The following is a 51,816-nucleotide window of genomic DNA, read 5'->3' on the forward strand; positions in this document are numbered from 1 at the left end:
ATCGAGGCCCTCTTCTAGGGCTTGACGTAAGAGGTGATCAAGATGGCCTTCTTGTAAAAGATCTTCGGGATGACGATCGTCAGAGCAAAAAGAGATCCTTTCAACAGTCTTTGATGTAAGAAGGGGGGCAAGATGAGCCAGGTTTTTCGCCGCTGATCCTTCGCGAATCAACAGGTGCATCCCCCGTTGTAGCTTCTCCCAACCTTCATTGACATCAACGCATTCATGATCAGAACTGATGCCGGCTGCAATATATTCTTGCAAGGAAGAGCCGACTAAGCCAGGGGCATGGCCATCGACAGGCTTTTTCCTCTTCCTTGCTTCTTCTATCTTAGCCAACATGGCTTCTTCGCCTGCTATAACAGCAGGATAATTCATGACTTCAGCAAGGCCTATGGCTTGTGGCAAATGATCAAGGAGCCAGCCAATCTCTTTCGCATCCAATTGAGCACCTGCTGTTTCTAACGGAGTAGCGGGGACAGAGGAAGGTATCATAAAAAAAATATCTAAAGGTAGGGACTTTGTCATCTCGGCCAGTCCTACAATCCCAGGTAAACCTAGGACATTGGCGATTTCATGAGGATCGGCGATCAGCGCCGTTGTACCGCGAGGCACCATCTCTTCAGCCAGTGCCTGGGGCGTAACCATGGTACTCTCTAGATGTATATGTCCATCAATTAAGCCCGGTGCTACGTAGTGGCCTTCTATATCAATGACTTCTACTTCTTTGACTTCTATTTCTTCTTGTCTTGAATAGAGCCTTTTGATTTTCCCATCGGAGATGTGTATGTCCCTTTCTTCGACTGTTAGCGTAAAGACATTGATGATATTTCCACTACGAAGTAAGATATCCCTTTTATTTTCTCCCTCTACCACAAGACTCCTCCTTCTAGGAAAGACCAATTCGTTGAAGGAACTCTTTTTCTGTGAGCACAGGCACTTGCAAAGCTTGTGCCTTTTCTAACTTTGATCCTGCTTCTGCGCCGGCGACGACAAAGCTGGTTTTTTTGCTTACCGATGACGAGACTTTGGCGCCACGCTCTTCTAAGAGAGTCTGCGCTTCTTTGCGACTAAGCGTTTCTAATGTTCCTGTTAAGACAAAGGTAAGGCCTTGTAAACTTTGTTCTGCCCTTTTCTCTTCTTGATTCATTTCTAAGCGCAAGCCTAGCTCTTTCAATTCTTCAATCAACTGTTGATTCGCCTGATTGGAAAAGTAAGAGCGAATCGACTGGGCCATCTTGGGTCCGATTTCTTCTATACTTTGTAGTTCTTCTTCTGTAGCCTTCATCAGGCCATCGATAGAACCGAAATGCTGGGCCAATGTTTTGGCTGCTTTCTGTCCTACATGGCGAATGCCTAATGCAAAAAGAAGGGCTGGCAAACCTCTTGATTTGCTTTCTTCTATCGCTTTTACCGTTTTTGTCGCTGACTTTTCTCCGAATCGCTCTAAATTACGAAGCTCAGAAGTTTTAAGACGATAGAGATCAGTAGGTTGCTTGACGAGGCCGGCTTTCCAGAATTGCTCAAGCAAAGCTGGGCCTACCCCTTCCATGTTCATGGCATCGCGAGAAGCAAAGTGAATGAGGCCTTCAATCGCTTGGGCCGGACAAGCTGATGAGGTGCAACGCAAAGCGACTTCTCCGTCTAGGCGACTTACGGGCTCTCCACATTCGGGGCATCGCTCTGGCATGGCAAAGGGCTTTTCATCGCCCTTTCTTTTTTCTTTCAGTACAGAAAGCACTTCTGGAATAATGTCGCCTGCTTTTTGTAAGAGCACATAGTCGCCAATGCGAATGTCTTTCTCTCGGATTAAGTCTTCATTGTGCAAGCTCGCGCGGCTGACCGTAGTACCGGCAACGCGGACAGGTTCTAGCTCTGCCGTTGGTGTTAAGACGCCCGTTCTTCCTACGCCGATGACGATGTTGCGAATTCGAGTTACGACTTGCTCTGCCGGGAACTTAAAGGCAATGGCATAGCGGGGGCTTTTGGCTGTTACGCCGAGCTTCTCATATTCTTCTACTTCATTTACTTTTACAACCATGCCATCGATTTCGTAGGGAAGTTGATGGCGCTTCTCAATCCAGCTTTCACAGTACGCAATGGCTTCTTCAATGGTCTTGCAATGCTTCTGCTCTTGGTTAACGGGAAGTCCTGCTTTTTCTAAAAGTTTGAGAGCCTCTTTATGTTCTTTCACCGTTGGGCCTTCTACATGTAAGATAGTATAAAGATAGACGCGCAGAGGCCTTTGGGCCGTTACTTTCGGATCGAGCTGTCGTAAGGAACCGGCAGCAGCGTTACGAGGATTGGCAAAAAGAGGTTCTTCTTTTTCTTCTCGTTCTCTGTTGAGCTGGGCAAAGTCCTCTTTGGAGATAAAGGCTTCGCCTCGCACTTCCAAAGCAGGCCATTGCTCACGCAAACGCAGTGGTAGCGTACGAAGGGTCTTAAGATTTTCTGTAATATCTTCTCCCGTCTCGCCATCACCACGCGTTGCGCCTCCGACGAAAAGGCCTTTTTGATAGTGGAGCACCACCGTTAAGCCGTCAATTTTGGGCTCTACTACATAGGTGATAGGCTGGCTCGCTCTTTCTCGGACCCGCCGGTCAAAGTCCCGTAAGTCCTGGGCTGTAAAGGCGTTGGCCAGTGACAATAAGGGGTGTCGATGTTTTACGGTGCCAAAAGCTTCTAAAGCTTTTCCGCCCACTCGTTGCGTCGGCGAGTGAGGTTCTATTAGATCGGGATAGTGCTTTTCTAATTCTTGTAGCTCTCGAAGCAATTGGTCATAGGCAGCATCGTCAATGGTTGGGTTGTCGAGAACATAGTAGCGGTAATTATGTTCTTCAATTTCCTGAACCAATGCTTCTATTTTTTGTCTTGCTTCTTCTTGGGTAAGGCTTGCTATTTTTGGAAGCGATTCTATCATGAAAAAATCACCACTTTTTTTGATGATTCTACCTTATATTTTCTTTAAAGGTGCAAACTTTAACAGAAACTTTTTAATGCCTTGATCGGCAAAGGCAACAGATACTTCTTCGTTATCACCACTGCCAGAGGCTGCCACAACAAGGCCTTCGCCAAATTTTCCATGCATGACTTTGTCTCCCAGAGAAAAGCTGCCTTCTTGGGAAGAAGTAGAAGAAGCACCTTTTGACGCTCCCAAGGTACTCGAAGCCGTAAAAGAGTTGTTGCTACCACTTGCATACCCATTTTGGCCCGGGCGAAAGAGGGTCGATCCCATGGAACCATTGAGACCTTGGCGCTTGCCTGGCAAGCTTTCTTCTTGTAACAGTTCTTCAGGAATTTCTTCTAAAAAGCGAGATTTCTTATTATGGACAGTATTGCCAAAAATTGTTCGCTCCCATGCACTTGTCAGGTAGAGCTTTTCTTCGGCTCGTGTGATAGCCACGTAGCAAAGGCGCCGCTCTTCTTCCATTTGCTTTTCTTCGAGCAAAGCCCGGTTGTGTGGAAAGACACCTTCTTCCATACCCGTTACGAAAACCACAGGAAACTCTAGACCCTTGGAAGAGTGCATGGTCATCATAACGATGGCATCTTCTTCTTCCTTGTACTGGTCCGTGTCAGAAAGAAGAGATACAGAAGCAAGAAATTCTTCTAAGCTTTTTTCTTCTGCATAGCGATCAAACTCTTGGGTAACAGAAAGAAATTCCTTGATGTTCTCAACGCGGCTTTTGGCTTCTTCTGTGCGCTCGCTTTCGAGCTCTCGGACATAGCCTGTCTGATCCAGCAATTCTTCTACGATTTGCGTCACCAAAAGCTTGGGACTTTGGGCTCGCAAGGACTCAATCATCTCGTAAAAGGCTTGTATCGATTTCGCAGCACGGGTCATGCCTGGAATTTCTTTAACTTTTTCTAAGGTTCTATGTAATGTCCAACCTTGGCTCTGGCCGTAGTCAAGCAAACGAGCCACCGATGCATCACCAATGCCTCTTTTGGGAACGTTAATAATACGTTTCATGCTTACTTCATCAGCAGGGTTGGTGATAAAGCGCAGATAAGCGATAATATCTTTAATTTCTTTGCGATCGTAAAAGCGCAGCCCCCCAAGAATGCGATAGGGCATGGCTGCATAGAGCATTTGTTCTTCTAGAACCCGTGATTGGGCATTGGTGCGGTATAAAATGGCAAAGTCGCTATACTTTCTTTGCTCCTTCTGAACCAGTTCTTCAATCGTTCGTACGACAAAACGGCTTTCGTCGTGCTCATTGCGGCCTTCAAAGTAACAGATCAGGTCTCCGCCTTTTTTATCTGTCCAGAGCTGCTTCTTTTTCCGTTCCCGATTACAACAAACGACAGCGTTGGCTGCATCTAATATGGTGCTTGTGGAGCGATAGTTTTGTTCTAGCTTTAAGACTGTCGCTTCTGGATAATCGCGCTCAAAGTCTAAAATATTCTGGATATCGGCACCACGCCACCCGTAGACACTCTGATCATCATCGCCGACAACACAAAGATTGCGATATTTCTCGGCGAGCATTTTCACCCAAACATATTGCGCATGGTTCGTATCCTGATATTCATCAATATGAATATAACGAAACCGATCTTGGTAGTAATTGAGAACAGCCTCTTCTTGCCGGAAAAGCCGCACCGTTTGGAAGAGTAGATCATCAAAATCAAGTGCCATGTTGTTCTTCAATTTCCGGTCATAGAGATGATAAACTTTCGCCACGGTCTGGGCAAAATAGTCGTAAGCTTTTCGCTCAAAAGTCTGTGGATCCATCAATTGGTTTTTCGCTGTGCCAATGGCACCGCGTACAGCCTGTGGATTACATCGTTTATCGTCAATTTGAAGTTCTTTCAAACATTCTTTTATCAACTTAAGTTGATCGTCACTGTCATAAATGACAAAATTGCGGTCATATCCGATCTTTTCACCGTGACTACGCAAGATCCGTACGGAAGCTGAATGAAAGGTAGAGACCCAAAGGTTAGAAGCCTCTGTGCCAATTAGCTGCTGCAATCGTTCTTTCATCTCTCCGGCGGCTTTATTGGTAAAAGTAATGGCTAGAATCTGAAAGGGGCTTACACCCTCATGAATCCGCTGCGCAATTCGATAGGTTAAGACCCGCGTCTTTCCAGAACCAGCTCCCGCTAAGATCAAAAGAGGGCCCTCACGATGCAGGACCGCCTCCCGTTGTACAGGATTTAGTGTGTTTAGATCAATATTGGACAACGATCCTGTCCTCCTTTTCTTACTAGGTCAACATCTTATCTATTGTACCATAAAATATGATGAAGGGATGAGCTTCCATGAGATACAATCCTGTTTACTCGGCTTTTGAAAAGATCCAGGCCATGAATAGCATGAAAAGCTATCAGCGCCTATTAAGCGATGAGATGGGCAAAGCCGATCCCAACTTTGAAGTGGTAAAGTATTACCGTCAACGACTCAGCCGCTGTCGCCAAATTCTTCACGGGCGCTAAAGCGGCAAAAAGCAAAAGACCGATAAAAAGAGCAGATCCGGAAAAATATCCGGACCTGCTCTTGCTCTTTCAAGATTCGAAAACTATCGATAATCGATACCTACTTAAGCTCTTCTTCCTCTTCTGCAAAATCTTTAACAGTTCCATTAAAAGTTTGCAGATCCGCTTTTTGCAAAGGCAATTCTTCGAAATTATTCCGCGCCCGTCGGAAAAATTCCAGATCCAAATCTTTCGTAGCTCTTTCATTTACTTCAGCCATAGAAGCTTCGGTAATTCTTGTGTCTGCATCATGAGGACGGTTGGTTTCTCTTTGCTCAAGATTGTGATGGCCTTCTTTTTGATAATCATCGACAGGGTCTGTAAAGCGATCTCTTTCATCCATATCAGGAACACCAACACCAAGGCCAAAGTTTCCTTCATCAACAACGCCAGTCGTGATTGGATCGACTTGCTCGGGACCTACATCTCTTTGATCTTCCCGTCGAGGCAATGGATAGATTCTATCTTCTTTTTTGTCCGATGTGGTCATAACATCACCTCCAGTCGTAGTATTCAAGGAAGCGTAAGCCCTTATACCTCCCTACAAATCACGGCGCTGAAAAAAGTAGATAGCCAAACCCAAAATAGCAAAGACATAGAAAAGCGTATAGCCAACCATCATGTCACTAGGCGGCAAAGAAATACCAAAAGGCCCTACGGCAAGGGCTTGCATGGGATTGTTGCCATCAGGCGTAGTCACAACAGCCATAAGCTTGCGAAAAATAGCATCATTGGGCATAAAAAGACTAATGACAATCCCAATATTGACCAAGTCAGTTCGTGCCACCATACTGCCAATTTGTTCTAAAAAGCCACCGATAGAGCCCAGACTATAGAACAAGACAGCAACAATGCCAGCTGTAATCGTACGCAATAGAGTACTAAAAAGCAAAGCAATGGACAGCAACACAACAGGCTGCCAGGCAAAAAGCAAGGCACCTAAGAATACATTTTCTGGCCCCGCAAGGGTAAGGGCTATTGGGTTGTAGGCTCGATTGATAGCCAATACAGCAAGATATAGCAGCAAAGCGTAAGCAACGAGCATGGTGGCAAAGCCTAGGAATTTACCGAGCACAATCTCCCAGCGCCGAATGGGCTTAGACACAATGGAGTGGAGTAGACCATTTTCTACTTCTGAAGCGATGGAACCCACGCTCGCGAGCAAAGCCAACAAGGCGAGGATAAAGGAAGCAAAGTATAGACCGGAACCTAAAAGCTGCTGTCCTATGATTTGTTGAATCATCACTTGCTGGGGACCGGCTTGCAAACGCAACATTTCTCGTGAGGCGAATTCTAAAGCCAGGCCGTAAAGCAAGAGAAAAAGAAGCGATAGCAACAAGGTAAGTAAAAATATTTTTTTTCTTGATCCTTCAACGAAGGTCAGACGAGCCATGGCCAACACGAATCAAATTCCACCCTTTCACAACTGAATCGCCCCTATGCTTCATGAACATATTCCAAAAAGAGCTTTTCCAAAGAATCCATGATCGGCGTAACTTCATATAATGGAACTTTTACTGCCACGAGATCACGGGTCAAAGCTGGAATTTCTTCCACTGAAAGGGCAAAAATGAGTTCATGACAACCGGCTGTGGCTACGGAAGCCGGTCGCCGTTGTTGCGCCAGCATCTCATAAGGAAGGCTGTGCAATTGGGCCCACTGTTCTTGCTCTAATTCCCCTGTTACGACTTTGACTCGATAGCCTTTGCCGGCCAGCTCTCGCCAATCTCCTTGAAAAACGAGGCGGCCTTTTTTGATAATGGCGATGCCATCACAAACCGTTTCTAGTTCGCTCAACAAATGACTATTTAGGAAAATCGTTTTTCCTTCGTCTCTTAAGGTCACCAACAAATCGCGCACTTCTTTACGGCCAATGGGATCTAAGGCCGACGTAGGCTCATCAAGAAATAGCAGCTCAGGATTGGGCAAGAGAGCGCAAGCCAAGCCAATACGCTGTTGCATACCTTTGCTGTATTTGCCTACTTTTTCTTTTTCTCGATTGGTCAGACCCACTTGTCGTAAAACTCGTGGAATGGCTCCTTCAATGGCTTTTTGATTGAGACCAAAAAGTGCGCCATGGTGATAAAGCAGTTCTTCCCCCGTCAGCCAGTCATGATAGCGAAAATTTTCTGGCAAAAAGCCAATTCGCTCTCTTGTTTTTTCTTCTTCAATCGGTCGACCAAAGAGCTTGGCCTGCCCTGATTCAGGGTGAAGTAAGCCCACAAGCATTTTAACGAGAGTACTTTTGCCAGCACCGTTCGGTCCGAGAAAGCCAAAGATAGATCGGGTAGGGACTGTCAGGGTAATATCCTGACAGCCCCCTTTGCCTCCATAGGTCTTGGTAAGTTTTTTTGTTTCAATCGCTAGTACCATGAAAGTCTCCTGCCCTAACGCAGCGATTGAGCGACTTGGATCATGGTTTCTTTATCTAAGTTGCCATGCATTTGGATGATTAAACCGTTTTCCATCCACATAAGATGGCCCAAACCCTGCGGTGATAGGCCGTAGATAGCTTCTTCTCCTTTAACCTCTACGCGATCCATATGACCTTCGATATAGGGTACAATGGCTGTGTTCTTCCAATCATCAATGGCTGCGAGCTGGCTCCGCAATTCTTGTGGTAAGACCGGTAAATCTAGAAGAGCATCGCGCACTTCTCTTTCATCAACACCGCCTGGAACCATAATCTCGGGGCTGTTAAACTGGCTGATATTCACTTGTTGTTGCCCATCGGCATGGATATACTGCATGCGAACGCCTTCGGGGATGGCGATACGAAAGGTTTTATCTTGTAAATTTTCAGGAAGCATTCGAGTGGCGCCGAGTTGTTGCAATAAGGCATTTACTTGACCTACATCAAGGGTAAAAGCCACTTCTCCACCTTGGTGGACCGTGACCGGTTCATTCAGGCGAAACTGTTCTGGCAAAAAAGTAGGGGCTTGAATGGCGAAAGGCACTTGTTGTCTTGCTTCTGCTAAGGTGACTTGTCTTTGTTCTGGATTCTTGCGAACATCGACTTTGCCAAACTGCTGCAAGTCGATTTCGCCGATCTGGGTCTGAATTTGTTGGGCCATATGCTGCATTTGCTGCGGGTTCACTTCTACAATTTCCATGCGCTGTACTCGAAACTGGGCAAGAAAGTCTGCCGCTGCTTGTCGCAATGGCGTAACTGTAAACAAGGTGATGAGCAAAAGGGCTGCCACAGCGCCAGCTATCCATTTTGTGGAGTCATTTCTTCCGCCTCTTACTCTTGGTTCTTCGTCTGTTCTCGCTTCTGCTCTTTCTCTTTCTTCTGTTCTGGCTTCTATTTTTTCTTCTGCTCTACCTTCACCTTTGCTTTTGTTGAAGTCAGACGCTGTCTCTCTTTCTTTATCAGGGGTAGAGTTGCCCTTTCTTTCATCAGTCATAAAAAGAAAACCTCCTATGCGCGTACCTTGACAATGTCTTTGCCCTCATTGTCACCGCTAGGAGGTTTTTTTATTCCAAAATCATGCAATTCTTTTTAATAGAAGCGTCAAAGCCATACCCAAGAGGCTAACAGATGTGACGACGAAGAAAATGCCGATAAATCCTTCTTGAGGCTGACCCATGGTGGTGGCTGTAGCCAGCAGTCCACCCATGATGACGGGGCCTAAGGTATTTCCTAAAGATCGAATAACCGTCATAACAGCGAGACCACTTGATACTTCCGAGCTATCGACTTGGCTGATCACAAGTAAGTTAAGGGGCGATCCCATCACAAGTCCCAATCCTGCGCCTAAAAAGATGAGGCCGCCGGTGGCGATGGCCATGGGCAAAGCTGAGGCTGGTGAGAAAGATAGGATGGAAAGAGCAAGAATGGCGAGGACAAGAGCGCCAAGAGTGCTGCTGGTAAAGCCAAAGAAAAGCGCTTTCGGAGCACCGAAGCGGTCTGCAATGGCGCCACCCAAAGGGGAGGTAATTACCGTGGCCATAGCCAGGGGTAAAACCATATAAGAAGCTCTCCCTGCTGGAAAGTCTAAGATATATTCCACATAGGCCGGTAGAAAGAGAATCGAGATCATAATCACGCCCGATAAAAGTGCCAGCATAAAAACGATGGAAAGTCTGCGATTCTGAAAAAACTGTAGATTGATTACAGGATCAACCGCTTTTTTCTCTACATGAATCAACAAAGGAATCAGAGCCAGTCCTGTTAGCAAAAAGAGATAGACATTCGGTTTGACAATACCTCCCCAGCCAAGGTGGCCTTGAATATGACTTAAGCCAAGCATAAAACAGAAAATAATAGCGCCTGTGAGAATAGAGCCTTTTACATCGATCACTTTTGCTTTTCTGTCAACTTGATCTTCTTGTAACGTGAAAGCCAGCAAAATTATAAGCAGGGCAGCGGGTACGTTGATGAAAAAGAGCCAGGGCCAGGAAAAGTATTCAATAAAAAAACCACCTAGAAGAGGCGCAACAATCGAAGCAATACCCCAGGTAGCACCGTAAAGCCCTAAGGCTTTGCCTCGCTGTTCTTTGGAAAAGGCTAGGCCAATCTCAGCAACAGCGATCGGCAAAATGCCACCACCTCCAATGGCCTGAATAGCTCGTCCAATCAATAGCTGATATAAATTGTCTGCAAGACCGCTAATCAAAGAACCAAAGGCAAAAAGAGCGATGCCAACCATATAGATATTTCGACGACCATAGTTATCGGCAATCTTTGCTGTAATCGGCATAGAAACAGCATAAACGAGTGTATAGACTGTTACTGCCCAGACGCCCCATTTCGGAGAAATATCAAAATCCCGAATAATCGTAGTCAGCGCAGGACCTAATATGCCTTGATCGAGTGCTCCTAAAAATACACCAGATAAAAAGGTGATTAGAATTCGAATTTGTCGCCCTGTCAATGTCGGTTCCTTCTTTCCTCGACTTCATGGGTTGTCTATGATGAAAGCACTTCTATTTAGAGTACCATAAAAAAAGCTTATAAACCACTGTTACAAAATTCCCGTGACACTTCTCGATGGCGGCAACATACAATAAAGAGGGAATCGTACACTCCTTTAGGTTCTTGCAGAAGGAGGTTTTGGAATGGCAGGCTTTGATGATTCATCTTATGAACGGCTTTACCATTATGCCAACCCCGCTCTTGGTTACCATAGCCATAAATCCAATAATCCACAGAGACATCATGAAACTCCTCTTCACCATCATGGCACCAATTCTCCCCTTGCCGATAAAATCGCCAAGGCAGTCGTCGGTGAATATCAGGCTATACACTTTTATACGCGCCTTGTCGAGTTGGCTCCGACGATGGAAGCACGGCAAATTATTCGAGACATCTTGATTGAAGAAAGAAGAGATCATTACCGCTCTTTTGTTGAAATCTATAGAAATCTTACAGGCCGTCAAGCAAAAGTTGTTACAGGGGCTTTGCCAGCGACCTATGCAGAAGGCTTGAAAATGGCCATTCGCGAAGAATTGCAATCCGTCGCCGACTACCAGGCCATTTCTGAGATGGCTACAGACCCTTATATTGTCAAAGTTTTTGCATCGGCTGCTATGGATGAACAGCGGCACGCTTCCTGGTTATTGTATTTGTGGATGAGTCTTATTACCAAAGGATAAAGAAAAAAGCCTGGGCAGTGCGCTTGCGAAAAAGCGCCTTGCCTAGGCTTTTTTTGACTTGTTAGGTCCACTTTTTTCCTTGCCAGCTGTTGCGTTCCAGCAACAAATCGTCAATGCCCTGAAGCACCAGCCACTTGCGATTGATCCAGTTCGGGCCTAGTAAAAGGTGTCGAGGCGCATCACCGGTTAAACGTTGTATGACAACGGAAGGCTTCAGTATTTCTAAGGTGTCGACAACCCTCCGCGTATAAGTGGCCTGATCGAGAAATTCAAAGGTGCCAGCTTCGTACTCTTGTACAAGAGCTGTTCCTTTCATCAAGTGCAAGGAATGAAATTTTAATCCTTGTATATCCATGGCTGCTACAGCTTCTCCCGTAGCCATCATGTCTTCTTCTGTTTCACCAGGCAAGCCATAGATAATATGGGCACAAGTGCGAATATTTCTCGCTCGCAGTCGCTCTAAGGCTTCATAAAAGGTGTCAACGTCGTGACCGCGCTGGATTCGTTCTAGTGTCTTATTGTGAATGCTCTGTAGTCCCATTTCTACCCAGAGATAGGTTCGCTCATGAAGTTCTGAAAGCAGTTCCAGTGTCTCTTCAGGCAAACAGTCTGGTCTCGTCGAAATAGAAAGACCGATTACATCATCTTGGGCCAGAGCTTCTTCATAAAGCCCTTTGAGATAGGTAGGATCGGCATAGGTATTGCTATAGGCTTGAAAATAGGCAATGTATTTACCTTGAGGCCATTTTTTTTGAATTCTTTCCCGAATTGTTTTGAACTGTCGAGCAATTTCATGCTCTGGATCGCCTGCACAGGCACCTGACCCCTGGGGGCAACAGAAGATGCATCCACCGGTGCCAATGGTACCGTCTCGATTAGGGCAAGTTAAGCCAGCGTTGAGTGATACTTTCATCACTTTCTCACCAAAACGCTGACGAAGATGATAGTTTAGGGCGTGATAGCGTTTATCTCCCCATACGAAGGGGACCTTGTTGTCTTCCAAGAAGGGACTTCCTTTCTTGCTCTTTGGCTCTCATACTTTTTCATTATTCTAGCATTCACCAGAGCAGATCACAATGCGCAGTCAAGGCGATGAAAAAAGAAAAGCAGTGGCAGGGCTTTTACGCCCTAGCCACTGCTTTCTTGAACAATGGTATTTGAACTAGCTTGAGCTGGCTACTTGCTCTCCTTGAGGTGCAAAAAAGCGAAGCATATCCGGAAATTCTTCCTCTAGATTTTTGTAAAAACATAATACCATTTCTTCTTCTGATTCTTTCATGTGTCCATGATAGATATCTATAACATACTGGGGAATAGAATCATTATTGGTCAACATCAGCTTAATGGCATCAATTGCCAGTTGAATGTCTTCTTCTTTGTTCCAACCCATCAGCTTCCCTCCATTTCATAGCATGCTTACCAAGATATTACTATATTTTTTATTCCTTGTATAGGAAAAAATCTCGTCATAATTTATTAAGATCTAGAATTTGTCGTTTCTTTTCTTGCTTTTCTTTAAGCTTTGCCTGTTCTTTTGTAGCCAACTATGCTTTCTCGACAATCTCTCTCAAAGAACGTAGCAGATCCTTGCCCTGTGTTGCTGCTAGTGTAACAATTGATGCCAGGCTCGATCATGCTTATCTTCTTCTATAATTTCTTCTTCTTCGATAATATCCCAACCCATGCGAATTTCTACACCCTGGTGCTCACCACGGCGATATTTTATAGAGAGCAAAAATTCTTCTGGTATTTCTACTTTGGTATCGCCAATGTATAAAGCGCCCGCTTCTAGTTCTTTGACTAGAGAACGAAGCTTACGGATAGCACCTTCTCGGTCTACGACAACTGCTCTACTCACCGTCCTGTCTCCTTCCTTCCTTTGTTGTCTTTAGTATGGAATTTTCTCAGGCAAGCTATGTCTTGGAAAAGTTACTTTCAGCGCCTCTTCTGTCTCTTATCTTGCAAAAATAAATAGACTCAGCCAATTGACTGAGTCCTTGAAAAATGATGCTCTATATTTTTTGTATCTGCTGCCATAGGATGGCTTTGGTACACCAACGCTACCTTCTTTTATCTAGCTCTTGGGCCAGATCAGAAAGCTCGATGTTATGCTCTCGTAGCAATACGAGAAGGTGATAGAGGAAATCACAACTTTCATAGATGATTTCTTCATTCGCATGGTTCTTGGAAGCTATTATGACTTCTGCGGCTTCTTCACCGATTTTTTTTAAGATCTTGTCTTGGCCTTTGGTGAACAAGTAGGTGGTATAAGATCCTTCAGGCATTTCTTTTTGGCGATCTGCAATGACTTGGCTCAGTCCTGTAAGTACCAAACCAATATCACGCTTTTCTTTGTTCTTTTCTCTATCGATAGAGTCGATACTTTTCTCTGCTTCTAGATCTTGATTCTTTCTGTCCCCTTCTTGTGCCTCGAGGTCCGGGCTTCGGAAGCAAGAGCGCAAGCCTTCATGGCAAGCAACACCGACTTGCTCTACTTGAAAAAGCAATGCATCGCCGTCACAATCAATTTCCAGATCTTTTACGTACTGCACATGACCGGATGTTTCACCTTTGTGCCATAGAGTCTGTCGGCTGCGGCTGTAGAAGTAGGTTTGCCCTGTTTCAATCGTCTTGGCTAAAGATTCTCGATTCATATAGGCAACCATTAGGACTCTACCATCACGATAGTCTTGAATGATTGCCGTAACGAGTCCTTGGGGGTCATACTTTACCTTATCTATCAGATCGTTGCTTATGTTTAACGATGCCATCGCCGTACAGGCACTCCTCTCTCCTCTAAGAAGGCCTTCGTTTCTCGGATGGTATATTCTTTGTAATGATAAATTGAAGCGGCCAGGGCTGCATCGGCCTTTCCTGCGGTAAGTCCCTCATAGATATGTTCCAGGTTGCCAACGCCACCGGAAGCAATGACGGGAATGGACAAGGCTTCACTGATAGCAGACGTTAAGGGAATATCATAGCCATCTTTGGTACCATCACAGTCCATGCTCGTTAGGAGGATTTCTCCGGCTCCTAGTCCTTCTACTTTTTTGGCCCATTCGATGACATCCATGCCTGTTGGTGTCCGTCCACCATGAATGTACACTTCCCAGGCTTCTAAAGATTCTCCTTGTTCGTTGCGACGTCGTCTGGCGTCAATGGCAACGACAATGCATTGAGAGCCAAACTTTTTGGCACCTTCTGCAATTAAGTCCGGCGTTTGTACTGCCGAGGTGTTAAGAGAAACTTTATCAGCCCCTGCTTTCAGCATTTCTCGAATATCCTCAACGGTACGCAAGCCTCCACCCACGGTAAAAGGAATAAAAACTTCTTCTGCAGTACGACGAACCACATCGAGCATGATGGCACGATTGTCGGAAGAAGCGGTGATGTCAAGAAAAACCAGTTCATCAGCGCCTTCTCGATCATAGGTTGCTGCCAGTTCTACAGGATCACCGGCATCACGAAGGTTAACAAAGTTGGTTCCTTTAACGACACGGCCCCCGTGAACATCGAGACAGGGAATGATCCGCTTCGTTAGCATACATCTTCCCTCCCGGCTGTTGCCGAGCGGGCCAATGCAATCGCTTCTGGAAGATCAATGGAACCTGTATAGATCGATTTTCCTAGAATCACACCTTCTATGCCTTCGGTGTATAAGTCAGCAGCTGCTTTCACATCGTCAATGGTAGCAAAGCCGCCAGAAGCAATGAACTTTAAGCCTGTTTTTCTAGCTAGATCGGCTGTTGCTTTCAAGTTCGGACCTGCCATGGTGCCGTCTTTGGAAATGTCCGTATAGATCACTCGTTTGGCTCCAAGCTTTTTCATTTCTACAGCCAACTCTAAAGCTGTTATTTCAGATGTGCCTGCCCAACCGTCTGTAGCTACCCAGCCATCGCGAGCGTCCAAGCCAAGGACAATGCGAGAACCGTACTTTTCACAAGCTGTGGCAAAAAGATCAGGATTTTTTATCGCCACGGTGCCGAGGATTACACGAGAAACGCCTAGACTCAAGTATTTATCAACAGTGGCCATGTCACGAATGCCGCCACCAATTTGAACAGCCACTGTTACAGCGTCTAATATGTCTTTGATCGCATCAAGGTTTTGCGGGACTCCTTCAAAAGCCCCATCGAGATCGACAAGGTGAATCATCTGCGCACCTTGTGCCTGCCAAGCCAAGGCTTGTGCTACAGGATCGTCATTGTATACAGTTGCTTCACTCATTCGCCCCTGGTAGAGACGGACACAACGGCCTTCTTTTAAATCAATCGCTGGAAAAATTAACATTTCTCTACCTGCTTTCCAAAGTTCTCTAAAATTTTAAGACCTAGATCGCTTGATTTTTCAGGGTGGAATTGTGCTCCTACTAGGCGATCGCGACCTGCAATCGCGCAAAAATCAAAGCCATAACCAGCCGTTGCAATAATTAAAGAATCATCAGCCGGCTCAACGTAGTAGGAATGAACAAAGTAAAATTCAGACTGCGAAGGCACCCCTTCTAGCAAAGCATTTTTTTGTCGAATTGTCAATTGGTTCCATCCCATGTGAGGCACTTTGAAACCTGCTGGCAAGCGCCGAACTTTCCCGGGGAAAATGCCCAAACCTCGATGGCAGCCTCCTTCTTCGCTTTCTTCAAACATCAGTTGATAACCAAGGCAAATGCCGAGAAAAGGCTTTCCTTGCTCGATCACCTGATAGATAGCGTCGATAAGATTGCTTTTGCGCAGATTGTCCATGGCGTCGGCGAAAGCGCCTACGCCTGGGAGAATAACGCCTTTGGCTTTGAGCACTTCTTCAGGGTCACTGGTAATATAGGCTTCATATCCTACTTTCTCCAGGCCTTTTTGGACACTTCGCAAGTTCCCCATACCGTAGTCTATAATCGCGATCATTGTAGCTTCCGCCTCCCTGGTTCGTTCCGAAAGTAGAATAGACTGCCCCATCCTGTGTAAGGGCAAGTAGCAAGAAGTGCTTCGGTTATAACACTTCTTTAGTAGAAGGAATTTGCCCCGCTGTCCGAGGATCTATAGCAACAGCCTGCTTGAGGGCTCGTCCCAACCCTTTGAAGATGGCTTCAATAATATGATGTCCGTTTCCGCCTTCTAGGAGGTGGATGTGTAAGTTCATAAAGCTGTGATTGACAAAACCTCGGAAGAACTCTTCAACCAACTCTGTTTCTAAAGCGCCCACTCGTTCTACAGGGAGAGTTACTTTATAGACAAGAAATGGGCGACCGCTAAGGTCAAGACAGACTCGAAGGAGCGTTTCGTCCATGGGAACGTAGGCGTGGCCATAGCGGGTAATGCCTTTTTTATCTCCCAATGCTTGTTGCAAGACTGTGCCTAGGCAGATACCTAGATCTTCTACAGTGTGATGGTTGTCTACCTCTAGATCACCTTGGCAAGTTAGGGTAAGGTCGAGTTGACCGTGCCTAGCCAGCAAAGTGAACATGTGATCGAGAAAACCGATGCCTGTCTTGCCTTCGTAGCGACCTGTGCCGTCAAGGTTTAATTCCATTGTTATGTCGGTTTCAGCTGTCTTTCTAGCGATGGTAGCTTTTCTGTTATCTCTCTCTACAAGGTTCACAGGGTCCACCTCTTTTGTTCCGGATCGTAGAGGGACTCTAAAGCAGCGATAAGTTGATCGTTTTCTTTTTCTTGGCCCACAGTAATGCGTAAGGTGCCATTCAGGCCCGGTCCGCCGCCGAGCTTGCGAACGAGAAGGGCACGGTCTAGAAGAGCTTGATGGATTTTTGTAGTTATTGCCATTTGTTCTTCTTCTGTCTCACCATAGGGACGGAGGAAGATGTAGTTGGCGTCTGTAGGATAGACTTGCCAAGAAAAGGGTTTGAGCCGTGGCAGAAGCTTTTCTCGTTCCGCAAGGATGGTATCGATTTGTTCTTGAAAAGCTTCTCTTTCTTCTAAGGCGATGCAGGCTGCTCGCTGAGAGAAGGCGTTCACGTTAAAAGGCTGGCGCACTTTGTGCATTTCTTGAATGATTTCTTGCGACGCCATAGTATATCCGACCCGCAAGCCTGCCAATCCAAAGGCTTTGGAAAAGGTGCGTAAAATTATAAGGTTCGGGAATTCCTGTAGCCGTGCTGCCATACTTTTGCCGGCAAATTCGTAGTAAGCTTCGTCGACAATGACGATTTTGTCCGTTCCTTCTAAGACAGCGATAATGTCTTCTTCTGAAAAGCAGTTGCCTGTGGGGTTGTTCGGGTTGCAGATCACGATAACTCTCGATTCTTCCTTGGCAGCCGCGGCTAGCAGCCCCGGTACGTCCAATCGATAGGTTCCTTTCTCTTCGAGAAGAGGTACATCGATAACTTTTCCACCAACATAACGGGTGGCCATGCCGTACATGACAAAAGTGGGATGGGAAATAACAGTGGCCAAGCCAGGCCCACCAAAGGTGAGTAGAATCAATTGGATCGCTTCATCGGAACCATTAGAGATAAGAATTTCTTCGGTGGAGCGACCTGTGTAGAGGCTGAGCGCATGACGTAGTTCTTTGGCTTCTGAATCGGGGTAGCGAGTAAAGGGATAGGTGGCGATTTCTGATTGTACGCGTTGAACATAGGATTGGGGCCAAGGGAAGGGATTTTCGTTGGCGTCAATTTTTACACCCTCTGGATATACCTTGGCTTGATACGGTACCATATCTCGAATATCTTGTCGAGCCCATGTAAGAGGGCTTTTCCTCTCCACTGGAACAATCCCTTCTTTCTTTTTGTGGCTTTTGTTGCGATTGATGGAAGCGGGTTTTTATTTCTTTTTCAAGCGTACTTGAATGGCATTGGCGTGAGCGTCTAGCCCTTCAACGGTGGCTAAGGCTATGATATCGTCGGCTGTTTTGGCAAAGCGCTCTTGAGAGTAGGCAATGACACTTGTTTTTTTCATAAAGGTGTCTACGTTTAAGGGAGAATAGAAACGAGCCGTGCCGCCTGTTGGTAAGACGTGGTTCGGTCCTGCGTAGTAGTCACCGACTGGTTCGGGTGAGTAAGGACCTACGAAGATGGCGCCGGCGTGGGTAAGTTTGCCGAGCAAAGCAAAAGGTTCTTGTGTTAATACTTCTAAGTGTTCTGGTGCATAGAGGTTGGAGACTTTACAAGCTTCCTCTAAATCTTTTACGATGATCACGGCGCCGTTGTCCCGTAAAGCCTGTACCATCACGTCTTGGCGTGACAAGGTGGCGAGTTGCTCTTCGATTTCTCTTTCAACGGCTTGAGCTAACTCTTGAGATGGTGTCACTAAAATGGCCGCAGCTCGAACGTCATGCTCGACTTGCGACAAAAAGTCTGCTGCTACATAAGCCGGTGAGGCTGTTTCATCTGCTATGACAAGAATTTCCGAAGGGCCTGCTAACATGTCAATGTCAACAGTGCCATAGACTTGCTTCTTAGCAATGGTTACATAAATGTTGCCAGGACCCGTAATCTTATCGACAGCTTTTACGCCTACGCCATAGGCGAGGGCCGCCACGGCTTGGGCGCCTCCCATACGATAGATTTCTGTAACGCCTGATTCAGCCGCTGCGACAAGGGTGTAGGGGTTGATAGAACCATCTTTTCCAGGTGGTGTCGCCATGACTATGCTTTTTACACCGGCAACTTGAGCCGGTATGGCGTTCATTAGCACCGAGGATGGGTAGGAAGCAAGGCCACCGGAACATATATGCCGACACGATCGAGGGGACGAATCAGTTGTCCCAAAATCGTCCCGTCCCTTTCTGGTTCCATCCAGGAAGGGCGCATTTGTTTTTCGTGATATTTTTTTATGTTGACCAATGCGCGGCGCAAAGCTTCTAAAACGGTAGGGTCCACTTTCTGGTAGGCTTCTTCAATTTCTTGCTCTGAAATGGCAAAGTTGGCTTCCGTAACGGTGGCGCCATCAAAGCGTTGTGTATAAGCAAAAAGCGCTTCCGTGCCTTCCCTACGAACTGTTTCGAGAATTTGAGCGACCTGAGAAGCAACGGGGCCTTCATCAAGATTTTTTTCTGCAGCAGCTGATCGGCTTCTGCAGAAGGATAGGCGATTCGGCGTATCATTTACGAACGGACCTCCTTATCTTTGACGATACTGCGCACACAGTCGACGAGAGGTTGTATTTTTTGGTGTTTCAATCGATAGGCTACGCGGTTGGCTACAAGGCGAGCAGTGGCACCAAAAATATCTTCAATTGCGACGAGTTGATTCTCTCGTAAAGTCCGTCCTGTCGATACAATATCTACGATCATGTCGGCCAGGCCTACAGCCGGCGCTAGTTCGATGTTGCCGTGAAGCTTGATCACTTCTACTTGCATACCCCGCTGGCGAAAAAAGTTTTCTGCTACGTAGGGGAACTTGGTGGCAACACGACGATGATTAAACTGGCTGAGGTCGCGGCCCTGCGCTGTTACTTCTGGTAAAGCGACGACAAAGCGACAATAGCCAAAGCGCAAGTCAACCAGTTCCATCAAGTCTTTGTCTTGTTCCACAATCGTATCTTTGCCTACAATGCCTAGATCAGCGGCACCATATTCTACAAAGGTAGGAATATCAGTGGGGCGACAAATGATATATTTCAGGCCTTCTACTTCATTGGTGAAGACCATTTTGCGACTATCTTCTTTTAATCCTTCTGTGCAAAGTCCTGCTTCTTGTAATAGATCGACAGAATCTTCGTAAAGCTTGCCTTTGGGTAAAGCAATGGTCAAAAAGTTTCTCATGAACTAGGCCTCCTCTTTGCTATCGTCGGGCTCTGTTTGAGGCGATGCTGCAAAGTAGACCACATTGCGGATACCTCTTTCGCGAGCGTAGGCTTTTAAGGCTTCTTCTTGTAGGCCTAAAACATCAATTTCCACGATAGAACCGCGTGCTCTCAGTCGTGCTGCTTTGCCTAAGATTTCAGGCAAGTTGTCGCCACCGAGTAATACATCTGGCATTGGGTAAGGTGATGGTTGATTAGAACGAGATAGGGCAAGCAAAACTCGCTCAAGACCAATGGCAAAACCAGTGGCGGGACTGTCAAAGCCCATTTGCGCTAGCAGTCGATCGTAGCGTCCGCCTCCGCAGATGGGGAAGCCTAGGCCTTCTGTATACCCTTCAAAAACGACGCCCGTATAATAGTCAAAGCCACGCAGGACACCTAGATCTAAGGCAATATAATCTTGCACACCATAAAGCGAAAGGGCTTCATAGACTTGGCGAAGATTCTCTAGGCCTTGGCGAGCTTTTTCATTGACGGCTAGAATAGAGGCTTCTTCTAAAACTTCCTTGCTTCCGTGGAAGGTAGGCAATCGAAGCAAGAGCTCAGCTTGATCTAGGTTAAGAGGATGATCGTCTAAAAATTCTTCTAAGCTGACAAAATCTTTTTTGGCGACCAGTCGGCTAATCTTCACTTTTTCTTCTGGTGACAGTGGTAACTCTTCCATAATGCCGTTGAATACGTCAATTTGACCGATTGATATCTGAAAATCTTCTAATCCGGATTCGCGCAGGGCTTCTACAGCCAGTGCTATCACTTCTGCATCGGCAAGGGGTCCCGGTGCTCCAATCAGCTCAACGCCTGATTGATAGATTTCTCGCTGTCGGCCTGCCTGTGGTTCGTCATAGCGAAAAACGTTAGCACCATAGAAAAGACGCTGTGGTAAGGGTTCTTTATAAAGACGAGAGGCAACAAGGCGTGCAATGGGTGTAGTCATTTCAGGACGCAAAACCATAATATGGCCTTTGCGATCGAAAAGTTGAAAAAGTCGACCGGCCATTTCTTCCCCTGTATCGATGGCAAGCACATCGAGATATTCCACCGTTGGCGTGATCACTTCCTCATAGCTCCATGACGTATAGAGCTGAGCCCATTTGTTCTCTAAAGCTCTCTTCATTTGTGCTTCCCCAGGCAAAAAATCTCGCATCCCTGCTGGAATTTGTAATAAGCTGCGATCTTTCGTCATAACGACGCCATTCCCTCCTCTTGATAATCCTAAAAGCAAAGATAAGACCATTGTATGGTTTCTATACCATTTCTACACGATACTTTTTCATTACATTACTTCATCTAGTTAAAGTGATATTTCTAAGCCTATCATGAAATTTTAAACGGTGTCAACGAGTTTTTTCTTTTCTCGAAGTCGTTGCAAAAGCAACTTGTAGCCATCGGCACCGTAGTGCAAAGAGCGCTTTACTCGTGATATGGTCGCTGGGCTTGCACCTGTTTCTTCTGCGATGTGGGTGTAGGTACAGTCTTTTTCAAGCATTTTGGCCACTTGTAAGCGTTGTCCTAGTGCTTTTAGTTCAGCGACAGTACACAAGTCTTCGAAAAAACGATAGCACTCTTCTATATTCTGAAGCTCCAATATGGCTTCAAAAAGCCGATCCAGTGATTCTTCTTGTAGTTTAGAAGCCACCAAGAAGCTCTCCTCCTATCGTAGCGTAGCGATTCAAGGCTTATCGTTAGTATAATGATTTTTTCAAGGTTCCTGCAACTAGAGAATTCTTTCTAGCAAGTCGAATGGCAGTTGAGCCTTTTGGCCTCTCTTTGATATACTATGGATAGCACTTGTGTCGATTTTTATGCTACTCTATGGGTAAGGTAAGAAAGGTAGGAATTTGTTTTGATTACTTTTGGATATTTTCTGAGCCCTACGCAATGGCTTTTGGTGCTCGCTCTGGTTCTGCTTTTCTTTGGTGCCAAGCGATTGCCTGAGATTGGACGAGCTCTCGGCAAAAGCTTAAAGGAGTTTAAGGAAGAAGTGACACCAGAAAAGACACCCGGCGACAAAGCCAAGGAAGTTGATGCTCGGATTGTTGAGGAAGAAAAGAAAAAAGAGCAATAATTTTTTCTGTTTTGCAAATGGCAAGGCAAAAGGCCTCTTCACACTATTATGGTGGTGAAGAGGCCTTTTCTGATCATTTTATACTTTTGGTAATTTTTCTAAGCTTTTAGCCAGTGCTTCATCGGAGTGTGGAATGTCGTTGAGTCTGCCTTCGAAGTAGGAATCATAGGCGCCTAGATCGAAGAGGCCGTGGCCGGAGAGGCAGAAGAGGATTGTTTTTTCTTCGCCTGCTTCTTTGGCTTTTTTCGCTTCGGCAATGGCAGAGGCGATGGCGTGGGCAGATTCTGGTGCCGGTACGATGCCTTCTGTGCGTGCAAATGTCAGCGCTGCTTCGAAGATGGCTTTTTGACCGTAAGCCTGCGCTTCAATAAAGCCATCGTGGAAAAGTTGGCTGACAAGAGGAGATTCGCCGTGGTAACGGAGGCCGCCGGCGTGGATGCCTGGTGGCATAAAGCTGCTACCGAGGGTATACATTTTCGTGATCGGTGTAAGCTTCGCCGTGTCTCCATAATCATAGGCAAAAGTGCCTTTGGTTAAGGTAGGGCAAGCGTCAGGTTCTACAGCGATAAAGCGAGTCTTCTTGCCTTGGAACATTTCAGGCATAAAGGGGAAGGCGATGCCGGCAAAGTTACTGCCACCGCCACAGGCTCCAATGACAATATCAGGGTAGGTATCAACTTGGGCCAGTTGGGCTTTTGCCTCTAAGCCGATAATCGTTTGGTGAAGGATAACGTGGTTTAAGACACTTCCTAAGGCATAATTGGTGTCTGGTCGAGATGCTGCGTCTTCCACCGCTTCTGAGATGGCAATGCCCAGGCTGCCTGTTGATTGGGGATTTTCTTCTAGCACATGACGACCGGCTGCTGTGCGCGTAGAAGGAGACGGAATCACTTCCGCTTCGTAAACTTGCATAAAAGATTTGCGATAGGGCTTTTGTTCGCAAGAGACTTTGACCATGTAGACGGTACATTCCAAGTCAAAAAACTTGCAAGCGAGTGATAAGGCACTGCCCCATTGGCCCGCTCCTGTCTCTGTAGCAAGTCGGGTGATGCCTGCTTTTTGGTTATAGTACGCTTGGGGCAAAGATGTATTAAGCTTATGGCTACCAGCGGGACTGGTGCCTTCGTATTTGTAGTAAATTTTTGCAGGCGTGTCAAGTAACTTCTCTAGCTGTGTCGCTCGATATACAGGCGTAGGGCGCCACATTTTATATAGTTCACGAACTTCTTCTGGAATTTCAATCCAGCGCTCCGTCGTTACTTCTTGCTTAATTAGCTCCATGGGAAAAATAGGTGATAAATCACCAGGTTCTATTGGCTGGAAGGTCTGTGGATTCAACGGTGGATCTAATGGTGTTGGCAAGTCTGCTTGAATGTTGTACCAGGCTTGGGGTATTGATTTCTCTTCAAGTATGATTTTTTTGGAATGAGGTAAACTCATGCTCAACTCTCCTCTCCTGTCTGCGCCTTGTGCTTGATTTTTGCACCAATAGAACGTCTTTGTATAGATGTACCACTCCATTGTAAGCTGAAATGATTCTATCAGACAAGCCCAGGCTATGGAAAAAGCTTATTCTTTTTTTCGATTCCATCGCAATCCTTGACGAAAGAGAGAAAAGGTTTTGTCCAACAAGTTTTCCATATTATCGCTTTGTTCTGTTTTTTCTGTATCTCTTTTTTCTATGTCTACTTTTTCTTCTTCTGTCAATTCTAGAAGCGTTGGCCTTGCAGCTTTTGCTTTGTCTTTCTTTTTGAGTTTTTGATTCTGCCCTGTCTCTTTTTGCAGCTTCATAAGATCTTGTCGTAATTTTTCCCGCATCGATTCTGACTTTTGGAGCTGTTCTTTTGTCATTTGCAATTCTTCTTCTAGCGTTGCCATGGCTACGGGAGAGTAAATGGCAAGCAATTCTTGGAGACGCTTGATTTCTCGCTGCATTCGTTCAATTTCTTCTTTGACGAGTAGATCGTGAATTTCCTCATAGAGACGGACTTTGCCTAAGACCAATTCTCCCTCTTCATCTTGATTGGCTTTGTCTGGGTTTTCTACACCATCTATGTCTTCTCGAAAGCCCAATCGACCTCGAAGCTCTCGATTTTCTTGCTCTAAGATAAATAGAAATTCGGCCAGTTGCTCTCGACGTTCTTCCGATCTTCCCAATTCTTGTGATAGGGCCGTTTTCTCTTCTTTAAGTTCTTCGAATCGTAGCGGTGATGCTTCTTGCAACCTTTGTTGGAGGCTTTTGACTTCTTTTTTGAGTCGATCACTTTCTTCTTCGAGCAAGGTGCGGCGGAATTCTTCTTGGCGACGCACTTTCTCTATTTCTTTCTCTTGCTCTAAAGGCTCTTTCGGCACTAGGCCGCCTGCTTCGAGAAGGGCTACTTTTTTTAGCAATTCTTCTTTTTCTTGTTCTAGTAAAAAAAGCTGCTCGTCGATAATGCGACGTCGTTCTTCTCTTTTTTGTAGTTCTTGTTCCTGCGCTTCTAGCTTTTCTTCTAGTTCTGCTACTTTTCTAGGTCCTATGGTGGCGACCGTTTCCTGAAGTTCTTCATTTTCCCGACGCAATCGACTAATTTCTTGAGCCAGTCGTCGACGATCTTTTTCTGCTTGTGCCGTAACGACTTCCCGAAGGCGAACTTTGTCTTTGGGACCTTTCCAGATCTGCCAGCAACGACGGATCAATCCTTGCGCTGCTTTGATTGGGTTGTCCATCCATTTATCGACCCAGCCAGCGCCAAAAGGTCTGACTCGCTCCTGTGGCTGTATTAAATATGTATACAGAGTCGTCTTTTTAAGGGCTTCTAAGAGTAGAGGCTGATCAAAAAGACATATATTGTCTTCTTCTTGCTGTAAGAGCAGAAGAAAATCGCCTCCCTTATAAGTGGCTTCTTCGATGGCTTTGGCCACTTGAGGCGCCTCATTCATATCGACGAACTGTTCTATGACAATAAAGCGACGCCCTTTGAGAAAAAGGTGACGCAGCCGAGGTAAAAAGTTATTGTTGCTACTGGCGACGATGTGCACTTTTACGGAGCCGCGACTGCTGTCGATGGGCCATTCCCTGTGCTTATGCCAGCCCACAAGACCTCGTCGAGCCAGTTCTCTTGCTCTTTCTGTTCTTGATGGTTCTATAACTGAAAAGTCTATTTCACGAACTTGTAACCATTCCAATCGTTTACCTTGTTTTGTAGAAGGCCAGAGAACGGGATAGCCTTTGGCTGTAACGACCTTGCCAGGGGCGCATTGTTTTGCCCACTGTTGGGGAATCATCCAGAGCATGGTTCGCCCTTCTTCGTCACGAACAAACCATAAAAAAGATTGTCCCACAGGATTTCGCTCCGGCAAAAGCTCCGCCTTGAGAACAAACTCACTTTGTTTTAAAGCTTCTGTTGATTCTTTTTCTAAAATGCGATTCATACCGTCTAAAAAGTTTTTTACTGTCTTCGGTTCATCCATTTTTTTCTCCACCTTTTTGACCTTGACTAGGACTGATTCGATGATGAAGTAATTATTTCCTTTCAGTGGTGATTCGTTATTTTTTGCCATGCCCTATGCGAGACTTTTAAGTAGCTAAAAAGGAAAAAAGGTAAAGAGAAAAAATCCTTAACTATACAAGCCCTGCCCTTGCATTCTTTCTACCATGATTTTTACTTCTTCTAACAAAATCTCCATGTTGTCTTCTACAACAGGGCTCAGCCCAAAACCTAAATCGATTCGTTCCGGTTCCATGCCAATGAGCCAGCCTTTGATGGCTTTTCCTTCTTTTTGATAGCGTGCAATCAGTTGTAGCAATGTTAATCCGTGCATGGAATAAGACCATTCGGTGTCTACAATTTCTTGTAGCGGCACTATATATACTGTCCCAGGTTCACCGGGACCTAATAGAGCATCAATAATAATGACTTGCCAGGATGTTAAGCATTCTTGCAGACCGTACCAGGCATCTGTTTCTGCTTTGACAAGTGTGAAATCTTGTACCAATTCTTCATTATCTTGCAAAGCTTCTTCAAGGCGCTCTACGGCATAGACGCCCAGTCCGTCATCTTGACAAAGAACGTTGCCTAAGCCGATGACTTTAATTGCTTTTGGGTTCAGAAGGCATTCCTCCTCAGTCAAGAATGGTAATCTTTTGGATTCCTTTGATCGTATGCACATGGGTTGCACAAGAAATACAAGGGTCAAAAGAGCGAACGATGCGGCCGATTTCTACAGGTTGATCGATCTTTTCAATCTTTGTTCCGACTAAAGCTTCTTCGAGTGGTCCTCTTTGCCCTTTTTCATCCCGCGGTGAGAGATTCCATGCCGATGGTGTGATAACCTGATAGTGGAAAAGCTTTTGGTTATCGATGATCAGCCAATGACCGAGAGCACCTCTTGTTGTATCGGTGAGGCCTATGCCTTTTGTTTTTTCTGGAATGGTATAGATGTCTTGTGGTGCTTCCTGAAGAGCTATCTCTTCCAGCAGTTGTTCCATCACCATGATCACTTGTAAGACTTCTAAAGCTCTCGCAATGGTCCGATCCATCATAGATATCTGATAGGGATAGTGACCGCTGATGATTAAACGAGCCAACGGTCCTACTTCGCAAGGATATCCTTCATAACGAGGTGCTTTGGACCAACTGTATGCTTTTTCTTTTTCTGTGTCAGGGATGGTTGTTCCTTCTATAGGCCTTTCTGGCTTACCATCTTGATACCAGCCATAGCGGAGCGATTCGGTTATTTTGTTCTTGTTAATTCTTTTTTCCTTTCCTTTATAAGGTAAAAATGCTGCTTCTACATATCTGTAGGATTTTTGAATTTCTTCTTTTCTACGAGCTTCTATTTCTTTGCTGCTTCTCTCAAATAGACCAAAACTGAGAAGATTGCCATAGCCTCTGCCTATATGGAAGTAGTCGTCATAGTAGCGGGCTAAGGTATACACATCGGGGATCATTTTCTCGATGGTAAAACGCTTGATCTGATCCAAAAGAGAGCGAAATTTTATTACTTTGTCAATGGTTGGATGAACAGTCAGTCCGCCAACAAAGATGCCATGATCATGAGGCGCTTTACCACCAAAGATAGCGAGCATTTCGTGTGCTTTTCGGCTGATCGAAAAGGATTCTAGGTAATGGTCTACTAGAAGATCATTTTCTTTTTTTGGCAATCGCAGATCTTGATGATTTTGTTCTCCTTTTTGAAAGAGACATTGTGCTTCCGGTAGCTTTATAAAGTCTGGCATTGTATAGAGGTATAAGTGCCGGAGATGATTTTGTAAAAACTCGCAGCCATGGACCAGGTCACGCAGAGCTCTTCCTTGTTCGGTAATGGTAACTTTAAGCGCCTCTTCTAGAGCTAGCGAAGAAGCGACCGAGTGGGCTGTAGAGCAAATACCACAGATGCGCTGGGTAAAGTATATAGCATCAAGGGGATTTCTTCCTTGCAACATGATTTCAAAACCACGAAATAACAAACTGCTGCTTTTGGCTTCTACAATGGTATGACCTTCTATGTATACTTCTATCTCTAAAAAGCCGCTCAATCGAGTCACGGGGTTAATGATTTTTCGAAGTGCCATCTTTATTTCCTCCTTTTATTGTTTTCTTTGGAGGCCTCCGTAGAAGTGGCACTTCTTTCATATTGTACAAAAGGCGATGTGCCGTCTGGAAAAGTTCGGTGTGCACAACCGATGCAAGGTGTGTTAGCACCAATAGGCCAGTTAAGATAGCTATTCCATTCTCTTGTGGGGCAATCTGTTCTCGTAATGGGGCCTCGACAGCCCAGGGCGATCATGCAGGTCTGTTCTCCCAATTGTCTGGCGAAAATTCTTTTCTCAAAAAAGCTTCGGCGTGTACAGTTGTCATGAATGGTAAGGCCATAGAACAAGATAGGTCGGTTTTCACTGTCTAATGTTGGCGAAGTGCCGTAAAGAATAAGATAGGCCAATGTACCGAGAAACCAATCAGGGTGACTGGGGCAACCGGGTAAAGATATGACATCGCTTCGTATATTTTGCAGCGCTTTAATGACGCTAATAGAACCACTCGGGTTGGGGTGGGCGGCTGATATGCCTCCGTAGGTTGCACAAGTACCGACAGCAATTACGCTTTTGGCCCGTTGACCGAGGTATTGAATCGCTTCCATGGCGGAGATAAGGCGACCCTGGTAGCGACCGATGCTATTGTATTGCTCATCTTTTGTCGTGACGGCACCTTCTACGGCTAGAATAAATTCATCGTCTGCTGTTGTGAAAAGTTGCTTCATGGCTTGATCGCCTTCTGCTGTCATGAGGCTGTTGTTGTAACAAAGATCGATTTGCTTTTGTAAGAGCTCTTCTAAACCTGGATCGATGCCATTTAAGAGAGAGATGATGTTACCAGCGCAGCCGGTCAACTCCAGCCAGATGAGTTTTTTCTTTTTCTCGCCTTCTCTTGCTTTGGATTTCCACTGTTCTAACAGATTGTTAGCAGCTTCTTTTCCCTTTTCTCTTCTTTTTTCTTCCCTGGGGCTTGCAATTGTAACTTTCATCGTCAAGCCTCCTTGCTTTTTATGCAAAAGCTCGTTCTTATTTTTGCTTAGACTAACAGACCGACTCGTGGCAATCGTTCTAAAATATCTTGTCTCCCACGATGACAGCGCTGGAAGGGCTCTGTTAGATTTTGACCTGCTAATAGTTGAAAATGCGTTGCCGCTTCCCAGGTTGGTTCCTTTGTTACATCATAGACAATGCCGTCAATGGCAATATAAGCAGGTCGTCCTTCTCGACCGTCATACTGCTTTAGTGCTTCTGCCGTAAAAGTCTGCTCTTTTACTGGGAGAGGGTTCTTTTGTCTTACATATTTTTTTCTTATTCTTTTCCATATCTTTTTTAGCAACTTCTATCACCTCTATAGACTATACTTTGATTTTTTCTGCTTTAGCTCTTTCAGAGGTAATATTTTTGTGGTATTTATTTCTAGTTAATAAAAGAAAAAACCAGGACCGATCGATGATTCCATCTGTCCTGGTAAGATAAGCACTCTTTAATGAAGGTTTTTTGGTTTTTTCAAGTACCACAAAAGGTTCGATAAGGTTCCTTAGACGGTTCTGGTCCTGTTGCGTACTCGCTGTGCTCTGGGCTGTGGCCATAGGGGTTTGATAGTACTGCAAGGAGCTTCTCCATTACGCTGTAGTCTCCTCGCTCTACTGCTGCTTCAAGAGCTTCTTCGACTCGATGGTTGCGAGGAATGACGGCGGGATTGCTCTTTTGCATAAGTTCAAGTGAAGAAGCTTTGGATTCTTCTTGTCTCTCCAACCGAGCCTGCCAAGACTTATGCCATGACTCAAATTCTGTCGTTTTAAAAAGGGCGCTCTCTGCAGGCTTGTCGAAAGACAAAGCTCGGAAGGTATTGGTGTAGTCGGCACTATATTTTTCCATCATACTGAGGAGGCCTTTGATAAGCTCCTTATCTTCGGGCTCTTCCTGAAATAGGCCTAATTTTGCTCTCATGCCAGCGTTCCAGTTGCAGTGGTATAGATCAGCAAATTCTGAAATTGCCTCTTGTGCTACCTTGACAGCCTGCTCCTCTTCCTCATCTAGCAGGGGCAACAGGGTTTCAGCAAATCTCGCCAGGTTCCAAGCTGCCATATGAGGTTGATTGCCATAAGCATAACGACCCTGGCGGTCAATAGAGCTAAATACCGTGGCTGGATCATAGTGATTCATAAAGGCACAAGGGCCATAATCGATTGTTTCTGCACATATGGTCATGTTGTCTGTGTTCATAACACCGTGTATAAAGCCAACGAGCTGCCATTTGGCAATCTGCAGTGCTTGACGCTTACTTACTTCTTGCAGCAAATAAAGGTACGGGTTCTCTTCTTGAGCGCCTTCAGGAAAATGTCTTTGTATGGTGTAATCAGCAAGCCTTCTAAGATCGTCGGGCGTGCCCCAGTTGGCAGCGTATTGAAAAGTACCGACTCGCAAATGACTCGAAGCGACGCGGGTAAGAATTGCACCTGGAAGCTTTTTTTCACGGAGTACGGACTCACCCGTTGTTACGACTGCCAAGCTGCGAGTCGTCGCAATCCCAAGTCCATACATGGCTTCGCTGACAATGTATTCCCGTAGCATGGGTCCTAAAGCCGCTCGACCATCGCCTCCGCGAGAATAGGGTGTTATACCAGAGCCTTTCAGTTGAATATCAAAGCGCTCTCCTTCAGGCGTGATCTGTTCGCCCAGCAATAGGGCCCGACCATCACCGAGCATGGTAAAGTGTCCGAATTGATGGCCAGCGTAAGCTTGCGCCAAAGGCATAGCGCCTTCAGGAGTCTTATTGCCAGCAAGCAAGGCTACACCGTCTTGACTTTGTAAGTCCTGCACGTTCAAGCCTAGGGATCTTGCCAATGATTCGTTACAAATGATTAGTGCTGGCGATTCTACAGGCGTTGGCTCGATGCTGGAAAAAAATGTTTTCGGTAGGCGAGCGTAGCTGTTGTCTAGGTTCCAACCTCTTTCTGTTGTTTTTTTCTCTGTCATTCTATTTCCTTTGCTTCGTCTTTTTTGTTTGATTTGCAAATAGTTTTCGCTAAGCTACGAAAAATATTGCAGTAGCTTGCTGGTTTTAATTTCAAGGATTTGCTTCCGATTTTCGTAGCAAAAATATCCTTATATCTGAAAAAAGTCGTGCACCTTTTTGAGTTCTTCGCTAATTGGAATTCCTTGGGGACAGTGGGGCTGGCATTTGCCACAGGCTTTACAGTTAAGAGCCTGCTGTTCTGGTTTTACCCAAGCATGATATAGCTGTTTGTGTTTTTCTATTGTTTCAGGATTGCCAAATTTGTAATAATCGTTGTAGCGGGTAAAGTTAGCAGGAATGTTGACACCAAAAGGACAGGGCATGCAGTATCCGCAATTGGTACAGTCTACTTTAGTACGAGCTTTATAGACTTCTTTTACTGTATCGACAATGGCGATTTCTTTTTCTGTTAGAGAATTTGCCCTTCCTTCTTTGGCTACCTCGATGTTTTCAATCACTTGCTCCATCGTCGTCATACCACTTAAGACAACGGCTATTTCTGGTTGATTCCATAGCCAGCGCAAGGCCCATTCAGCGGGCGTTCGCTGCTGATCGGCCTGTTGAAAAGCTTGTAAGGTCTCTTCAGGTAAAGGATTGACGAGCTTGCCTCCTCGTAAAGGCTCCATAATAGCAATTCCCAATCCTTTGCTTGCTGCGTAGTCGAGGCCTTCTTTGCCGGCTTGATAGGTTTCATCTACATAGTTATATTGAATCTGGCAGAAAGACCAGTCATAAGCGTCAACGATTTTCTTAAATAAGGCTACACGATCATGGAATGAGAATCCAGCATAACCAATTCGTCCATCAGCAATGGCTTGATCAAGAAATTGAGTCACTCCCAACTGTTCTACCCGAGGCCAAGAAATTGCATTTAGAGAATGGACAAGATAAAAATCAATTTTGTCGGTCTCGAGTCGCTCTAATTGCTCATTCAAATACCGATCCATGTCTTCTCTCGTTTTGATGAGCCAACTCGGTAATTTGGTCGCTATCTTAACCTTTTCTCGATAACCCTCTTTCAAGGCTTTCGCTAGGAAAGGTTCGCTCTTCCCCGCCTTGGCCATGCCTGTGCCATGGTACGGATAGGCAGTGTCAATATAATTAACGCCTTGATCAATGGCATAGCGAATCATTTTGATTGCTTTTTCTTCATCGATATCGGCAGGATCAGACCCGATAATCGGCAGTCTCATACAGCCAAATCCAAGTATGGAAACCTGTTCCTTCGTTTTGCCAAAGTTGCGGTATAGCATTGGAAACCCTCCCTGATATTTCTTTCTATTTTCCATTGTTCCGATAAAAAAGTAGCAGCGGCAATACTGTAATAAGTCCACAAATCAGATACATCGTGGCAAGGCCAACCATTTCCGAAAGCATGCCTAAGATAATGGAACCAAAACCGATACCAAGATCAAAGGCACTGAATAAGGTTCCATTGGTAGCACCACGACGATGCGGTTCAACGCGATTAATGGCAATTGCAAGGATAGATGGTTGAACAATACCAAAACCAAGTCCCATAAACAAAGCAGAAAGAACAAAAAGGGTCATTCCTTGGGCCATAAAAAGCAAAAGAAATGAGAGTAATAGGGCTACAAAGCCAACTGTCATAATTCGCTGAGGCCCTTCTCTGTCAAAAATCTTGCCAGCAATGGGACGAACCACCATCAAAGCAACTGCATAGATTAGAAAATAGGTGCCTGCGTTAACAATGCCGATTTCTTTGCCAAAAAGGGTGATAAAGGAGACAATGCCTCCGTAGACAAAGGCGGTAAAGAACATAATACCTGATAAAGAAAGTACTCGACGCTCGAAAAAACTGTCAATAGAAATTGTTCTTTGAGACTTCCTAGCTTCCTTGGCACTGGCGGTCTTCTCTGTCTTGGTTGCTTCTTCTGTTTTTTCCGCCTGATCCTCTGTGCTTGTCAAAGGTTTTTCTAGATTCGTTGATTTTTCTAGACTTGGCTTCGCATGAACGTCCTGATAGGAAAGAGCCGTCATGGCAAAAAAAGCAAAAAGAGCCAGTGCAAAAGCAGAAGAGAAAAGAAAGCCAAAACCGGCTTGGTCTAAGATATACAAGCCTAAAAGAGGCCCCACGGCCATAGCAAGTGTATTCGATAGCCCGTAATAGCCAAGGCCTTCGCCTCTGCGTTTTGGTGGAATCACGTCAGCCGCTACTGTTCCTGTACCTGTGGTCGTAAAGCCCCAGGTCAATCCGTGCAAAGCCCGCAAGATAAAAAGCGCCACAATGGCTGTGACAAAGTGATAGGCAATGGTAGCGAAAGAGAAAGCGAGCAAAGCAAGGAGTAAAACTTTTTTTCTGCCGATCTGATCGAGTAAATAACCAGCAAAAGGCCTCACTAAAACGGCTGTCAAAGATAGGATCCCGATAATATAGCCTACATGACTTTCATTGCCCTGAAGGTTTTCTGTAACGAAAATGGGCAACGTAGGCAGTAAAAAATAAAAACTTGTAAACATGAACAAGTTTGCTACACAGATCAAGATAAAATCTTTGGTCCAGAGTTTTTCTGGATGATTATGATCCATATGGGTATACCTTCTCCCTATTAAGTACAGATATGCTTTTTTTAGAGCCCTTGTTTATGTTAGTGTGAAAACGTTGGCAAAGTTTGGTGGTGGGGGCAGTCGTTTATCATTCCTCCGAACGGACTCATCCCACGCCATGAGCGGCAGCAAGCCTGCGTGATAGGCTGAGGTCTGAAGTCCTCTCTCCGGAATGATAAACGCCTGCCCCAGGTACATCTTGCTGGTTGTGACTGAGTTTTGGCCTATTGCTTTTTGCTATTTTTTCTCATTATAACACAAATGCTTCAATTAAAATGTCAGAACTAGTAAGAGGTACTTGACAGGCTTTTTATTAACCTACTGATGGCGCAACGCTTCAATGGGATTCAGTTGCGCTGCTTTGCTAGCAGGATAGACGCCAAAAAGAATTCCTACAAAGAAAGAAAAGAAAAAAGCGTAAAGAATGGGACGCAAAGTCACCATCGTCGCTAGAGGTGTAAAATAATCGACGATCTGCGCTACGGCCAGTCCAAAAACAATGCCCATGATGCCACCCAATAGACTGAGTGTTACCGATTCAATAATAAATTGCTGTAAAATAGCGCCTTTTGTAGCGCCAATGGCTTTGCGCACACCAATTTCTCGTGTCCGCTCTGTTACCGAAACAAGCATAATATTCATAATTCCAATGCCGCCGACAAAAAGGCTAATGGCTGCAATGCCTGCTAGCAATCCTGTCATCAGTCTTCCAATCTCTTCAGCGGCGTTTAAGATTTGAGATTGCGAACTAATCTGAAAGAAAATAGGTTCTGTGGGCGGCACATTTTTTTGGACACGCAATACTTGTTCTACTTCACGGTGGGCTTGTTCCATCACTTCGGATGAGCTAGCTGAAACAAATACAGCGTTCATTTCTTGAATATGAAAAAGCCTATCCATGGCTGTAGTAATCGGAATAATCACACGATCGTCTTGGTTGGCATAACCCTGGTTGCCTTCTTCTTCTAAGATACCAATGACGGTAAAAGGTGTTTGATTAATTTCAATAACTTGGCCGATGCCCTCATTTTCATAAGATGCAAAAAGTTTTTCTGCCACTGTGGCACCAAGGACTACCACGTTTTGTTGGCGCCTTACATCCAAGCGGTTAAAAAAACGGCCTTCTTCAATGGCACTGTTACGAACGTCTATATATTCTGATGTCGTACCTTCAATAACCGTTGTCCAGTTTTCACTGCGCCAGAGAATCTGTCCCTGGCGACGCACTTGTGGTGCTACAGCATTGACGATATCGATTTCTTCTAAAGCGGCTGCATCATCTAACGTAAGGTGGTTGCGGCCTTCTGCTAGTTCTCGTTGTTCGGACGGGACCATACCCGGTGTAACGATAAGCAGGTTGCTTCCAAGGCTTTCTATGCTTGCAGTGATGCGAGAAGACGTTCCTTGACCTAACGAGACCAGTGTTATAACAGCCGCAACACCGATCATAATACCTAAAGTCGTTAAAAAAGAGCGCAGCTTGTTTCCTTTCAAGCTGCGCAAAGATAGTTGTAATGAATCAAAAAAACTCAAGGCCTTCACCTCTTATCTTCTACAATCTCTCCGTCTCGGAAAAGGATCAGCCTCTGGGCGTACTCTGCAATCTCCGCTTCATGAGTTACTACTAAAATGGTTTTTCCTTGTTCGTGAAGGCTTTGGAATATTTCCATGATCTCTACGGTAGTGCGACTATCTAAAGCACCCGTCGGTTCATCGGCTAGTAGCAATAGGGGATCATTAACGAGCGCGCGGGCAATGGAGACCCGCTGTTGTTGCCCCCCTGACAGCTCTGTGGGGCGATTTTGCATACGATGAGCCAATCCAACTTTCTCCAAAGCTTCTGCTGCTTTTTCCCGTCTCTCTTGTCGCGATAAACCGCTATAAAGCATTGGAAGCTCTACATTCTCTAGGGCTGATAGTTTAGGTAGCAAGTTAAAGCTTTGAAAAACAAAGCCGATTTTTTTATTACGAATGGCTGCTAGCTCATCATCTGAAGCTTTTGCAATGGGTTGATTGTTAAGATAGTAATGGCCTTCTGTCGGTTGATCAAGGCAACCGATTACATTCATCATTGTTGACTTGCCCGAACCAGAAGGGCCCATAATCGCTACAAATTCGCCTTCTTCAATGGACAAATTAAGTCCATTAAGGGCAAAAATTCTTTCTTCACCGGTTTGATAGATTTTATTTAGATTCTCTAGGAGAATCAGTGGTTTTGTTGCACTTGTATTTGTTGTAGCAGTTGTTATCATTTTTTATCTCCTCAGAAGTCCCAGATAGAAGGTTTATTTTTTTTGTCATCTTTTTTCGGCATTGTAACTATGACTTCTTGTCCTTCTATGAGACCAGAGGTGATTTCCATTTTGTCTGTGCTAAACAAACCGACTGTAACAGGCTGAAAGATCGGTTGGCGTGATCCTTGATCGGCTGTGACGATATAAACGCCATCTTGCCCTCCCTCTTCTACAAGGGCTCTCGAAGGCAAGTAGAGTACATTGTCTCGCGTTGCAATCGTAATCATGGCATTAACAGTCATGCCTGGCTTTAGCAAAGCTTCTCCATCTACAGAAAGAATGACTTCGTACATGGTAACGCCATTACGTAAAGTAGGCTCTGGTGAAATGCTTAAGACTTTGCCGTAGAATTCTGCATCGGGATAGGCTGTACTTGTATAGAGGACATCCATAGCACCTTGAATTCTGCCAATATCACCTTGACTGACATGAGCTAGGACTTGCAATGTTTCACTGTTGGCATCGTTCAAAACAATAAATGGCCGTCCTCCCACAGGAAATTCACCGACTTTGCCGTTCACTTGTACAATCATGCCGTCAATAGGCGCTCGTAAGGTCAATTTATCGAGGTGAATCCTTTGTTGCTCGTAATGAGCTCTTGCTTGAGCGACAGCACCTTCTGCAGCTTGAACGACTGCGCCGTCGGGAGGTGCTTTGAGTTGTTCTAGTTGCGCCATAGTCGCTTCATAACTGGCCTGGGCTTGTTGCAAACGATTTTCAGCTTGATCAAGCTGTGCCTTGGCTTGGCCTCGATCCTCGTAATTCTTAAGGGCTATTTCTTTGTTTTTCTCTGCTGATCGAAGTGTTGCTTCTACTTGATCGACGACGGCCTTGGCTTGATCAACGGCCGCCTGCCCCTGTGCCAGTTGATTTCGATCAGGACCTCTTCGTAGATCATCAAGCTGTTTCTCTGCATTGGCCAAGGTCACTTGCGCTTGATAGCGTGTTCGCTGAGCTTCTGCGATAATCTCTTCAGAAGCTTCTGCTGCAATGGCTTGATTGAGCTGTTCTTGTGCATGTTGATACTGACTCTGCGCTGCTTGTACCGTTACTTCCTGGGCGTAAATCGCCGAAGAAGAAGGGCCTTGTTGCATGGCTGCTAGTTTTGCTTTGGCACTATTTAAGCCGGCTTGAGCAGAGCGAAGTTGGATTTTGGCTTGCTCTATCTGATTTTCTGCATTCATAACCTGCTGGTAGGCTTGTGAACGATCTTGAAACAATATTTGCTGATTATCATAATCTTTTTGAGCACCTGCTACAGCCACTCTTGCTTTTTCTACATTGGCTTTTTGGACAGCAATGGCTTGTACGCTAGCACCTTCTCTGGCTTGCGCAAGACGTGCTTCCGCTGCTAGCAGATTTCCCCTTGCATGAGCCACTTGAGTTTGGGCTACACTGTTGTCTAAGGTGGCCAGTACTTGTCCAGCTTGCACCATTTGACCTACTTGCACTTGCACAGATGTAATCTGGTTCGCTCCACTTAGAAAACTTAAGTTTAACTGTGTTGGCACTTGCACCGTTCCAGAAACAGCTACAGTTTCTGTTACATTACCTCGTTCTACAGGTAAGACTTGTGCCTCTTTCTCATTTGTCGATAGGGGAGCCCAACTGGCATAGACGGTATAAGAGCTTCCTATCATCATTGCAATTATTGCAAGTAGAAGGAGTACTTTTTTATTCTTTTTATTAAAGAAGACAGCAAATCGATTGGCAAACATGCTAAAACCCCTTTTCGAAACACTTTTCCACTGTTTTCACCTTATTTATAAGGAAATTGTAACGGATCTTACGAGCGATGACCATTGATGATTGGTGGCAATCTATGTAATGATTTCCTTCTTGGCTCTTAACGCTCTTGCCATGATTTACTTTCTTTTTCACAAGCTTGGAAAAAGCATTGACAAAGTTGCAAAATAGGTTTAATATAGTAATTGAAATTGGTTATCATTCACTAAGTAATAATCATCAGGAGGAAGTAGCAATGTTTAAGGATTATTTCGTAGACGAACACGCACAGGAGAAAATTGAAAACACTAGAAAGCTCATCATGGAATCAGGTCTATTTGATCGTGACGCTGAATTACCCCCTGCTAAATCACTAGATATGTAAGATATCCCTTTATTTGATAATGCCTTCTAATACCCTTGGAGTAGGACTTTATTAAAAAATAATAGGATCGCAATTAAGCCCACGGCACTTTTATAGGCCGTGGGCTTCGGGGTTTAATCTGTGGGGTTTAATTCTGTAGGCTTCTATCTTTAGGCAATTTACAATATAAAACTCGATTCTGATTCCCTATTACTGGAACTGGATTGCATTTTCATTTCTAGTCACTGGTTGATCGTAGGCATTGTGTCCTGTTTCGAGCATCTCATTTTCTACATAAAAAGACACCGCATCATAGTCGGGCAACTCGGTAAAGGTGTTGACAATAGCATTGATGGCGAGAAACTCAGAGGCGCTGCCACCTAGATTCGCAAAGCCTTCATTGAAGTTTAGCGAAAGAATCTTACCTTCTATTGTATAGTCAATCAGTTCGGCGTCTGTCGGTAAGACGGCTCCGTATTCACCTGGTTTTTTCAGTTCTTCGAACAACGCTCGAATCAAATCTTCTTGCTCTTCAATTTCTCTTTCAACGCGATTTAAGTATTCTGCTTCCTGATCAGCAAAGTACAAGACAACTTGAATGGCTTCTTCTGACAATTGTTCTTGTACTGGCTCTTGGCTCTGATTGCTTCCATTATCGGTACTATTTCCTGTACAACCCACGAAAAAGATCATCGATAAAACCAAAAAGAGAGCTCCTAGAAACAGTTTTTTTCTTGTCACGCAAACATCTCCTTTGTATGTAAAATTTTACCCTGTTAAACTTCAGCAATGTCGTCTAACAGGGTTGTAAGCGATTGATAGATACTTTATTCGTTTCCAGATTCTGTGGCAGAGACGATTTTGTCAAAGGCACTTTTCTCTTCTTCAAAACGTCCTGTCAGTTCACCAAGCAATGCACTTGCTTGTTCTAGCAAGCGTAATACTTCATCTACTTTTTCATTTTCTTGGGGCTGAAACTGCGTTGTTACGGATTCTTGAATGGCCAAAATCGCTTGATCAGCCAGTTCTAAGGATGCTTCTTGTGTTTCTTTCACTTTTTTTCTCCTTTTCTGTTCACCAAAGTACAATCATAGGATAGTACAAAAGCGAAAGACTTTCAAGCTACCCTTTGCTAGGGTACAGAGGTACTTTTTATATCTCTTGTTACTATCTTCCTTTTTGTTGCACCGAAAGTCGTTGCACATCGTGATGAACATGACTAATGCCTGTGAATATAGATAATAACTATGATTTATTTAATGACGATATTCTCCTGACTCGCACCGGGCCTCCACTCGATCTCGATTTCGAATTTTTCTTTTTCACCCTTGGTCTCATACTTTAACTCTAATTGAGTTCGGCCGGCTGGGCGTATCAAAAATTCTTGTCCGCCTTGTTCAACTTGGAAAGACCCTTCCTGTGAAAGCTTGTCTGCAATCAAACGCAAAAAATCAGCAATCTCTTGTACAGATAATTGTGACTCACTCTTATAATGGACCACTTCTCTAGCCATAAAAATCACTCCTTACTTGCTCTGTCGCCAAAAGTATTGACTGGTCACAGCTTGTAATAAGGTGTTTTACTTAACTTCTTACCCAAGGTTGTCAAGTTATAACAATCTGTCTTGAAGTTAAGGAGTTACTTTGAGTTCATTATAACTTTTGCTTAATTGATTGACAAGAAAAATAAAACAAAAAAGCTTTATGCTATTACAATCATAGCATAAAGCTTTTGCTTTTAATTTGGTGCGAAAGGAGGGACTTGAACCCTCATGGAGTTACCCACACGCCCCTCAAACGTGCGCGTCTGCCGATTCCGCCACTTTCGCATTCTCTATGGAGCCACTGGCCGGGATTGAACCGGCGGCCTTATCCTTACCAAGGATACGCTCTACCGACTGAGCTACAGCGGCATAAATGGCGCGCCCGGAGAGATTCGAACTCCCGACCTGCTGATTCGTAGTCAGTTACTCTATCCAGCTGAGCTACGGGCGCATTGTGTATGGAGCGGAAGACGAGATTCGAACTCGCGACCCTCGCCTTGGCAAGGCGATGCTCTACCACTGAGCCACTTCCGCGTATTTTCTCGTTTGTTGTCGTCGTTCGTTTCCCCTGACGACCTCTATATTTATATCATACCCGAAAATAAAATGCAACCCTTTTTCTTAAAAATTTTTCGGAATTACCTCATTCGATAGCTCTATAGGAACATGACCCCGTCTCTTTTTTTGCTTGATTGTGATGAGTATGGGCCTTATAGAACCGGCTTCGTCTAAAGAGGGCAAATACTGTACTGTAAAAGATTCAATCCCTGAGGCAAGTGGCTTAATATCGTTGCCATGCCGCCTTTGCAGATTTCCGTTGCTATCGAGATAATAACTCACTCTTACCCAGCCTGAACTTGGCTGAAATACATCGCAGTAAATAACGCGATGGTTCGGAATACTAATGTCTTGTCCTTTGTGGATATCCTGACTAATCCAGTGCAAAGCCCAGCGAGCATTAGAAAGTCCATCATAGTGATAGGCTTGCTTCTGCGACCGTTCCAGAGATAGTAGAAGCAACTTCGTAGCTGTTAGGCCGAGAAAGACAAAGAGTAGGGCAACAAAAAGAATCTCGATTAAAGTAAATCCTGCATTTTTGTTGTTTTTTCTATGTTTTTTTTGATTCATTGTAACGTTCCCATGGTACTACCTCGCGATTTGTAATTTTAGTTTTTTTGTTTCTACCCTTTATTAAATGGGACAAAGTCTATTCGTCTATTCTCTATATTTAATCGGGTGAACCTGGCGGTGTTTTCGAGATTCGGACTCGCCCGTTTCGAGAAAGAATGACGTGCCGAAAGTGACCTCGCTCATTTCGTAGTGTAATCGTGCCTCCTAACACAGGGTTGCTTGATCTTCCGTCGATACCAAAGGTACTTAGATCGCGTCTTACTAGAAAAGTTGTGGAGTTGATAACTACGCCCGAAGGTAAATATTGTATGTAGATAATTTGGCTGCCCCTGCCTCTTACATCATATCGATTGCTGCCTTGATGAAAGTAAATGGAGTGATGCTGCCTATTTTTTACAGTTTGTTCTCGAGCCCAGAGCATATCTTTTTGAACTTGCCGCGCGGCCATTTGAAGGCGATACTCTGAAAGGCTGTTGTGGAGCGTAGGTACTGCCATCGATAGTAAGGCCATGAGTAGGGCTAGAACAATGAGTATCTCAATGAGGGTAAAGCCTTTTTGACTGTAGATTCTATTCTCTTTGATTCTATAAGCTCTATCTTTTTGGATTTTATTCATATTTGCTTCTAAGCTCATGATAGACAAGGTCCTTCCATCCTGCATCAGGCTTGCTCAGAGATAACTTTCCTTCTAACTGATGTTCGCCTCCACCGTGCGCTGAACGGGCTATGGCAGTAACGACTAGATCTATTGGGTTAAATCTATTGGGATGTAACGATAGATTCACCGTAACAGTGATCATGTGCGCGCCTTGGGGAAGCAGAAAAGGAGAAAGATGGTTTTCTAAGAAAGTCTGTAGGTCTTGTCCGTCTAAGTGCTCATTGTCCTCCTCTTCTAGTGAGGCGTAGTTTCGTACGAGTGCGTAGGCTGATTCAAGGCCTGCTTCCGCACTCTGGTAAAGTTTTTTTGTTTCTTTTTCTGTCAGAACAGAGGTCATGCTTTGACTTCCTAGCATAAGTATGTTCGTTGTAATCAGGAATAGAAATAGTATCATAAAGAGTACATAGGGCAAGGCCATGCCTCTTTGATTGTTTATCCTGCCTATCCTTTGTAAGCCATCCCTTACCGCCTTGATACTCGACTTACCAGTTGCACTTCTTGACCGCTTTCGTTCCATACTCTCACCGTCACTTCGTAAAGTTCCCAAGTTGAATCACCTATGGAAACAGGTCTTAGCGCTACTTCGTACTCAAAGTTATCGTACTGTTGCACTGTCTCTGGTACTGTATCCTTTGCCTCACCTTGTAGTTTGATCGAGGCTTTCTTGTGTTGGAGAATCGTGCTGGCAATATACAGTGCTTTTATTTCTTCTTCGCTATACTTTTCTAGCTTTTCACCAACATGCAAGGCTTTGAATAGGGGTGTTACGACCAGCAATAGAAGGGTAAAAGCAATCAGGATCTCGATCAAAGTAGTGCCTTTTTGATTTTTAAGTGGTTTCAATAGGAGTTTCATTTTTTACCCTTCTTTTGTCTGGTGGTTGGTTAGGGGGAAAAGCAATTAGTCAAAAGCGGTTTTTATCCTGCCCTGATTGACAGAGAAATTTACAGTTATATCGTCAGATGCTGTATCATCTCCCGTGTCTTCAATGCCATCAGGTCCTTTAGAAGTAACTGTTACTCCAGACGAATCGAGTTTGTATATATAAAGGTTGTTCCAAGGGTCTATATAGCCTCCATCATCCTTTGCTTGGTCTTCAGTTACATTTAGTTTATAGTCGAGCATATTGGTTGCATCGATTTCTTTTTCATTCGGCAACCTATTGTATTCCAGATAATATTGCTTTACCACAGTCTCAATCGCTAGAAAGTCGCTCTTTACGCCAGCCATTTGGGCTTTAATAGGAACGCCCCCGATTTTTGGGACAATCACAACAAGCAAGATACCAATGACAGCGACGACGATGATCAGTTCAATGAGAGAAAAACCTTTGTTGTCTTTTAACACCTTTTTTAACATGGAATATAGTTCCTTCCTATAATTTATTTGTGAAATAACTAAGCAGTCAGTGTCAACCAGGGGACTGGAAAAACCTATCCCTGATTTTTTTATGTCTTTTTGTTGTCCGTCGTCGCAAAAGCACTTCGCTTGTTTTTTGATACCTTCGTTAAGGCACAATAACATCGATGACTTCAAACATGGGTAAAAGCATGGAAAAGACTAAAAATGTGACCATAGTGCCCATAAAGACCATTAAGAGGGGCTCCAAAAGTGTAGAAAGCCGTTCTGACTGTTGCATACATTCTTTGTCATAAAAATCGGACAGTTGAATTAATAAAACATCGAGAGAACCTGTTTCTTCCCCAACCGACACCATATTCGTCAATGAAGAAGGCAAATAACCGGCTTGTTCCAAGGGTCCAGCAAAACCATCACCACGATGAATGGCTTCTACGGTATCGTCTATCGTTTTTACAATAACTTTGTTCCCAAGCGTATTGCGTAACACTTCCAGGGCTTGTAACAAAGGCAATCCACTGGCTAACAAAGTGCCTAAGGTACGACAAAAGCGAGCAAGTAATACTTTTAAGAGTAAGGGTCCTAGGATTGGCGTATGAAGAAGAAGCTTGTCTGCTTTGAACAGGAAGGCGTCACTTTTTGGGTAGAGAAGAAAAAGCAACAGCATAAGAAGAAACAAAAGCAGAAGTGATATAAAGTGTTCCTGCAAAAAGAAAGAGAAGTCAAGCAAGAAGCTTGTTATGGCTGGCAATTGGGCACCTAAACCAGAAAGCATATCAGCAAAGAGAGGCATAATGTAGATGAGTACAAAAACGATAACAGCCACAGAAGCAGTGACTAGAATCATGGGGTAGATGAGTGCCGACTGAACTTTTTTGATCAATTCATTTTCTTTCTCGAAGTGCCGGGCCATATAGGTTAATACTTCTTCTAGCACACCGCCTAGTTCTGCCGCTCTGATCATTTCGGTAAAAACAGTGGGAAAAGTTTGAGGACAGGTAGCCATAGCGTCGGCGAGGGTTTGCCCTTTGCGTATTTCTTCTCGGACCATAACAATAGAGTTGCGTAAAGTTTTATCATCTGTTTGTTCTTCTAAAATGGTCAAAGCACTAAAAATGGGGATGCCACAGCGGATTAGCAAGGCAAAGTGATTACAAAAGAAGGCTAAATCTTGTCGCTTCGTTTTAGGACCTATCTTAGAGAAGGCGTCGTTGATGGGTAAGGATTGTAACGTTTTTCGCCAAGCCTGTGCTTTGAGCTGTCCAGTTCTCATTGCGCTCTCCTTCAGTCAATCCGATAAGCCACTCTCATTACTTCTTGAATCGTTGTATAGCCTTGTAAGGCTTTATAGATTCCGTCTTCTCGCAATGTTATCATGCCACCTCTAGTGGCCGATTGGCGAATGGCTTCAACAGAAGCTTTGTTCATAATTAGCTGTCGTTCTTCCGTTTTTATAGGTAAAACTTCATGAATGGCAATTCGGCCTTTATAGCCTGTTTGATTACAAGCAGAACAGCCTAGGCCTTTGAATAAAGTCACGTCTTTTTTGGGCTCTACTTGCAGGAAAAAGCGCTCTAGAGCATCTTGCTCTGGTGTATAGCTACTTTTGCAATGATCACAAATCTTTCGCACCAGTCTTTGGGCCACAATACCTATAACGGATGAGGCAACACGGTAAGGCTCTAGCCCCATGTCTATCAGTCGAGTAACAGCACCAGCAGCGTCACCAGTATGTAATGTGGAAAGAACAAGGTGCCCTGTTATGGCTGCACCTACAGCAATGTCTGCTGTTTCTTGATCTCGTATCTCACCCACCATAATTACATCAGGATCTTGACGTAAGATAGAGCGTAAAGCCCAAGGGAAAGTCAGGCCTGCTTTGCTGTTGACTTGTATCTGGCTGACACCGTCAAGCACATATTCTACAGGATCTTCAATCGTAACGATTTTCTGCTCGCGATGGTTCAAGCAGTAGAGACTGCTGTAGAGCGTTGTTGTTTTTCCTGATCCTGTAGGCCCTGTGAGTAAAATCATGCCATAGCTATGCTGGATCATTTTCTTGTACAAAGGTAGAACTTTTTCCTGAAAACACAAATCTTCCAGTGAGATCGGCGCTTTTTCTTTATCCAAGATGCGAATGGTGCAATTTTCTCCAAAAATAGTCGGCAAAGTAGCAACACGCAAATCAATGGCTTTGCCCTGATCTTCAATTTGAATGCGACCATCTTGAGGAATCCGTTTCTGTGCAATATCCATCTGTGCAAGCACTTTGATTCTTGATAAAAGAGTGCCATGGAGCATAGGAGGTAGGGTCATTCCATCTTGTAAAATACCATCGATGCGATAACGTACTGTCGTTTTGTCTTTGTGGATTTCAACGTGAATATCACTCGCCTCGCTTTGCAAGGCTTCTCGCAAAATGGAGTCTACCAATCGAACCATTGATTCTTCATCTTCATTAAGCAAGGTTGGCAATGAAGCTTTCTCCAGGCGAAAAAATCGAGTCATATCGAGTCGTGCTGTGCGATACATTGTTCCCGCTGTTGCTGTCTCTCCCACCAACCAATTCTTTTTCTCTTCTTTTGCAGCCTCTTGATTCATTGTATCCTTTGATCCCTCCCTTCTTCTTGTGTGAAAAATCCAACAATTCTCCTTCCTTCCCGAAAAAGTTACAAACATCTTCTTTTAATGCCATTAACTGTATCGGTTGATACTCCCTTATTCTCTATAGACTTCCTTTTACCTCTTTTTTCGGAAGAAAAATTTTAGTATTTTTTTGGTTTGGTGTAATTATTTGTATTTTGGTTGTTTTCTTTGTCTTTTTAAGCAGCGATCTCATTTTTTGTTTAAAATAAACAAAGCATGATGTCGTGGTAGACTTCATGCTTTTTCCAATAATACATAATACCTGACTTTTGACTATTAAATTAGGACCATACTATCTGGTAAAATCATAGAGGGCTTATACCGCCAGCTAAGCTAGCGACAGCCGAAGTCCCCAGTCCCGCTGCGGAAAGCGTGATTGATCAGTCCCAGGGGGTTTTTTAGAGATATGTTTTTAGAAAGAAGGTGAAATTGTTGAAAAAGCTTTTCATTATCAAAACAGGAAGCACCTTTTCTTCTATATGCGACAAGCACGGTGACTTTGAAGACTTTATTACGGCTCAACTAGAGATAGACTCTCAAGAAGTAGAAGTGATTCATGCTTGCACGGCAGAAGTCTTCCCTCCTGTGATGAATTCCATGGGAATCATCATAACAGGCTCTCATGCCATGGTTACGGATCAAGAGCCCTGGATGGTAAAATTGGCACAGTGGTTACAAGAAACTGTTTCAGCAAGGGTTCCTGTATTAGGCATTTGCTTTGGTCATCAATTATTAGCCCATGCTTTTGGTGGTCTTGTAGATTATCATCCCAAAGGCATTGAAATTGGAACTGTTTCGATTGAACTTACGGAAGAAGGAAGAAAAGACTCTTTACTTGGGTTTTTGCCTTCTTCGTTCCAAGGTCATGTTACTCATGCTCAGACGGTTCTTCAACTTCCACCTGGTGCAACGCTTTTGGCAAAAAATGATTTTGAACCCCACCATGCTTTTGTTCTCCATGATCGTATCTGGGGCGTACAGTTTCATCCCGAATTCACAGCTGAGATTACATATCACTATGTACAAAAACAAAAAGATAAATTAGGCAAAGCTGGAATGAATATAGAGACCATTGAAGAATCCATCCACGATACTGTGTATGGTGCACAATTGCTAAAGCGTTTTTTGACTATCGCGAGTGATTGTTAGGAAGCGCGACCGGTCTTCACTTTCTTTTGACAATATTGCAATATAGCAGCGTAGTATGGAATAAGACAGTTATTCTATTTGTCCATGAAAAAAAGCTAAAAAAGCTTCCGCATAACGCGGAAGCTTTACCTTCTTGAAAATGGAGCCAGCGACAGGAATTGAACCCGCAACCTACTGATTACAAGTCAGTTGCTCTACCAATTGAGCTACGCTGGCATCCCTATAAATTCTGATGGCGGAGCTGACGGGATTCGAACCCGCGGTCTCCTGCGTGACAGGCAGGCATGTTAGGCCTCTACACCACAGCTCCATTTTTTGGTGGGCGATGACAGGATCGAACTGCCGACCCCCTGCTTGTAAGGCAGGTGCTCTCCCAGCTGAGCTAATCGCCCAAAATAATTGGTGACCCGTAGGGGATTCGAACCCCTGTTACCGCCGTGAAAGGGCGGTGTCTTAGACCACTTGACCAACGGGCCTTTTTGGTTGCGGGGGCAGGACTTGAACCTGCGACCTTCGGGTTATGAGCCCGACGAGCTGCCAGCTGCTCCACCCCGCGTCATTGTGGAACTACATAATATCACTATTTACTGCATCTGTCTACTGGTTCTTTTTGGCAATGGCTTGTGTTATTATGATGGCAATCGATAATAAACGAAGAAAGGTTTGCTGTTCTGATGAAAGATGATAAAAAAGAGCATAGCCAACAGGTTATAGAATCCCATCGCTATGACTTCGGAAAAGACGCCGAAGCCTTTTGGGATACTAGGGCTGAGCAATTCTATAGGAGCACACAAAAAAGCGGCAAAAACCAGATAGAGAGCCTCATGAAATTCCTCCTCGAAAGAAATCTACTTCAAGAAAGTAGCTCTTTATTGGACGTGGGATGCGGTACAGGAAGACATGCTCTCGCCTATGCAAAAAAGGTTAGAGCAGTAGTTGGTACAGATATTTCAGCAGGTATGCTCGATTACGCTCAAAAAAGCAGTAGAGAAGAAGACATAAAGAACCTACAGTTTGTGAAACTAGACTGGCAGCAAGCCGATTTGAAATTGTTACAATGGACGAAGCGCTTTGATTTCGTCTTTTCCTCCATGTGTCCCGCCATTGAAAGCAAAGAAAGTCTACTAAAAATGTCAGAGGCAAGCAAAGGCTATTGCCTAATCAATCGCTTTGTTCAACGAAAAGACGAAGTAGGCGATCGCTTAAGAGAGCATCTGCAAGTTGATGCGCACAATGATCCTCACAATAAACGCGAGAAAGCATTGGCTATTTTTAATGAATTGTGGTCTTTGGGGTATTATCCGGAAATTACCTACCTAGATGCACAGGAAGAACTATTTTTTACAGCAAAGGAAGCTGTGGCTCATTATACGATGAGGCTCGGCACAATTACAGCAGCTCAACAAGAAGAGATGGAAAACTTTTTCCAGAAAGAAGCTGAAAAAGGGATGATTCATTTAAGGCCCAGTTCTAAGGCAGCGTGGATTCTCTGGAAAGCAGACTAATGCGATTTTTGAAAGACACTTTCCACCTCTCTACCAAGCATGGCGAGGGACATTACTAGCAAGGTTACCAAGAGCCAGGGATAGAAAAGCCACCATTGCCAATAAGGCGTATAGTAAATGCCCTGAAAGTTTATCGCATGATTCATAATGATACCCCAACTGCGTGCTGTCGGATCACCGAGCCCGATAAAAGCCAAAGAGGCTTCTGCAACAATAGCCATACTTGTGATGCGAATGAAAGTGACAAGAAGTAGCGGAAATAATTCCGGTACAAAGTGGCGCTGAAGTAAATAAGGTATGGAAGCACCATAAAAACGTGCCAGCTTGATATAAGGTTGTTCTTGTAAGACCCTTGCTTGCGCTCTTACGATTCTAGCGGGCCTGGCCCAAGATAGAAACGCTAAAATAAGAATGATTTGAAGCGTAGAAGAGCCCAAAAAAGCAGCAGCCACAATCATCAAAGGCAATGTGGGCAGAGCCACGAGCACATCAATCAGTCGTAGCAATATACGATCAACGGTGCCACCAGCGATAGCCGCCGTCATGCCAATCAAAGTACCGCCCAGACCGGCAAGCAAGGCTGTAGAAAGGCCGATGAACAAACTAATTCTAGCACCATAGAGTAGCATAGACCAAAGATCAACGCCTAAATCATCGGTACCAAGCAGATGGTTTCTACTTGGTCCTTCTAAAGGAGGACCTGAAGAAAATTCATAAGAGTGAACGGTAAGCCAAGGCGCAAATAACGCCATCAATAGAAAAAGGACCAAGATAATAAGAGAAAATCGCCCTGAGAAAGACATTCTTTTCCAGATCCTAGATGTTCCGTAGAAAACTTTATTGTAGAGTTGATTGCATCGATAGAGAGCTTTATCTTTTTTTACTCTATCTTGTATTACTGTAACTTTTTGATCTTTTTGTTGACTTTGCTCTTTATTTTTTGGGGCTCTATCTGTTGCTTGTTGAAACTGCTCTTTGATGATCGCTCTCCCCTTTCACAGTGACAGCGTTATCTCTCGTTCGAGGATCAAGATATTGACTTACCAGATCGGCCAATACATTGGCGCTCATAACAACAATGGCTAAGAAAAGAAAAATTCCTTGCAACAAAGGATAATCTCGTACCATCACAGCTTGTTGCATTAAAAGCCCTAGCCCAGGGTAAGAAAAAACATTTTCAACCAGAACAACAGCGCCTATCATGCTTCCCATTTGTAAAGCAACTCTGGTAACGAGGGGCAAAAGTGCATTTCGTAAGCCATGGCGATAACGAATTGTAGCTTCTCCCAAAGCTTTGGCACGAGCTGTGCGTATGTAATCTTTCGGAATAATCGTAAGCAAAGTGTTGCGAACAAGAAGATAGTACTCTCCCAGGCGAGCGATAATTAAGGTTAATAAAGGCAACGCTGCATGATAGAGTAGATCTCCTACTTGCTCAGCCCAAGATTGATAGCTCACAAAAGGCGTCATCGCACCAGCCATCGGAAAAAGATCGAGCTGCACTGCTAGTAAAAAGAGAAAAGCCAATCCTAACAAAAAAGAGGGAATCTCTCCAAGAAAGACAAGAACACCATAAAGCCATTTATCTTGCCATTGCCCTTTTCTCCAAGCTGAATAGGTGCCTAGCCATAGGGCCAGCAAGACGGTACATAAGGTTGCTGTAATCATGAGAAAAAGAGTCCATGGCAATCGCTGTAAGAGAATCGTTGTGACTTCTTGCTGATAGTAATAACTGAAGCCAAGATCACCTTGTAAAAGATCGACAAGGTAATTTCCATATTGGTTTAGCAAGGGCTTGTCAAGTCCGTAATAGGCACGATAATAATCTAGTTGATCTGCTGTATACAATGTCACAACTTCTTCATAGTTACTAGAAAAATTCAAAAAAGGATCCCCCGGCATCAACCGGGGGAGAAAAAAATTAATTGTAATGATAAGCAAAAGAGTAAAGACATATTCAAAGAGTTTTCTTCTCTTTTTATCTAAAGCCATTGATCATAAGTTCCTTTCTAAGTGAGAAAAGAAGGCGCCACTTACCTTTATCTAGCTAAAAAAGAGAGTTTGTTATGGGTGAGATTATGATGATCGTAGGCATGAAGCCAGCCACCATAAATATCGTGACGATAGGCCGTTTTACCGGTTGTAAAATATAGAGGGATTTCTGCAACTTCTTTTGCAAGAATTTCTTGTAGCTGCATGATGGTGTCTCGACGCTTTTCATCGTCTATTTCTTTTAGCTGTCTCAAAGCCAACTCTGTTACTTGTTCATTGGCATAGCCTGGTACCTTGCCGCTAATCGAAGTAGGCAAATCACTGGCAAAGCGTACTCGTAGATAATCGGGATCGCCACCCCAACCGCCGTGGCCGACTAACGCAATCTGATAGTTCCCTTCAACAATCCGGCTATCTCTACTTTTATTATCTGCCGCTACGACATCAAGTTGAATCCCTACCTTATGTAACTGTTCTTTCAATACTTCCCCAATACGAACTTCAAGATCAGCACCTACAAGTAGTTGGTACTTCAAAGGTTCTTTCAGTATTTCATTGCCTTGCTCTTTTGCTTTTGATAAAAGTTGAAGACTTTTTTCTAGATCTACATCGTAGGTAGGAAGATTGCTATGAAACCAGCGGTGATGGGGCGGTACTATACCCATGCTACCAGCTACGGCAGCACCACGAGCTGTTTTTTGGACCAGTTCTTGGCGATCGATTGCATAGGCAAAAGCTTGACGCATTTCTTTACTTTGAAATTCGGGCTGTCGCTCCATGTTAAAGATTAAGCGATAGCCATAATAGCCCGGCTTTTCCATTAAAGTTATATTTGCTCTTTCTTCAAAGCGCTTCTCAAGATCGGCTGGTACATCAGCAAGGTGAATTTCACCTTTTTCTAAAGCCAAAATGGAATCGCCAACGGGAATGAATTCTAACACATCAACTTGAGCAGCAGGTCCCCAGAAATCCTGGTACGCTTGGAAACGATATAACCCTTGTTCTTTGTTGTATTCTGTAAGCTGATAAGGTCCACTGCCTATAAGAGCACTTTCGTCTATAAACTTTTTCGGATCAGCGATATTAGCCCAGATATGTTTCGGTATTATAGGTACCATACCCAACGCTTCTAGAAAAGGCGCTTGACTTTCCGCTACTTCAAAAAGTACTTCTTGATCTGTAAGGGCTTCGATTCGGATAAGATAGGTTGGATCGATTACCAAGCTATGAATCCGTACAGGGTGATGTTGCTGATAGTATTGAAAGGAAAATGCAACATCATGGGCTGTCAAAGCCTTTCCATCATGCCAATTGATATCGGGTCGCAGTGTAAAAAGAAAAGACTTGCCATCTTCGCCAACTTCCCATTTTTCAGCGAGCCATGGAATAAGCCCTTTTTCATCTTTTTCTAATAAGGAATCAAAAATATAATACATTTTGCTATAACCAGGTCCACGAGAATAGTGGGTAAAGGGCTGTGGATAACCCCAGTCGCCACCTTCTAGGCGTACCGTTACAGGTTGATCTTGTGTCTCACTTTCTACTTTAGCTTGCTGAGCCGTACAACCTGTCAGCAGTAGAAATAGAAGAATTATAAGTAGAGTTACGCTTTTTTTCATCCTATACTCATCTCTTTCTTGTTAATAGAATTTACAGGAGCTACTGAGCAAGCTACAGGCTCTACGGGATTTGTAGGAGATAGAGAAAATACCTCTACAGGGGATGTGGAAGCTTTCGCGTTCGATTCCATAGATTCTACATAATAATCAAGGGAGCGCTCCTCGATAATAGCCCCTTTATCCATGACTACAATTTTATCAGCTATTTTTCTTGCTACTTGCAGATCATGGGTAATGAATAACATGGCAAAGCCCATACTGTTTTGTAAGCTTTTTAACAATCGCAATAAGTTGGCTTGTGTAGAGAGATCCAGCATCGATGTAATCTCATCGGCAATGAGGAGTCGAGGCTTCATGACAAGAGCGCGGGCAATGGCCACTCTTTGCCGCTGACCTCCGCTTAGAGACGCGCAGGGTCTCGCAAGAAAATCATCGTGAAAAGGCAGTTGCAGCTGCTTTAACAACGTGCAGATTCTTTCTTTTCGTTCTTCCTTTGTGCCGATATTGTTTACACGTAGAGGTTCTTCTATGGCATCAAAAGTAGAAAGGCGTGGACTTAAAGAGCTATAGGGATCTTGCAAGACCAGTTGAATTCCTTTTTCTTGGCGAGAAGCGCCTTGACTTGTAATGTCTTTTTCCATAAACATTACTTTGCCTTGATCTGCAGGCAAAAAGCCCGCTACAATCTGTGCAAGCGTTGATTTGCCTGCGCCGGAAGTACCAATTAATGCAACTGTCTCGCTATGACGTACTTGTATAGAGCAATTTGTTACAGCAGTGATCTGCTGAGATGCGCTACCAAAATTTTTGGAAATATCAATTCCCTGGA

At 44.4% G+C, this 51,816-nt stretch carries 52 protein-coding genes, 9 tRNA genes and 1 pseudogene (2 of these 62 running past the window's edge); 6 read left to right on the top strand and 56 right to left on the bottom strand.

The features are described from left to right. The 3 genes in view from ade to pcrA are tightly spaced (at most 33 nt apart) and all read right to left on the bottom strand, a layout consistent with a single transcriptional unit that may run on beyond the window. Positions 1-876, bottom strand: partial view of an adenine deaminase gene (gene ade, locus FTV88_RS13275; protein ID WP_162008057.1) — the 5' portion only. The gene continues 834 nt to the left of window position 1, outside the view; the window shows 876 of its 1,710 coding nt (coding positions 1-876); the start codon lies at positions 874-876; the stop codon falls past the left edge of the window. Between the two features lie 13 nt (positions 877-889). Next, a complete protein-coding gene (gene ligA / locus FTV88_RS13280) occupies positions 890-2,920 on the bottom strand; it encodes an NAD-dependent DNA ligase LigA (RefSeq protein WP_153726061.1) in 2,031 nt (676 codons plus the stop codon). Between the two features lie 33 nt (positions 2,921-2,953). Beyond that, on the bottom strand, positions 2,954-5,191 hold the full coding sequence (pcrA, locus tag FTV88_RS13285) for a DNA helicase PcrA (protein ID WP_438266899.1): 2,238 nt from the start codon (positions 5,189-5,191) through the stop codon (positions 2,954-2,956). A gap of 77 nt (positions 5,192-5,268) precedes the next feature. Here pcrA and FTV88_RS13290 point away from each other — a divergent pair, with 77 nt between their 5' ends. Beyond that, entirely contained in the window at positions 5,269-5,442 is a 174-nt protein-coding gene (locus FTV88_RS13290; RefSeq protein WP_153726062.1) for a hypothetical protein, read from the top strand. A 100-nt stretch (positions 5,443-5,542) separates the two neighbouring features. Here FTV88_RS13290 and FTV88_RS13295 read toward each other — a convergent pair whose 3' ends face one another. The 5 genes from FTV88_RS13295 to FTV88_RS13315 all read right to left on the bottom strand — a co-directional run bounded on the left by FTV88_RS13295 (position 5,543) and on the right by FTV88_RS13315 (position 10,358). After that, positions 5,543-5,971 carry a hypothetical protein gene (locus tag FTV88_RS13295; RefSeq protein ID WP_153726063.1) on the bottom strand — a complete coding sequence of 143 codons (429 nt, stop codon included), beginning with the start codon at positions 5,969-5,971 and terminating at the stop codon, positions 5,543-5,545. Between the two features lie 51 nt (positions 5,972-6,022). Next, a complete protein-coding gene (locus FTV88_RS13300; protein ID WP_243137531.1) occupies positions 6,023-6,874 on the bottom strand; it encodes an ABC transporter permease in 852 nt (283 codons plus the stop codon). Between the two features lie 44 nt (positions 6,875-6,918). After that, complete coding sequence (locus FTV88_RS13305) at positions 6,919-7,854, bottom strand: ABC transporter ATP-binding protein (protein ID WP_153726065.1); 936 nt, start codon at positions 7,852-7,854, stop codon at positions 6,919-6,921. Positions 7,855-7,868: 14 nt separating this feature from the next. After that, entirely contained in the window at positions 7,869-8,888 is a 1,020-nt protein-coding gene (locus FTV88_RS13310; RefSeq protein WP_153726066.1) for a DUF4367 domain-containing protein, read from the bottom strand. 81 nt (positions 8,889-8,969) lie between these two features. Continuing rightward, complete coding sequence (locus FTV88_RS13315; RefSeq protein WP_153726067.1) at positions 8,970-10,358, bottom strand: MFS transporter; 1,389 nt, start codon at positions 10,356-10,358, stop codon at positions 8,970-8,972. Between the two features lie 184 nt (positions 10,359-10,542). Here FTV88_RS13315 and FTV88_RS13320 point away from each other — a divergent pair, with 184 nt between their 5' ends. Continuing rightward, positions 10,543-11,079: a ferritin family protein gene (locus FTV88_RS13320; protein ID WP_153726068.1), complete on the top strand. Its 537-nt coding sequence runs from the start codon at positions 10,543-10,545 to the stop codon at positions 11,077-11,079. 61 nt (positions 11,080-11,140) lie between these two features. Here FTV88_RS13320 and mnmL read toward each other — a convergent pair whose 3' ends face one another. The 13 genes and pseudogenes from mnmL to FTV88_RS13385 form a co-directional block, all read right to left on the bottom strand. Then, positions 11,141-12,082, bottom strand: a complete 942-nt coding sequence (gene mnmL / locus FTV88_RS13325) for a tRNA modification radical SAM protein MnmL/YtqA (RefSeq protein WP_153726069.1) — start codon at positions 12,080-12,082, stop codon at positions 11,141-11,143. 159 nt (positions 12,083-12,241) lie between these two features. Continuing rightward, positions 12,242-12,469, bottom strand: a complete 228-nt coding sequence (locus FTV88_RS13330) for a hypothetical protein (RefSeq protein ID WP_153726070.1) — start codon at positions 12,467-12,469, stop codon at positions 12,242-12,244. 213 nt (positions 12,470-12,682) lie between these two features. Further along, positions 12,683-12,937 (bottom strand): hypothetical protein, encoded by a 255-nt coding sequence (locus FTV88_RS13335; RefSeq protein ID WP_153726071.1) that lies wholly within the window; start codon positions 12,935-12,937, stop codon positions 12,683-12,685. Positions 12,938-13,139: 202 nt separating this feature from the next. Next, positions 13,140-13,850 carry a bifunctional phosphoribosyl-AMP cyclohydrolase/phosphoribosyl-ATP diphosphatase HisIE gene (hisIE, locus tag FTV88_RS13340; RefSeq protein ID WP_153726072.1) on the bottom strand — a complete coding sequence of 237 codons (711 nt, stop codon included), beginning with the start codon at positions 13,848-13,850 and terminating at the stop codon, positions 13,140-13,142. After that, a complete protein-coding gene (gene hisF, locus FTV88_RS13345) occupies positions 13,838-14,623 on the bottom strand; it encodes an imidazole glycerol phosphate synthase subunit HisF (protein WP_153726073.1) in 786 nt (261 codons plus the stop codon). Before hisF ends, hisIE begins: the two co-directional genes overlap by 13 nt. Then, complete coding sequence (gene hisA / locus FTV88_RS13350; RefSeq protein ID WP_153726074.1) at positions 14,617-15,369, bottom strand: 1-(5-phosphoribosyl)-5-[(5-phosphoribosylamino)methylideneamino]imidazole-4-carboxamide isomerase; 753 nt, start codon at positions 15,367-15,369, stop codon at positions 14,617-14,619. The genes hisF and hisA overlap by 7 nt, the downstream gene beginning before the upstream one ends. After that, entirely contained in the window at positions 15,363-15,974 is a 612-nt protein-coding gene (gene hisH / locus FTV88_RS13355; RefSeq protein WP_153726075.1) for an imidazole glycerol phosphate synthase subunit HisH, read from the bottom strand. Before hisH ends, hisA begins: the two co-directional genes overlap by 7 nt. An 85-nt stretch (positions 15,975-16,059) precedes the next feature. After that, entirely contained in the window at positions 16,060-16,668 is a 609-nt protein-coding gene (hisB, locus tag FTV88_RS13360; protein WP_153726076.1) for an imidazoleglycerol-phosphate dehydratase HisB, read from the bottom strand. Then, on the bottom strand, positions 16,665-17,792 hold the full coding sequence (hisC, locus tag FTV88_RS13365) for a histidinol-phosphate transaminase (protein ID WP_153726077.1): 1,128 nt from the start codon (positions 17,790-17,792) through the stop codon (positions 16,665-16,667). Before hisC ends, hisB begins: the two co-directional genes overlap by 4 nt. Positions 17,793-17,849: 57 nt before the next feature. After that, positions 17,850-19,096 (bottom strand): annotated as a pseudogene (gene hisD / locus FTV88_RS13370) (histidinol dehydrogenase); the annotation flags it as partial. A 35-nt stretch (positions 19,097-19,131) separates the two neighbouring features. Beyond that, positions 19,132-19,791, bottom strand: coding sequence for an ATP phosphoribosyltransferase (hisG, locus tag FTV88_RS13375; RefSeq protein WP_153726078.1), 660 nt, complete (start codon positions 19,789-19,791; stop codon positions 19,132-19,134). A 3-nt stretch (positions 19,792-19,794) separates the two neighbouring features. Beyond that, complete coding sequence (gene hisZ / locus FTV88_RS13380) at positions 19,795-21,015, bottom strand: ATP phosphoribosyltransferase regulatory subunit (RefSeq protein WP_153726079.1); 1,221 nt, start codon at positions 21,013-21,015, stop codon at positions 19,795-19,797. Positions 21,016-21,156: 141 nt separating this feature from the next. Then, a complete protein-coding gene (locus FTV88_RS13385) occupies positions 21,157-21,471 on the bottom strand; it encodes a YerC/YecD family TrpR-related protein (RefSeq protein WP_153726080.1) in 315 nt (104 codons plus the stop codon). Positions 21,472-21,675: 204 nt separating this feature from the next. Between FTV88_RS13385 and tatA the strand changes: the two genes are divergently transcribed. Beyond that, complete coding sequence (tatA, locus tag FTV88_RS13390; protein WP_153726081.1) at positions 21,676-21,897, top strand: twin-arginine translocase TatA/TatE family subunit; 222 nt, start codon at positions 21,676-21,678, stop codon at positions 21,895-21,897. A gap of 78 nt (positions 21,898-21,975) precedes the next feature. Here the strand turns inward: tatA and FTV88_RS13395 are convergent, their stop codons facing one another. The 12 genes from FTV88_RS13395 to FTV88_RS13450 form a co-directional block, all read right to left on the bottom strand. Next, positions 21,976-23,337, bottom strand: coding sequence for a TrpB-like pyridoxal phosphate-dependent enzyme (locus tag FTV88_RS13395; protein WP_153726082.1), 1,362 nt, complete (start codon positions 23,335-23,337; stop codon positions 21,976-21,978). Positions 23,338-23,466: 129 nt separating this feature from the next. After that, positions 23,467-25,350, bottom strand: a complete 1,884-nt coding sequence (locus tag FTV88_RS13400; RefSeq protein ID WP_153726083.1) for a coiled-coil domain-containing protein — start codon at positions 25,348-25,350, stop codon at positions 23,467-23,469. A 147-nt stretch (positions 25,351-25,497) separates the two neighbouring features. Beyond that, positions 25,498-26,010 carry a hydrogenase maturation protease gene (locus FTV88_RS13405; RefSeq protein ID WP_162008058.1) on the bottom strand — a complete coding sequence of 171 codons (513 nt, stop codon included), beginning with the start codon at positions 26,008-26,010 and terminating at the stop codon, positions 25,498-25,500. Then, a complete protein-coding gene (locus tag FTV88_RS13410) occupies positions 26,003-27,454 on the bottom strand; it encodes a nickel-dependent hydrogenase large subunit (RefSeq protein WP_153726085.1) in 1,452 nt (483 codons plus the stop codon). Before FTV88_RS13410 ends, FTV88_RS13405 begins: the two co-directional genes overlap by 8 nt. Before the next feature lie 2 nt (positions 27,455-27,456). Further along, positions 27,457-28,404: a hydrogenase small subunit gene (locus tag FTV88_RS13415; protein WP_153726086.1), complete on the bottom strand. Its 948-nt coding sequence runs from the start codon at positions 28,402-28,404 to the stop codon at positions 27,457-27,459. Positions 28,405-28,451: 47 nt separating this feature from the next. Next, positions 28,452-28,751, bottom strand: coding sequence for a cytochrome b5 domain-containing protein (locus FTV88_RS13420; protein WP_153726087.1), 300 nt, complete (start codon positions 28,749-28,751; stop codon positions 28,452-28,454). Between the two features lie 170 nt (positions 28,752-28,921). Continuing rightward, positions 28,922-30,394 (bottom strand): protein adenylyltransferase SelO, encoded by a 1,473-nt coding sequence (locus FTV88_RS13425; RefSeq protein ID WP_153726088.1) that lies wholly within the window; start codon positions 30,392-30,394, stop codon positions 28,922-28,924. A 129-nt stretch (positions 30,395-30,523) separates the two neighbouring features. After that, a complete protein-coding gene (locus tag FTV88_RS13430; protein WP_153726089.1) occupies positions 30,524-31,687 on the bottom strand; it encodes an aldo/keto reductase in 1,164 nt (387 codons plus the stop codon). A gap of 25 nt (positions 31,688-31,712) precedes the next feature. Continuing rightward, a complete protein-coding gene (locus tag FTV88_RS13435; RefSeq protein ID WP_153726090.1) occupies positions 31,713-32,984 on the bottom strand; it encodes an MFS transporter in 1,272 nt (423 codons plus the stop codon). A 336-nt stretch (positions 32,985-33,320) separates the two neighbouring features. Then, positions 33,321-34,535 (bottom strand): ABC transporter permease, encoded by a 1,215-nt coding sequence (locus FTV88_RS13440; protein WP_153726091.1) that lies wholly within the window; start codon positions 34,533-34,535, stop codon positions 33,321-33,323. A gap of 5 nt (positions 34,536-34,540) precedes the next feature. Further along, entirely contained in the window at positions 34,541-35,212 is a 672-nt protein-coding gene (locus tag FTV88_RS13445) for an ABC transporter ATP-binding protein (protein ID WP_207707965.1), read from the bottom strand. 53 nt (positions 35,213-35,265) lie between these two features. Beyond that, positions 35,266-37,014 carry an HlyD family efflux transporter periplasmic adaptor subunit gene (locus FTV88_RS13450; protein WP_153726093.1) on the bottom strand — a complete coding sequence of 583 codons (1,749 nt, stop codon included), beginning with the start codon at positions 37,012-37,014 and terminating at the stop codon, positions 35,266-35,268. A 263-nt stretch (positions 37,015-37,277) separates the two neighbouring features. On the opposite strand from FTV88_RS13450, the gene FTV88_RS16075 reads away from it, so the two are divergent. Further along, positions 37,278-37,406 (top strand): hypothetical protein, encoded by a 129-nt coding sequence (locus FTV88_RS16075; protein ID WP_279236833.1) that lies wholly within the window; start codon positions 37,278-37,280, stop codon positions 37,404-37,406. 189 nt (positions 37,407-37,595) lie between these two features. Here the strand turns inward: FTV88_RS16075 and FTV88_RS13460 are convergent, their stop codons facing one another. From FTV88_RS13460 to FTV88_RS13525, 14 genes are all read right to left on the bottom strand, one after another. Continuing rightward, positions 37,596-38,126 carry a GerMN domain-containing protein gene (locus FTV88_RS13460; protein ID WP_153726095.1) on the bottom strand — a complete coding sequence of 177 codons (531 nt, stop codon included), beginning with the start codon at positions 38,124-38,126 and terminating at the stop codon, positions 37,596-37,598. 86 nt (positions 38,127-38,212) lie between these two features. Beyond that, positions 38,213-38,440 carry a hypothetical protein gene (locus FTV88_RS13465; RefSeq protein WP_153726096.1) on the bottom strand — a complete coding sequence of 76 codons (228 nt, stop codon included), beginning with the start codon at positions 38,438-38,440 and terminating at the stop codon, positions 38,213-38,215. A gap of 197 nt (positions 38,441-38,637) precedes the next feature. Beyond that, positions 38,638-38,898 (bottom strand): amphi-Trp domain-containing protein, encoded by a 261-nt coding sequence (locus FTV88_RS13470; protein ID WP_153726097.1) that lies wholly within the window; start codon positions 38,896-38,898, stop codon positions 38,638-38,640. 230 nt (positions 38,899-39,128) lie between these two features. Beyond that, a tRNA-Leu gene (locus tag FTV88_RS13475) sits at positions 39,129-39,213 on the bottom strand. Between the two features lie 8 nt (positions 39,214-39,221). Further along, a tRNA-Thr gene (locus tag FTV88_RS13480) sits at positions 39,222-39,297 on the bottom strand. A gap of 5 nt (positions 39,298-39,302) precedes the next feature. Then, positions 39,303-39,379 (bottom strand) — tRNA-Arg (locus FTV88_RS13485). A gap of 8 nt (positions 39,380-39,387) precedes the next feature. Beyond that, a tRNA-Gly gene (locus FTV88_RS13490) sits at positions 39,388-39,462 on the bottom strand. An 87-nt stretch (positions 39,463-39,549) separates the two neighbouring features. Beyond that, positions 39,550-40,056, bottom strand: coding sequence for a PulJ/GspJ family protein (locus tag FTV88_RS13495; RefSeq protein ID WP_153726098.1), 507 nt, complete (start codon positions 40,054-40,056; stop codon positions 39,550-39,552). A gap of 100 nt (positions 40,057-40,156) precedes the next feature. Further along, the gene (locus tag FTV88_RS13500) at positions 40,157-40,693 is read right to left on the bottom strand and encodes a GspH/FimT family pseudopilin (protein WP_243137535.1); all 537 of its coding nucleotides are present in this window, start codon (positions 40,691-40,693) and stop codon (positions 40,157-40,159) included. After that, positions 40,668-41,129 carry a hypothetical protein gene (locus FTV88_RS13505; protein WP_153726100.1) on the bottom strand — a complete coding sequence of 154 codons (462 nt, stop codon included), beginning with the start codon at positions 41,127-41,129 and terminating at the stop codon, positions 40,668-40,670. Before FTV88_RS13505 ends, FTV88_RS13500 begins: the two co-directional genes overlap by 26 nt. Before the next feature lie 50 nt (positions 41,130-41,179). Then, on the bottom strand, positions 41,180-41,572 hold the full coding sequence (locus tag FTV88_RS13510) for a prepilin-type N-terminal cleavage/methylation domain-containing protein (protein ID WP_153726101.1): 393 nt from the start codon (positions 41,570-41,572) through the stop codon (positions 41,180-41,182). Between the two features lie 45 nt (positions 41,573-41,617). Next, positions 41,618-42,076: a type II secretion system protein GspG gene (locus FTV88_RS15940; protein WP_162008099.1), complete on the bottom strand. Its 459-nt coding sequence runs from the start codon at positions 42,074-42,076 to the stop codon at positions 41,618-41,620. A 148-nt stretch (positions 42,077-42,224) separates the two neighbouring features. Beyond that, positions 42,225-43,349, bottom strand: coding sequence for a type II secretion system F family protein (locus tag FTV88_RS13520; RefSeq protein ID WP_153726103.1), 1,125 nt, complete (start codon positions 43,347-43,349; stop codon positions 42,225-42,227). An 11-nt stretch (positions 43,350-43,360) separates the two neighbouring features. Beyond that, entirely contained in the window at positions 43,361-44,677 is a 1,317-nt protein-coding gene (locus tag FTV88_RS13525; RefSeq protein WP_162008060.1) for a GspE/PulE family protein, read from the bottom strand. Positions 44,678-45,154: 477 nt separating this feature from the next. Between FTV88_RS13525 and FTV88_RS13530 the strand changes: the two genes are divergently transcribed. Then, complete coding sequence (locus FTV88_RS13530; protein WP_153726105.1) at positions 45,155-45,871, top strand: glutamine amidotransferase; 717 nt, start codon at positions 45,155-45,157, stop codon at positions 45,869-45,871. A gap of 140 nt (positions 45,872-46,011) precedes the next feature. On the opposite strand, the gene FTV88_RS13535 is transcribed toward FTV88_RS13530, so the two are convergent. From FTV88_RS13535 to FTV88_RS13555, 5 genes are all read right to left on the bottom strand, one after another. After that, positions 46,012-46,087: transfer RNA gene (locus FTV88_RS13535), tRNA-Thr, on the bottom strand. Positions 46,088-46,104: 17 nt separating this feature from the next. Then, positions 46,105-46,181, bottom strand: a tRNA-Asp gene (locus FTV88_RS13540). A gap of 6 nt (positions 46,182-46,187) precedes the next feature. Then, positions 46,188-46,263 (bottom strand) — tRNA-Val (locus FTV88_RS13545). Between the two features lie 8 nt (positions 46,264-46,271). Beyond that, a tRNA-Glu gene (locus tag FTV88_RS13550) sits at positions 46,272-46,347 on the bottom strand. A gap of 4 nt (positions 46,348-46,351) precedes the next feature. Then, positions 46,352-46,427 (bottom strand) — tRNA-Met (locus tag FTV88_RS13555). A gap of 118 nt (positions 46,428-46,545) precedes the next feature. On the opposite strand from FTV88_RS13555, the gene FTV88_RS13560 reads away from it, so the two are divergent. After that, on the top strand, positions 46,546-47,376 hold the full coding sequence (locus FTV88_RS13560; protein ID WP_153726106.1) for a class I SAM-dependent methyltransferase: 831 nt from the start codon (positions 46,546-46,548) through the stop codon (positions 47,374-47,376). Here the strand turns inward: FTV88_RS13560 and FTV88_RS13565 are convergent. From FTV88_RS13565 to FTV88_RS13580, 4 genes are all read right to left on the bottom strand, one after another. Beyond that, on the bottom strand, positions 47,373-48,179 hold the full coding sequence (locus tag FTV88_RS13565; protein WP_153726107.1) for an ABC transporter permease: 807 nt from the start codon (positions 48,177-48,179) through the stop codon (positions 47,373-47,375). The genes FTV88_RS13560 and FTV88_RS13565 overlap by 4 nt on opposite strands. Before the next feature lie 145 nt (positions 48,180-48,324). Next, positions 48,325-49,368, bottom strand: coding sequence for an ABC transporter permease (locus FTV88_RS13570; RefSeq protein WP_153726108.1), 1,044 nt, complete (start codon positions 49,366-49,368; stop codon positions 48,325-48,327). A gap of 47 nt (positions 49,369-49,415) precedes the next feature. Beyond that, positions 49,416-50,987 (bottom strand): ABC transporter substrate-binding protein, encoded by a 1,572-nt coding sequence (locus tag FTV88_RS13575; protein WP_153726109.1) that lies wholly within the window; start codon positions 50,985-50,987, stop codon positions 49,416-49,418. Further along, positions 50,984-51,816: the 3' end of an ABC transporter ATP-binding protein gene (locus FTV88_RS13580; protein ID WP_162008061.1), read on the bottom strand. The gene runs 1,003 nt beyond the window's last position; 833 of the gene's 1,836 nt are visible here — the last part of the coding sequence; its start codon lies off the right edge, out of view — the gene reads right to left on this strand; the stop codon is at positions 50,984-50,986. Before FTV88_RS13580 ends, FTV88_RS13575 begins: the two co-directional genes overlap by 4 nt.

Source organism: Heliorestis convoluta (genome assembly GCF_009649955.1).
Taxonomy (GTDB): domain Bacteria; phylum Bacillota; class Desulfitobacteriia; order Heliobacteriales; family Heliobacteriaceae; genus Heliorestis; species Heliorestis convoluta.

What these genes read in the sequence shown, in the direction of transcription:
- ligA (WP_153726061.1), bottom strand. Translation starts at nt 2,920, where the DNA reads ATGATAGAATCGCTTCCAAAAATAGCAAGCCTTACCCAAGAAGAAGCA.
- FTV88_RS13290 (WP_153726062.1), top strand. Translation starts at nt 5,269, where the DNA reads ATGAGATACAATCCTGTTTACTCGGCTTTTGAAAAGATCCAGGCCATG.
- FTV88_RS13295 (WP_153726063.1), bottom strand. Translation starts at nt 5,971, where the DNA reads ATGACCACATCGGACAAAAAAGAAGATAGAATCTATCCATTGCCTCGA.
- FTV88_RS13300 (WP_243137531.1), bottom strand. Translation starts at nt 6,874, where the DNA reads ATGGCTCGTCTGACCTTCGTTGAAGGATCAAGAAAAAAAATATTTTTA.
- FTV88_RS13305 (WP_153726065.1), bottom strand. Translation starts at nt 7,854, where the DNA reads ATGGTACTAGCGATTGAAACAAAAAAACTTACCAAGACCTATGGAGGC.
- FTV88_RS13310 (WP_153726066.1), bottom strand. Translation starts at nt 8,888, where the DNA reads ATGACTGATGAAAGAAAGGGCAACTCTACCCCTGATAAAGAAAGAGAG.
- FTV88_RS13320 (WP_153726068.1), top strand. Translation starts at nt 10,543, where the DNA reads ATGGCAGGCTTTGATGATTCATCTTATGAACGGCTTTACCATTATGCC.
- FTV88_RS13330 (WP_153726070.1), bottom strand. Translation starts at nt 12,469, where the DNA reads ATGGGTTGGAACAAAGAAGAAGACATTCAACTGGCAATTGATGCCATT.
- hisIE (WP_153726072.1), bottom strand. Translation starts at nt 13,850, where the DNA reads ATGGCATCGTTAAACATAAGCAACGATCTGATAGATAAGGTAAAGTAT.
- hisF (WP_153726073.1), bottom strand. Translation starts at nt 14,623, where the DNA reads ATGCTAACGAAGCGGATCATTCCCTGTCTCGATGTTCACGGGGGCCGT.
- hisA (WP_153726074.1), bottom strand. Translation starts at nt 15,369, where the DNA reads ATGTTAATTTTTCCAGCGATTGATTTAAAAGAAGGCCGTTGTGTCCGT.
- hisH (WP_153726075.1), bottom strand. Translation starts at nt 15,974, where the DNA reads ATGATCGCGATTATAGACTACGGTATGGGGAACTTGCGAAGTGTCCAA.
- hisG (WP_153726078.1), bottom strand. Translation starts at nt 19,791, where the DNA reads ATGAGAAACTTTTTGACCATTGCTTTACCCAAAGGCAAGCTTTACGAA.
- hisZ (WP_153726079.1), bottom strand. Translation starts at nt 21,015, where the DNA reads ATGACGAAAGATCGCAGCTTATTACAAATTCCAGCAGGGATGCGAGAT.
- FTV88_RS13395 (WP_153726082.1), bottom strand. Translation starts at nt 23,337, where the DNA reads ATGAGTTTACCTCATTCCAAAAAAATCATACTTGAAGAGAAATCAATA.
- FTV88_RS13400 (WP_153726083.1), bottom strand. Translation starts at nt 25,350, where the DNA reads ATGGATGAACCGAAGACAGTAAAAAACTTTTTAGACGGTATGAATCGC.
- FTV88_RS13410 (WP_153726085.1), bottom strand. Translation starts at nt 27,454, where the DNA reads ATGGCACTTCGAAAAATCATTAACCCCGTGACTCGATTGAGCGGCTTT.
- FTV88_RS13415 (WP_153726086.1), bottom strand. Translation starts at nt 28,404, where the DNA reads ATGAAAGTTACAATTGCAAGCCCCAGGGAAGAAAAAAGAAGAGAAAAG.
- FTV88_RS13425 (WP_153726088.1), bottom strand. Translation starts at nt 30,394, where the DNA reads ATGACAGAGAAAAAAACAACAGAAAGAGGTTGGAACCTAGACAACAGC.
- FTV88_RS13430 (WP_153726089.1), bottom strand. Translation starts at nt 31,687, where the DNA reads ATGCTATACCGCAACTTTGGCAAAACGAAGGAACAGGTTTCCATACTT.
- FTV88_RS13435 (WP_153726090.1), bottom strand. Translation starts at nt 32,984, where the DNA reads ATGGATCATAATCATCCAGAAAAACTCTGGACCAAAGATTTTATCTTG.
- FTV88_RS13450 (WP_153726093.1), bottom strand. Translation starts at nt 37,014, where the DNA reads ATGTTTGCCAATCGATTTGCTGTCTTCTTTAATAAAAAGAATAAAAAA.
- FTV88_RS16075 (WP_279236833.1), top strand. Translation starts at nt 37,278, where the DNA reads ATGTTTAAGGATTATTTCGTAGACGAACACGCACAGGAGAAAATTGAA.
- FTV88_RS13470 (WP_153726097.1), bottom strand. Translation starts at nt 38,898, where the DNA reads ATGGCTAGAGAAGTGGTCCATTATAAGAGTGAGTCACAATTATCTGTA.
- FTV88_RS13495 (WP_153726098.1), bottom strand. Translation starts at nt 40,056, where the DNA reads ATGAATCAAAAAAAACATAGAAAAAACAACAAAAATGCAGGATTTACT.
- FTV88_RS13500 (WP_243137535.1), bottom strand. Translation starts at nt 40,693, where the DNA reads ATGAGCTTAGAAGCAAATATGAATAAAATCCAAAAAGATAGAGCTTAT.
- FTV88_RS13510 (WP_153726101.1), bottom strand. Translation starts at nt 41,572, where the DNA reads ATGAAACTCCTATTGAAACCACTTAAAAATCAAAAAGGCACTACTTTG.
- FTV88_RS15940 (WP_162008099.1), bottom strand. Translation starts at nt 42,076, where the DNA reads ATGTTAAAAAAGGTGTTAAAAGACAACAAAGGTTTTTCTCTCATTGAA.
- FTV88_RS13520 (WP_153726103.1), bottom strand. Translation starts at nt 43,349, where the DNA reads ATGAGAACTGGACAGCTCAAAGCACAGGCTTGGCGAAAAACGTTACAA.
- FTV88_RS13525 (WP_162008060.1), bottom strand. Translation starts at nt 44,677, where the DNA reads ATGAATCAAGAGGCTGCAAAAGAAGAGAAAAAGAATTGGTTGGTGGGA.
- FTV88_RS13560 (WP_153726106.1), top strand. Translation starts at nt 46,546, where the DNA reads ATGAAAGATGATAAAAAAGAGCATAGCCAACAGGTTATAGAATCCCAT.
- FTV88_RS13565 (WP_153726107.1), bottom strand. Translation starts at nt 48,179, where the DNA reads ATGTCTTTCTCAGGGCGATTTTCTCTTATTATCTTGGTCCTTTTTCTA.
- FTV88_RS13570 (WP_153726108.1), bottom strand. Translation starts at nt 49,368, where the DNA reads ATGGCTTTAGATAAAAAGAGAAGAAAACTCTTTGAATATGTCTTTACT.
- FTV88_RS13575 (WP_153726109.1), bottom strand. Translation starts at nt 50,987, where the DNA reads ATGAAAAAAAGCGTAACTCTACTTATAATTCTTCTATTTCTACTGCTG.